Raw genomic sequence first — 57671 nt, forward strand, 5'->3', positions numbered from 1 at the left:
TTGAATTCTTTTTGTTCAATAAAAACTACACGCCCTACAGCACGCATTTTGGAACAGATCTGAACGCGCAAATCCGTCCACTATTCCTGTATGATCTTATTAATTTCGTGAATTTAGGTGCTGGTACAGGCCTGACCGTACGTGATTTCGAACTATCCGAAGGGGAAGAAAACTCGCTTCTTCGGACAGATCTGCCAAAAGTTGGCCGTGCCGAGACACTCCTTCATTTAATTGAAAAAGAGCGCCACGATATTATTGAATTCAGCCATGAAGAGCATGACTTCAAACGAATCAAAGGCGTTGTCGCGCGTTTTTCACCAAAAGGCGACCACAAAAAGGCCTTTTACGTTATTAAATCAATTGGACAGGGAAATGTTCTGACAGGCGCCACTAGCTGGGAATTCCGCGATGGTAAGTTTGGTGCGTTCCAAGCTGATGTCGGGTTGAAAATGCCTAATGACAACCAGGTGTTGATCGTTAATCAGGATATTTTTGTCTTTAACCAAAGTAAATTTGAAAAGCTTTTTAACTACGATTACAAAAAGCAGGCGTTAGCAGATCAAAAAGTCCTTGAAATTGAAAAGATATTTAAACTTAGTTTTCCTGATGGGTTAGATCTACAGACACTTGTACGCGACCGTAAAAAAATCGTGAACAAGCTACAAAAAATGGAAATTGGTGCCGTGACACAGGAACAAGCAATTGAATATGCCGATGAAATGCAGCTAGAGCTGATGACCGACGATGCCGGCGCGATTATTATCATGGACGGTAATGACCTTGATACTTTTGTGAACTTGATCAACGAAGATTATATCGTCAGCGAAATTACCGGAAAACGCTACGAAATTAAAAGCAAGAAATTACTTGATGATCCCGAAGGTGAACCACCCCGAGGATAACCTAGGGAAGAGGGTTGGCTTGATATTCGCCTAAAACGGCAACGGACGTTCCGTTTGCGCGAATATCATCGAGTAGATGCTTTAATTGTTCGCCACCCGCTTCGACATCTATGTAGAACTTGTATCTCCATGCCTTGCCGATAATAGGACGTGACTGGAGTTTAGTCAGATTTACTCCCCGGTCGGCGAAAGCGGTAAGGACATTCGCAAGAGCTCCAGGTTTGTTATCGGTCTGAATGACAAGTGATGCCTTATTGGTGTTGGCAATCGTTTTAGCATTGGTATCAATGACTAGAAACCGAGTGAAATTGGCTTTATTATCCTCAATATTCTCATGCAATATTGCGAGCGAATAGGTATCGGCTGCAACGCGCCCTGCGATTGCTGCCATCGATTTGTCACCGCTATTTTTAACAAATTCAACGCTTCCGGCGGTATCATGATGTTCGATTCGTTCGGCGTTTGGAAAATGAGCATCAAGATAGTTTTCGCACTGTGCAAGCGCAACAGGATGGGAATAGATATGAGTAATATCGGTTGTTTTCGCATCGGGAAGCGCAATAAGCTGCTGTTCAATTCGCAGATAGATCTCGCCAACAATAGGGTAGCGGTGTGACTCGACGAGATCGTAGACTTCGTTAATTGATCCGTAGAGGGAATTTTCAATAGCAACGATTGCGAGCGTCGTTTCGTGACGATTAAGCATGCCAAATACCTCACCAAATGTTTCGGCAGGTAAAATGTGGACATCATCGCCAAACCATGTCTTTGCTACCTGGTGGTGAAATGATCCTAACTGGCCTTGGATTGCGACGCGCATAAGGTACATTCTACCACAATCTAAGTGGTGGAGAAGTGGTATACTAAAAGGAATGAATCAGGGATTGGCGTTAGAAATAATGCTTTCGGGGGAAAGCGTGCTTTTGACTGGCCCAGCCGGGGCGGGTAAGACTTTTGTGTTGAATCAATTTATTCGGCTTGCAAAAAGCGAAGGCAAGCACGTGTCCGTGACAGCTACGACAGGCCTCGCCGCAACACATTTAGGCGGTACGACAATCCATAGCTGGGCGGGAATTGGTATTGCTGATAGTCTGCCGTCTGGGTTTGCCGAACACTTAGGCAAAGGCCGTAAGGAAATTATTGAAAAAACAGATGTTCTGATTATCGACGAAATCTCAATGCTCCATGATTACCGGCTGGATATGGTTGACGAAGCCTGCCGGTTAGTCCGTCGGAAAGACGAACCGTTCGGCGGCATTCAAGTGATCATGAGTGGTGACTTCTTTCAATTACCTCCAATCAATCGTGGTGACAATCGTGGCGGGGGTTTTGTCGTGCACAGCCAGGTTTGGAGAGAAATGGATCCAACGATCTGTTATTTGCAGGAACAACACCGTCAAGACGACGAGGAGCTTCTGGAGATATTAAATGCGCTTCGGGCAGGTGATATTCGCCGCCATCACGCTGAAAAGCTTCTTGCGCGCGTTGATGAAACGCCTGCAGAAGATTTAGTACTTACCGAACTTCATACGGTAAATGTCGACGTTGACCGCATTAATGATGTGAAACTGAAAGAACTTGGCGGTGATGAACTGCAATATACCCAGACGACCACAGGATCAGATAACTACGTTGAAAGTTTGCAGCGATCAGTCCTAGCGCCAGGTACGCTTAGCTTGAAGCAAGGCGCGCTTGTTATGGCGGTCAAAAACGCGACTGACCGCAAGTACGCAAACGGCAGCATCGGAACGGTCATTGACTTTGAACCTTCAACCGAATACCCGATCGTCGAATTCCGAAGCGGCAAGACAGTGACGATGATGCCGGATACATGGGAACTGCGCGATGGCGACAAAAAACGGGCGAGTATTACCCAAATTCCACTTCGTTTGGCGTGGGCGATTACCGTTCACAAATCGCAGGGAATGACGCTCGATGCGGCGCGCATCGATCTGCGAAAAGCTTTCGTTGAGGGTATGGGATACGTTGCCCTAAGCCGAGTAAAGAATTTGTCCAGCCTTTATTTATCCGGTATTAACAGGATGGCACTTGCTATCAGTGAGGACGCTCAAAACATTGATGGAACGCTCCGCACAAGAGCAGCGAGTGATAGTAAAAAATTTGCTCACCTTGCTAAAAATATTGAAAAACGCCAAAAAGAACCCACGGTAAAAAAGAAAGCTAGTGGCGGGTCGGGTTGGACGGATAAAATCGCAAAAATGCGCGAAACACACCCAAATGCGTACAAGCCTTGGCAGCCAAGTGACGACACGGTCCTTAAACAGGACTTTCAAAATGGAGCCTCGATCGAAGACCTCAGCCAAAAACTTGGCCGTCACGAAGGAAGCGTCAAAATGCGCCTGCAAAAACATTTCGGTGAAGACGCCGTACAATAAAGAAATAAAAATCGTTTGCTGTTTAGAACTCGCCGGGAGTATACTTTAAATATATTAACGGAGGGGTAAGCAAATGGACGTTGACATCAATTATTGGGCAGTATTACTAGCAGCAATCTCGAGCATGGTCGTAGGGTCTATCTGGTACGCAAAGAGCGTATTCGGTGATACTTGGATGAAACTTGCGAAAGTCGACAAGAACAAGCCATACAATATGGTGGTTTCACTCGGCCTGACGTTTGTCGTGTCACTTATAACCGCGTACATTTTGGCGCACGTAACCTTCCTGAGCAACAATTTCTTCCACAATAGTTTTATGCAAGATGCGCTAACGACTGCATTTTGGCTATGGCTTGGTTTTACTGCAGCGAGGTTCTTGACGCACGACCTGTTCGAAGGCCGTCCTTGGAAATTGACGCTTATGAACGCTATGCACGAACTGATCACAGTAGTCGTAATGGCGCTTATAATCGGTGTAATGGGCGTCTAATTACTTTAAACGAGCAATCTTGATACAGCCGTCAGATACGTAGAATGTTCTAAGCTGCTGGCCGCGGAAACGTAGCTCTTCACCAGGTTCGCTAGTGTGGACTTTAGAGACCACGCTAGCGTCTTTTAGCGTTTTAAGAATGAAATCACGCTCTTTGTCCGATTCGTCGCTGCCGCCATGGGTCAGCTGGCCTGTACGCCATTGGATGGCGATAGGGTAGGTTTCTTCGGTTGCGGCACCAATCCACATTTCCTTTTTGCCTATAAAAAGGTGTCTGAATTTTTGAACCCAGAATTTGTATGCGTATTGATGTTTTCGATCAGCATATAGATGTGGCTCTTCCATGCGCCAAAAGCGGACGTGGTGTCTGGTACGGGCACTGCCGCGGTCATTAGTAGGAATCTCAAACCCGACATCGTGCGGGCGGTTGAAAAGATACAGGTTACTTAGCGGTGAAGCGGGGTAGTGAGTGTTAAATACAACTGAAATAGCCTCACGAAAGGCATTTTTGAATGTGAATGGTTCGGCCGTGTACCAGCCCGCTTTGTTCATTTTTTTAATAAGATGGTCACGGTTGGTGACGATTAACGCGATATTTACGGGGTCCGACGGCCAGCCGTCACCGGTGGTTACGTAAAGGGGAATGTGGTCAGGTTTAATGACGATTCTAAAAAGTCGGATCAGAAGAGGGATGACGGCGTAGGTGGAAATACAATAAAGCAGCAGTACGACAATAAACGCCGGTAGGCGACTGTCGGCGTAGGGATAGACTTCGGTGATAGCAAGCCAAGCGAGCACAATACCTAGTCCAAGTATCAAAAGTCGCCAGAAAAGACGGAATATAAAACTAAACATAGCTTGTCTCATTATACACTCAGCCAGGCGGCAAGTGTATAATAGGGTTTATATGGAGAAAAAGCCGAGTTTAAAGTTTCCGAAAAAGTTTTTATGGGGAGCTGCGACGAGCGCGCATCAAGTGGAAGGTGGGACTCATAACCAATGGTCGGTTTGGGAACTTGAGAATGCCAAATCGCGGGCAGCTCAGGCTGAATACGATCTTAGTGAGTTCGATAGCTGGCCCCGGATTAAGCCACTGGCGAAATCTGCCGATAATTATGTTTCTGGCCGGGCGACGGATCACTATAACAAGTACCCGCAAGATTTTGACCTTCTTAAAAAAATGCATATGAATGCGTTTCGATTCAGTATTGAGTGGTCACGCGTAGAGCCTGAAGAGGGCGCTTGGAATGCTGAAGCAATCGAACATTACAAAAACTATGTGATGGAACTAAAAAAGCGGGGGATTGAGCCGATCGTTACGTTGTTTCATTTTACATTACCCCTTTGGTTTACGGCGCTAGGCGGGTTTGAAAAACGACGTAACGTCAAATACTTTGTACGATTTGCCGATCGGATTGTCCGGGAACTAGGCATACATGTCAGGTACATCATTACGATTAACGAACCCGAAGCATACGCACACGAAAGCTACGTTGCTGGTCACTGGCCACCAGGGGTGAGCAGCAAATGGCAGATGGTAAAAGTATTCAACAATTTGGCACATGCGCATAACAAAGCAAGTAACGCCATCCATGCGATTAACCGTCGTTACAAAGTATCCGTCGCTAAAAACTCAGCGTACGTATATGCGGGGGATGACGCGCTTCTAAGCCGTAAAAGCGCAGGTTTGATGCAATATTTTGCTGATGATTATTTTCTGAAAAAAGTCGTAAAAACATGTGATTTTCTAGGAGTGAATTATTATTTTAGCGACCGGGTTTACGGATACCGTATCCACAATCCCGACGAAAGAGTAAGTGACATGGGCTGGGATTTAAGCCCGGCGAATATACAGTATGCGCTCGAACGATTACATGAAAAATACCACCTTCCCATTATCATTACCGAGAATGGTCTGGCTGATGGCGAAGACCAGCACCGCAAATGGTGGATTACACAAACACTTATTGGCATGCAAAAGGCAATGGACAGCGGGGTTGACCTGCAGGGCTACCTTCACTGGAGTCTACTCGATAATTTCGAGTGGGACAAAGGTATATGGCCGAGATTTGGCCTAGTGGAAGTAGATTACGATACACTGGAACGGAAACCACGGCCCAGTAGTGTGTGGTTCGGCAAAATCATTAAACATCTAAGGGAGTAAGTCTGGTGGAAGAACCATTTCCTCGAAATCATCTAAAAATTGCCGTCATTGGCGGCGGGACAGGAAGCTTTGCGCTACTAAGTGCCCTAAAAGAATACAGTCATTCAATTGCGGCAATTGTGAACATGGCAGACGACGGGGGAAGTACGGGGGTGCTTCGTGACGAGTTAGGGACGCTTCCTCCTGGCGATGTGCGCCAATGTTTGGTGGCGCTCAGCGATTCACCGAAAGTGCGTGATCTGTTTAATTACCGATTCGAGGAGGGAACATTCCAGGGGCATGCGTTTGGCAACCTGCTCCTGAGCGCGCTTGAAAAAATGACGGGAAGTTTTAACGAGGCAGTTGAAACGGCGTCAGAAATTTTGCGCGTCAATGGCGTCGTTGTGCCGGCAACCCTTGACGACGTACGCTTAAAAATGGAATGGCCTGATACGGGGGTTATCCTGAAAGGCGAGCGCACCATTGATGAAAAATCTTTTGAGGATGATGCCAGGGGAGCGATCCTTTCACTCGCGCCAAAGGCAACGGCGAACCCAGTTGCAATCAAAGCCATCGAACAAGCAGACCTTGTGCTACTTGCGCCCGGTGATTTATATACGTCGTTAGGCCCGCTCCTTATTATTGACGGTATTGCCGAAGCTTTGCGGGATACAGACGCGAAAGTCGTCTACGTGTCAAACCTAGTTACAAAAAAAGGTCAGACTGAAAACTTCACGGTAAGTGACCATGCAAAAGAGATCGAACGGTTTATCGGGTATCCTGTATTGGACTACGTACTGTATAACGAACAGACTCCAGACGAAGAACTTACCGCACGCTACAAAGAAGAAGGCGCGTATTCAGTCGAAGTTGATAGTGAAGCACTTGCCAAAACCCACTACAAAGCAGTTGGTGGAAAGTTCCTGGGGGCGGTTGCGCAAAGTGCGAAAGCGGACGCCGTGACGAGATCCTTGATCCGGCATGATTCGAATGCCGTTGCCCGGGGAATCATGGAACTGTATGGAAATGCCACGAAGTAATCACGCCGACAAATATTATGTTATCGATTTTGATCGTTGTCTAGGTAGTACTGGCAAGCTGCAAACATTGCTTGAGCAAATCGTCAATGAAGAAACGTCTATTACGCACAAAGAGCTGGGCCAGGCTCATGTAGAGGCTATTACGAGCGGTGGTTCGTTTGATTCAGTGAGATTCATTGAAGAAAGACTTCGCGCATCGGGAGATATTGAAGATTGGGAGAGGATCGTCAAGCTTTTTATCCACAAGGCTCAGCAAGTGGATATGTGCGAGCCGAACGCTCGGGATCTACTAGATACGCTTGACCAAAAAGATGCCCCTTATGGAATATTGACGTTCGGTGGCTTGCTTTGGCAAACGATGAAGATTGAGGCTGCACGGCTAGAGCATGTTCCGTATATGATTACTAATACCAAAGAAAAAAGTCATGTGCTCACAAAATGGAAGCAGCAAGATGGTACGTTTCGTATTCCTGAAGAGTTAAGAATTGGGGGCGTAGCGGAGGCGAATTCACTCGTTTTACTTGATGATAAGGCAATCAGTTTCAAGGACATGCCAGAAGGCGTGCGCGGCATACAGGTATTGCCTTATGATGGCAGCGAGCTTCTACTGTCACAGCGAGGTGCGTTGCCAGATCATGTCGTAGTTGTTAGGGGTCTGGCAGGGGCGATTGAGTTGATAAATAGCGGAAATGTTTGGTAAAGTATTGACAAAACATAAACAGTATGCTAAATTAAATGTATTATGACACAGAAAAAAACAAACAACGAATACACGAATAACGAACAAGTAATAGAAGAAGCTCCTGATCAAGTTGGACAGGATTTTAAGAACGCGGTTCTCGTCGTATCGATGGTCGCTAACTTAGCTGTTGCTACAGCCTGGATTACGCTACAGATTGCGTAGGTGACTCTCGATAAAAAATACCACACCCTCCAAGGTGTGGTATTTTTTATTACCCCTGTTTTTGTGTACCTTTATCCACAGTACTGTGGATAAGCGCGAGCAACATCCCAGAAAATAGATAAAATAGGGCTTGTCGTGGGTAGATGTGGGTATTATAGTAAAGCCAGTGGAAAGAAGTGGGTAACACCACCAAAACAAACAAACACCACTAAACATTAAAAAATAATCAACATGAAGTCCCGAGGGACAGAAGACACATGAGCAATGGATTATTTCGAAAGAAAGCTTGACGACAAGCGACGGTTGACAATACCGACCGAGCTTCGAAATGAATTTGCCAGTGGCGTCGTTCTGACTAGGGGATTCGGCCAGTATCTTCACCTTTACCCGCAAACCGTGTGGGACAGGGAAGTTGAACCTGCGCTTGGCGGCGGTATTCTTGATGAGAACATCGCTGACTTAAACGTACGGTTTCGCCGCGGTAAAACTGGTGCGGAACTCGATCAAAAACAAGGTCGGGTCACAATCGAGCAGCACCTGCTTGATTACGCTGGAATTTCCAAGGAACTGATTGCCGTAAGGGCAGGGGCCTATTGGCGCCTATTACCGCCCGATGCTGATGTTTGATTATTGATCAATTAGCCGTTCTTTAACAATCCGGACCAAATAGTAAAGATATCTCTCGAGATCAACTATCTGGCAGTAGAGCACGTGGTCCTCCGACGCCACATTAAAAATGTCGACGCACCTTCCTCAAAACACAACACCTCCCAAAAAACTCCACCTCACACACATAAGTCTCTCAACCAAATGACAGGACGGGTATGAGTTACAATGTAACCCCCGACCCCCTCATTTGGACACTTATATACAAAAACAAACACAACCAAAAAACAAAAATTGCTTCTGCTGCCAGTTAGGTGATCTCGAGTAAACCCACTTACATGTTATAGTAAAGGGGTTTATGAGTATCAAAGAACATCCACCACAACACGAGCGTACCGGCGAACAAACTCCGTCTACCGCTCGAGTACATGTTCCAGTTTTACTAGACGCAACACTTGATATACTAAAGCCCGTTCAGAATGAGAATTATCTTGATCTGACAGCGGGGTATGGTGGTCATGCTGAAGTGTTTTTAGCTAAAACTGAAAACTATGCTGATTCTGTTTTGGTCGACCGCGATAGTTTTGCAATTGCAACGCTAGGCGGATTCGAACAAAAGGGCGTCAGATTACTGCATACCGATTTTGTCAGTGCCGCAAAGCAACTGATTACGGAAGGGAAGCAGTTTAATATCGTACTTGTTGATTTGGGGGTGTCATCACCACAGCTCGATAGGAGCGAACGAGGGTTTTCTTTTACAAAAAATGGTCCGCTTGATATGCGTATGGACATCCGGCAGGAAACATCGGCAGAAACGCTGGTGAACACCGCTACGAAGGATGAACTAGTGCGTATCATTACGACATACGGTGAAGAGCCACTTGGTTTTGCGAGGCGAATAGCTGACGCGATAACCAATAACCGGCCATTCACTACGACAGAAGAACTCGGCGAGCTTATCAAACAAAGCTACGTGGGGAAGTGGAAAAAAATCCATCCAGCCACGCGTACATTTCAAGCGCTCCGCATAGCGGTCAACGAAGAACTCCGACAAGTTGAAGAACTGTTACCACTTTTGCCTGACCTTTTGAAAAAAGGCGGCAGAGCCGGGATTATCAGCTTCCATAGCCTCGAGGATAGGTTAGTAAAACAGTATTTCACAGAACAAAAGAATGCTGGATACGAAGCCGAACTGCAGATATTGACCAAAAAACCGCTAGCAGGGAACATTTACGACGTTCACAATCCGCGTTCACGTAGTGCAAAATTACGTGTCGCAGTGAAAAAATAAAACAAAAAAAGGGAAGGGGCAAAACACCATGCCAATTCACATCCCAGTACAAAACGCATCAGTCGAAACACAAGTGACTGTTCGTTTTAAATAAATAGTACTGGCGTATCCCGTAGCTTAGCTGCGGGTACGTCCCAAATGCAATTATCACCACTAAAAACCAAAACAAAAAAATATGTCATACTCACGAACTGCACAATTTAATTCACGGCGTCAAAGCAACTGGAACCGAAACCAGAATACTACCCGTTTTACGTCGAACATCAAACTTGGCCCCGTCACTCATACGGTGCTTGTTGCCCTTATGATTACCGTGCTTGGTTTGATCTACCTAACGCAGGCTACCCGTGCGACGGGATATGACTATGAAGCGCAAAAAATTGACAGTAAAATTGCCGAACTAACCACCAAAAAGACTGACCTCGAAGTTGAAAATGCCCGCTTGACCGCGCTTGAAAACGTAGGAGGAAGCAGCGTTGCCAAACAGATGACAACTCCGGCTGAAACACATTATACTAGTGAATAGACGTACCACTTATGCAACTACACCTCAATAAAGGCCGCCCGCGAATTCTTGCCATAGTGATCTTGATCATTATGGCGGTTTTTGTTGTGCGTTTGTTTTATTTACAGGTGATTCGTCACGATTATTACGTGGGCGAGGCAAACAAAGAGCAGTTGAAACAGCTGGTTATCCCTGCTGCCAGGGGTGAAATATATGCTATGGACGGCGACAAGCCGGTAAAAGTCGTACTGAACGAATCCGTCTACACCGTATTTGCCGACCCGAAAGTCGTCGATGAACCAGATGAAATAATCAGCCTCGTAAAACGGGTGGCGGGCGGCAACGCACGCGCAAATCTTGATAAGCTGCTGGATCAAAAGAATTCCCGCTATCAGATACTGGCGACTAAAATAACCCGTAAACAGGCAGAGCTTATGAAAGAATCAAAACTTCGCGGCCTTGGATTCCAGCAAGAAACGCAGCGCGTGTATCCGGAGGGCCAACTTGCGGCTCAGACGCTTGGATTTGTCGATGCGGCGGGTAAGGGACAATATGGTATTGAAAGCCAGTTAAACAACCGGTTGACCGGTGCTGACGGGCTTTTACAATCCGTCACCGATGTGAGCAACGTGCCTTTGACAATCGGCGATAATAATATCAACAAACCGGCCAAAAACGGTGACAATCTCGTCATGACGCTTGATCGCAACGTACAGGCATATACCGAAAAAGCGCTTGCTAAAGGTCTGGAGGCATCAAAGGCTACGAACGGTAGCGTCATGGTGATGGATCCGCAAACGGGCAAGGTACTCGCGATGGCTAATTTGCCGACCTATAAACCAGCCGAATATAACAAGGTCACTGATGTGGCAGCATTCAACAACGACACGGTCAGTACGCCTTACGAACCGGGGTCGGACATTAAGACGTTTACGGTAGCAACGGGGCTTGATAAGGGCGCTATCCGGCCGGATTCTACCTATAACAATACCGACTACATTAAAGTTGAGGACCGAACGATTACCAATGCGACCAAAGGCCAAACAGGTAACATAACCATGCAGCATGCGCTTAACTGGTCGCTGAATACGGGTATGGTCACGATTGCGCAGCGATTAGGTGACGGGAGCAGCATTACTCGTTCAGCTAGGGATACCATATACCAATATTTCCACGATAAGTTTCGTATGGGTGAGATGACTGGTATCGAAGTCGCAAACGAAGCGGGAGGAACCATCATCCCTCCCACGGATGTCGACGGTGGGGCAGTACGGTATTCTAATATGGCATTTGGACAGGGAATGGACGTCACGATGGTCCAGGTATGTGCTGCGTTTAGTACGCTCATCAACGGAGGTATCTACTACAGGCCAACGGTGATTGCTGGAAAAATGAGTGATGATGGAAGCAGCTTTATCGCTGATTCAAAAAAAGCGCCAATTCAGAATGTGATTAGCCAAAACACGTCAGCTACGGTAAAGGATATGATCCACCAGGCAAGGCTGGCATTTTATGCGGGCAAAGACCGTCCAGGCTACTACGTAGGCGGCAAGACAGGTACTTCCCAGACGATTGAAAACGGTCAGTACGTAGACGATCAGACGATTGGTACGTATCTTGGGTTTGGTGGCGATACTACCCCAAGGTATGTCATAATGGTGCAAGTATCTGGCAAGCACATGAACCTCTCAGGAGGAACGGATGCGTTGCCGGTCTTTACTGATATATCCAACTGGATGATTGATTATATGAAACTACAACCACAAAGGTAAAACTATGGAAAATATGACACTTGGAAGCCTAACGCACGAACTTACCGGAACATTTTTATTAAGTGTCGGAGCATTCTTGCTGGCAATGATGCTGACGCCGATATATACGTTTATCGCGTACCGTTACAAGTTTTGGAAAAAGCAGCGCAGTACTAGTACGACAGGTGAGCTGCTTCAAGTTTTTAATAAACTACATGCCGACAAGTTTAAGCGTAACATTCCTACTATGGCTGGGGTTATTGGGCTTGTTTCCATTACGGTCGTGACACTTTTCTTTAACCTGGACCGTCAGGAAACCTGGCTGCCGCTCGCAGCACTGGTTGGCGGTGGAGCGGTAGGGCTTTTGGATGACATTATCAATATTCGCGGCCAAGGACTAGGGGTCGCTGGCCTTCGTTCTAGCTTTAAATTTACGATGATCACGGTTTTAGCCGTCGCTCTTGGCTGGTATTTCAACGTAAAACTTGGATATGATGCGGTGCATCTTCCATTCCTTGGTGATATTGCGCTCGGCTGGCTCATCGTACCCCTATTTGCACTCGCTGTTGTGGCAACAAGTAACGCGGTGAATATTAGCGATGGGCTAGATGGTCTCGCGGGCGGCTTACTCGCCATTAGCTTCGGTACGTTTGGCGTGATTGCACTGTTGCAAGGACAAGTGCTTATCTCTGGCTTTTGCTTCACGGTAGTCGGAGCGTTACTCAGTTACCTGTGGTTTAATATCTACCCGGCCAGGTTCTTTATGGGGGACGTCGGCAGCTTTGCATTCGGGACGAGTTTAGGCGTTGTCGCGATGTTAACGAATACGTTATTCCTATTGCCACTTATCGGTATTATCTTTGTTGTCGAAGCCGGATCAAGCGTTATCCAAATTGCGAGTAAACGGCTATTTCATCGTAAAGTATTTCTATCCGCGCCTTTACACCATCACCTAGAAGCAGGCGGCTGGCCTGAAACGAAGGTGACAATGCGTTTTTGGGTTATTGGCTGCGTGGCTGGATTTACGGGTATTCTACTGGCACTAACGGGAGGCCATATTTAGCGATATGGAAGCAGCGAAAAGGGTTGGGACTAGAGCACGTACGGCTGTCGAGCAAACAGTTATACGGCGTCATCGGCCAGATTATCAAATTGCGCTCTATATGGGGCTTTTGATGATGCTAGGGCTGATCATTATGTATGCGATCGGGCCTCAGCGCGCGAATGTTCTAAATACTGCGCATGGTACGGATTTTTACACGAGTACTTACTTTTTCGTTAAACAGACGGTCAGCCTATTATTGGCACTAGGCGCATTTGTCGCAATGGCAATTATTCCTTATAGCGTCACGAAGAAATACGCGGTAAAAATACTTTTGGTTGGATTCGCGGCCTGCGCGCTACTGGCATTTGCTGGCTGGATCGGGTGGGGAATTGCCCAGTGTAGCAACGGTGCCTGCCGATGGTTCGATTTAGGGCCTTTAGGAAGCCTGCAGGTGGCCGAGATATTAAAGTTCGGTATGTTAGCATTCGGTGCGGGATTCCTTGGCATGCGGGCTAAACAGGGGCTTATAAACGATCTTCATAAGACGCTGATACCATTCGGTGTTGTTATCCTTGTGGCAATTATCTTTGTGATTGGTATTCAAAAGGATATGGGCACCGGTATATCACTGATTGCTATCCTGGCGAGCATGATGATGGTAGGGGGGGTCAGCAAGAAAATAGGCGCTCTGCTAGTGGGTGCGGCGGTTGTTTTAGGTTTGCTGCTGGTTGTCATTGCCCCTCACCGTATTGACCGCGTTATGACGTTCCTACAGGGTGACGATACAAGCGTTGACGATGACTCAAACTATCACATTGCGCATGCAAAGATCGCTATTGGCAGCGGGGGAATCCTAGGTGTTGGTATTGGCAATAGCGTTCAGGCGACGGGGTATCTGCCAGAAGCGATTAATGACTCGGTATTTGCCATTATGGGCGAAACGTTCGGCTTTATCGGCCTGACCGTCATTTTAATATTATTCACCGCATTACTTCTGCGCCTGTTAAAAGTCACAGATCACTTACCAGATATGTGGATGAAACTCATTGCCGCAGGGGTGTTTGGCTGGCTGGCGGCGCACGTTATATTAAACGTAGCGGCGATGATCGGGGTATTTCCTCTGACGGGGATCACGTTGCCACTCCTTAGTTTTGGCGGCACGAGCATGGTATTTATTGCTGGCGCATTAGGACTGGCTTTCCAACTTTCACGGTATACTATTCATGGATCATTAAATAAGGAGGCAAGCTATGAAAGTCCTAGCAGTCGGCGGGGGATCGGGCGGTCACGTGACGCCAGTCGTAGCCGTTCTTCGCGAGCTTAAACACCGCGATCAGAACGTGGAAATTCGTTTTTGGTGCGACCGGAAGTTTGCACCGCAGGCGAAAAGTATTATGAATCATTTTGATGATACTATTCCTGTGCAGCCTATTTTTTCAGGAAAGTTACGCCGCTACCATGCGCTTTCTTTGTGGCGTCAACTTCTGCGCCCAGTCACGATTGTCTTTCCGAATCTTCGCGATATGTTTTTCGTATTTTGCGGGTTTGTCCAAAGCTTTTTCAAACTACTTGTCTGGCGGCCTGACGTTGTCTTTACCAAGGGCGGGTACGTGTGTTTGCCGGTTGGATTTGCCGCTAAGTTACTTCGTATCCCGTTAGTCATTCACGATTCTGATGCACATCCAGGCCTGACCAACCGCGTCCTTTCACGTTGGGCGACGGCAATTGCTACGGGTGCGCCTCTGGACTATTATCCGTACCCTAAAAATATTTCCAGGTATGTTGGGATTCCTATTTCTGACCAGTTCGTTCCAATGGACGATACATTGCGTCGTCGCATAAAGAAAGAGCTGGGATTTGACGAAAAGCGTCCGCTTATTGTCATTACTGGGGGTGGTTTAGGCGCGCAGAGATTGAATAACGTGGCCGCATCAGCATTACCCGAGCTTTTAAGCATGTCGTCAATCATGCTTATTTCGGGTGCTGGCCAATACGACGAGCTTCGCGCAACAACGCCTCAGGATGATGCTAGATATCAGCTGCACGACTTTATCAGCGAAGGTATGGCTTCAATACTTGGCGCCGCGGATATTGTCGTGACAAGGGCTGGGGCAACGACAATCTTGGAACTTGCCGCACTCGAAAAACCAACCGTACTCGTGCCAAACGCCTATCTTACTGCTGGTCACCAGCTTAAGAACGCTGCCGTGTACGCTGAAAAAGATGCCGTGGTTGTCCTAGATGAAAAGTTGCTTGAAAGCGATTCAGATCTTTTGGTATCAACGCTTGCCGAACTTTTAATCAATCCTGCCAAAAGGCAAAAAATGAGCAGAGCCCTTCATTCATTCGCTAAACCTCAGGCAGCTCACGATATGGCCGATATGATAATTGGCGCAGCAAAGCGGACGTAGATTTGCTACAATAACAGTAGTTCTTATGGCTATATTTTCTAAAAAACAAAAGGATAGTCCTAGGCGACGACAAACGCCTGGTACGACTGAACGGGCATCCGAAAGCGAACTTGAGCAGCGCTATGCTTTTAAGCGTAACCGGACGCTAACAGGCAGTGCTTCGTCGCAAGTTATGAGTACTGGTGAATCAAAAGCCCAGCTAAAATCTGCCCGTGTTCAAGCCCATGATCTTACGCGTCAACGACGCCACATCGGAGGGCTACTGACGCTTGTTATACTGGGTAGTTTAGTACTGTATAGCCTTATTTCGCAGTTTACTGCTGGCGTAACAGTCAAAACCGACGATAGTTCGGTCGTACTGGACGACACCTATGAGAAAGCCATCCAAACGTATTTGTCCCAGCAGCCTGCAGAACGCCTTCGTCTTCTTTTGAATATTGATCATCTAACTGAATACCTACAGACCGTCACGCCTGAAATAAAGACGGTAAACGCCGTAAGCGCCTTCGGCCTAGGCGTATCTTCCTTTGAAGTGACCATGCGATCACCGATCGCTGGATGGAGTATTAATGGCAAGCAACAGTTTGTTGACGTATCTGGAACTCCTTTTGGCCGTAATTATTTCCCATCTCCTTCCGTACAGATTATCGATAAAAGCGGCATTCAGGTGGCAGCTGGCCAGGCAGTAGCCAGCAATAGCTTCCTCGGCTTCGTTGGCCAGGTTGTAGGGCTTGCAAAAGCTAGTGGCTATACGACAACACAAGTAGTGATCCCTTCTGGCACGACCAGACAAATAGAGCTAACTCTAAAAGACGTTAAATACCCGGTTAAATTTGCCGTCGACCGTCCAGCAGGGGAGCAGGTAGAGGATATGGCAGTAGGGATTGCCTGGATGGCTGCTCATAATCAAAACCCTGCCTACCTAGACGTTCGTGTAAGCGGACGTGCATTCTACAGGTAAGAAGAGCCTGTGCTCTCCTCTTGCAAAGTAGTGTTCTAATTTTGTTCTTTTATAATATATAACGCTGCAGGGTAGAAAATATATATTAACATATCAATATAGCAAAAAAGCAAATGAAGGGTAGTGAGGGAGCAGGGAGTAGGGCAATAAAAATACGAAAATACAAATAGACGAAAAGTCAAAAAACTATATAAGAACGTAGGAAAAATAAAAAGTCAAACGTCCGATTATATAGCGGTGTGGATAACTTAAGGACGGTCGTACGTATCCACGAGGTATCTTGGCATCCAAGCCAGAGGCTCTAGGGTGATAGTTGTCTTACATGTATAACGCGTTAAACATTACGTACACGTATAAATGAATAGGATAACGTGTTAGCACCCTACTTAAGGGATAGACCACTAATTTAGGTGTTATATAAAGGTATTACCAATCAACTTATGTATATATATCTAATGTCGTAAAAGATATATTGTGCGACATATAATCACAAACTTGATTATGTCCACTATTACAAACTTTCAATTATTTTTTCCGACCCTGCGCTTTATTATTTTATTTAAACTACTCTTCCCTCATTGGCTTCATGCTATTCGGGTCTGGCTGTTGTCTGACTGGCTTTTATTTCTTCTAACTCTAAATTTTCACGCTACGGGCATATTGCCTGGGTCTATGTAACTATGTTGACGATTCTATAGTTATACCCCAGCTAAGTATAATGTTCTATTTTTGTTCTAGTTCGTGTCTGTATTGTACGAACTTTACGCTTCCGAGAGGTTTTGTTTGAAGGTAATCTTGAGTGTCTTGATCACCTCGTCATGATCAATCGGTCGACTTTTGGCGACTACTGTAGCTATTTTGTACAGATCTTCAGGACTTATATCTATCCATCTATCATTTTTGAATACAAACACGAGTGTAATAGTTACCGCCATACGCTTATTACCATTTTCAAAAGGATGATTCTTGATTATCGAATAGAAAAGGACTGCTGCCCTATGCGCGAGAGTCCAGTATACATATCTCCCATTGATATGAGTGAACGGCGCTTCCAGGCAGCCTTCTAGTTTACCGGGGTAGCGAGTATTGAAATCGGCTACAGGTTCACCGTAGTCCATCAGTTCTCGAGCAAGCTGGTGGGCAGTATACTCCGCTTCAACTAAGGAGACAGATTTCACGTCGCAGCAAGAAGTCGAAGTGTCTTGTGATACTTCTTAACAGTTTTCTTAACAGCTTTATCAATTACTTTTTTCTGCTGTTGAGTTAGTTCTGGCGTTTTATCCTGCTTGTTCATAGACTTTATACTATACCATATATCTATTACGTTGTTAATGGTTAGTCCTGGGTATCTTTGTGTGTATTCTAAGTATAGAATAATCAAAACTATTTTACTAGAACACTAGCGCAACCGGAGGATGTTATCTGAATCTTGGTTCTGCTGTTGAGAGGGGGCTGGCGGCGATTGCTGTGGTGCTTGTGACTGTTGTTGCGGTTGCGGTGCTGGGATTGAACTATGGTCTGTCTCGCCTGCTCCAGCCGGTTTACGCTTGCGATTACGCGAACGTTTTCGTTTGCGTGGAGTGCCATCTTCGTTCAGGAGAGGTGGTCTGTCTCCATCCTGATGCTGATGTTGTGGCTGAGATTGCGTTTCCGGGGCTGGGGTAGGCGTAGTCCCCTGCTCTGGTGGCGTGTGGTCTATGGTTTGTTGCAGCGCAGGGGATGCAACGGGTGCCGGTTTTGGTGCCTGAGCTTGTTGCTGTGGTTGCTTTGGCGCTTGTGGCGTAACAGTTGCTTGCTGTGCATTAACTGGCCATTGTTTGGCCTGCGAGGCGGATTGCGGCTGCTTTTTCTGTAGGTTAGACGGTGGTTGAATAGCAGTGCTGATCTCGGCCTCTACCTCTGCCCTGTTGCGGCTGTATAAACGGCGTGTGTTTTCGATAATGCGACCGGTGTTGTCGATCTGTGGTGGAGGTAGCTGAAGCGTACGAGCACTAAACGCTGGCGACTTCTCGCCTTTGATGACCATATTGATGACGAAACTACGGTTGTGCATCTGCAAGAGGTCATTTGGTTCGAATTGTGGTTCGAACTGCTTGGCTAGGATTGGCGAGTCATCGGCCGAGACACGGAAACAAATCATAGTACCAACGTTACCAAATACGGCGTTTCGCACAGTTTCGCTCATCTGTGAGATGTATTGGTTGGCAACGGTTAGGTTAAGGCCGTATTTACGGGCTTCGGACAGAATTGTTGCAAAACTGTCGGTTGCGAAGTTTTGGAACTCGTCCACATACAGGTAGAACGGACGGCGGTCTTCAATGTTTGGAATGTCCGAACGTGACATGGCAGCTAGCTGGATTTTGGTGACCATAAAGGCACCAAGGATAGAGGCGTTGTCTTCACCAATCAGACCTTTTGAAAGGTTAACGATGAGGATTTTACCTTCGTCCATAATTTCACGAACGTCAAAGGTAGATTTTGGCTGGCCAATAATATTACGAATAACTGGGTTGGCGGTAAACGCACCAACCTTGTTAAGTACCGGCGCGATTGCTTCGGCGGCAAACTTCTCGGTCCAACTGGCAAATTCGACTTTCCAGAACTGTAACACGACGGTGTCGGTACAGTAGCTAAGCGTTTCTTCACGGAACTTTTTGTCGGTAAGCATGCGGGTGATATCGAGCATGGTCGTGGTCGGACGGTCCAAAAGCGCTAAAATAGTGTAACGCAAAATGTATTCTAGGCGCGGACCCCAGCTTTCGGCGAACATACGCTTCAAAACGCCAATGACTTCACTGCTGATGTTCGTTTTGTGAGCAGGGTCAGTGACTTCTAGCGGGTTAAAGCCAAGCGGGAATGCGGTATCGGCCGGGTTGAAGTATACGACGTCCTGCAGGCGTGATCCGGGGATGAAACGCATGTTATCGACAGCAAGGTCGCCGTGCGGGTCGATAATAGCATAGCCTTGGCCGTGGTAGATGTCGGACAAAGCAAACAGTTCGAGTGTTCCTGATTTACCAGCACCAGTTTGTCCAATGATATATACGTGACGTGAACGGTCTGACCGGAGCATGCCGAATTGGTGGTTGATACCACGGAAGTTGGTGAGTCCAAAGGCGCTGATGTTCTCGTCTATAGCATCGTTCCCGGTTATTACTGGTAGTTTGGCTGGCGGTTCGGCGGTTTTGTTGCTAGCCCAGACGATGTTCGGTGTTTCCACGTTGGTGTGCGGCAAGTGGAATACGGACGCTAGTTCCTCGATATTTAGAATAAAGCCCCTATCGCCAAAAAGCCTCGCGCGGTAATTTGCGAGATCTTCTTTTTTGAAACTACCGCCGGATATACGGAAGCCGTTCAGGTTGGTACTGTTGAACTGTTTGAACGTACCAACGATAGCCTGCATACGAAGCTTGGCATTCGTCGGGCTTTCCCCTAGGTAAGCTAGACGGATTTTTACCTGGTAACCAAGTTTTGTTGCTTTCTTTTCTGCCTCACTAATTCGGGTTTTTTCGCGTTCAGATAGTTCTTTGGGGGTCGATCCGCCGCCAATCCCCTGCTCTGGCGGTTTCCATAGGGCTTCAAAAAAGCCACCAACCCACTTCATGTTGAACCCTTCCCCGGTTAGGAATGAGAACGGATTGCCTGTTCGGACAGTGCCGATCCAGCGTTCAGCGTCTTTGTGCCAGTCGTCGGCGATTGGGCGAGCTAACACCTGAATCCAGACTTCCTCACCGGTAGATTCTAGCTTGGCAAGTGTTCCGGTAATACCAGCAAGTGGGTCAACTTCGAAACTTTGGAAGGTTTTGATCGGTAAGAATTCGCTACCAGTTAGGACAATTTCAGAGCTGTAGACGACGCTATGCTGACGTTCATGTGCGACGTAATCCTCTTCTGCTTCGTGGATTTGCACGCTTGGGTACTGCGAATAGATCTGGCCTTCGACGAAACTTTGCAGGGTTTTAGGTACCCAGGTGTAAAAATGGATCTGGCCATTAACAGACGCGATTTCAAAACTTAGATGTTCTTGGACGCCGTGATTGGCACGTAGTTCGTTCCGGTCACGAAGGATGCCGTGAAGGCTGGCAAAAAGCTGTTCGGCGGCAAGTTCTGACTTGTCGTTTGCTTTTGGAATTTCAAGAACTAACAGGACGGATTCGACGGCTTTTACCGCGTCGATCCGGCGGTAATTACGCCACGTCATGAATCCCAAAATGAGTACGATTGGAAGCCAAACGTACCATTGAAGAAGTAAATTTATGAGCCACAAAAGAAAGTCCATGTCTACAGTCTATTGTCCCACCTGTTACTACTGATTGCAAGCGCCCTTACTTGGCGTCGTTGATGGCGTAAGTAGCTTTGGCAACGCGTTTGAATTGCGATTTGCTTTGTAGGTTTAACAGGATTGTCGTTTCTTTAACTTGACGGCTTTTTAGGACGCGTCGGACGATTTCGTCGCGGTGAAGAGGTTCGCCTGCTTTTTTAAGAACGTCAGTGATGATGTCAGCAACGGTTCCCTTTGAGAAGCCCCAGTTGTCGAGTGCGTAAATACCACGGCCGATTAATACGAAGCGCTTATCTTTGATGAGCTCGTTGTGAATAGCCTGAGTGGTAACGTCTTTTCGTTTGAAGTCGCTGTCTTTGATTGCAGCGGCAATGTCAGAAAAGTGCATGGGTTTGCCGTTTTCGGCCAAGATAACGTAGATCTTGTCGCGAATGTTTTTAGGGTTAACGGTTGGCCACTTCGTAAGTCCCCAGCTGTCTTTTAGGTGTGCTAGGTGCTTGCTAGTGCTAGCAAGTGCACGAACCTGGTCTGGGTGGTCGTGGCTAAGTTTATCGTGAAGTTCTTCGATCTGAAGAGGTTCACCGTGCTTTTTGATAGTCTTAACGATTTCATCAACGTTTGATTTGATCTTTTTCTCGTCAGCGTGTTCTTTAATACCAACAGCATGGTGGTAGTTATCGTTTTCGCTAATAACAACAAGCTTTGGTGATAGCTCAGCGATAAAGGCAACGTGAGCACGGCTACGTGGGTCGGTAGCACCGCCAACAAGACGTTCGGTAACGTCAGCGACACGGGCAACACGGCCAGTTTCAGAAAGTTCACGGATGAGCGTGCGTTCAACGTCATGGATAGCAGGAACTTTACCGGCTTCCGCGGCCATTTTAAGACGAATAAGAATAGCTTTTTCAAGCTGACGAACGCGTTCTCGGGTGATGCCAAGCAATTCGCCAATTTGTTCAAGGGTTTCACGGCGGTCAAGTAGTCCGAAGCGACGGGTAATAATCTCACGCTCACGGTCTTGCTCGATAACGCTAAGGATATCGTCGACTGCGGTGCGTAGTTTTTCACTAGTATCTGTTTGTACGGTTTGGTCCATGACGGTTTCGTTGTTCCTCTCTGTATCACCTCAGAAAATTAAGGGTTGTTGTATTTCTATGTTCGATTATAGAACAATATTTCTATAATGTCAAATAGTTTGCCTATTTAATTAATTATAGCATGAAATAGACGTGTGTAGTAAAGAGTGTCTTAGAGCTTTTTAAAAGCTTACGTTATGTTGTGCGTTACCCCTTAAGCTGTCTAACCTATCGTGTGCACCCCTGATAATTAGCTTGATTGGCGCCTAGTGATGCGCTTCCGGGCTTTTTTAGCCGGTGCTTTATCTAGGAGTTCTTTAGCTTGATCATGCGTGATCGAAGCAGGCTCGGTATCCTTTGGAATTTTAGCATTTTTTTTGCCGTCTGTAATATATGGACCAAATCGCCCCTTTAATACCTTGATGCCGTCGCCAAAATCGGCGATGTTTTTTTCGCGTTCGGACTCTACTTTTGCCGTATACAGCTCTTTTGCTTCATCGAGCGTAATAGTATGTGGGTCAAGCGGTTTGATACTGACGAATAGTTTGTCGATTACTATATATGGGCCAAAACGGCCAATGTTGGCTTTAATTTCTTTACCGTCGTCGGTTTTGCCAACCAGGCGTGGGAGTTTGAACATTTCAAGTGCTTGTTCTAATGTAACGGTTTCAATCTTGGCCCCGGTTGGGAGCGGCGCGAATTCTGGTTTAGGGTCATCTGACTGTTCACCCTTTTGCAGCATAGGGCCATAGCGGCCAAAGCGCGCAAAAATAGGCAGGCCTGTCTTAGGGTCATCACCGATGTGGCGCGTGTTGGTGGCTTCGGCGCGCGAGATGTCGGCACTTGCCTCTACTAGCTGATGGAACGGCGTGTAGAAGTCGGTAAGCACACTGACGCGGTCTTTATTGCCAGCGGCGATTTCGTCGAGTTCAGATTCGACAGATTTGGTGAAATCGTAATCCATTACCTTTTCGAAGTGCTTGACCAAAAAGTCAGTCACTACCTTACCGGTATCTGTCGGAAAGAGCTTGTTAGTGTCTTTGCCGTACTGGATTTCCTCGGTGATTTCGGCAATCTTGCCGTCTTCGAGGCTGAGCTTTTGGATATTCTTCGGAACACCCTCGAGATCGCCGCGCTCAACGTATTCACGGGTTTGAATAGTATTAATAGTACTGGCATAGGTTGATGGACGGCCAATACCCATTTCTTCGAGTTTGCGCACGAGGCTGGCTTCGGTGTAGCGGGCTGGACCGCGGGAAAGGTTCTCAATGGCTTCGGCAGATTTTAGAGTAAGAGGGTCACCTTTGCTAACATCCGGTAGGAGTACGTCATCGCCGCTTCGGCCGTAGACTTTAAGGAATCCGTCAAAGACAACGATCTCGCCCTTGGCTTCCATCATTTCCTTGGTTTCACTGGCTGCCACCGTAATTGTGGTTTTTTCTAAGCTAGCGTTTTCCATCTGTGAAGAAAGCGTTCGGCGCCAGATCAGGTTATATAATTTCTTTTGCTGTTCGTCAGCTCCGGCCCATTCTTTGGATACGTCCGTTGGACGGATTGCTTCGTGAGCTTCCTGTGCGCCGGCAGATTTGGACTTGAACGTACGGAAATGGTGGTAGTTGTCGCCGTAGGTTTGTTTGATGAAGTTTGTCATCGCACCTAGGGCCTGGTCAGAGAGGTTTACTGAGTCGGTACGCATGTACGTAATATGCCCTGCTTCGTACAGACGCTGGGCGAGGCTCATGGTATTACGAGGGCTAAAGCCAAGCTTACTACTGGCTTCCTGCTGCAACGTACTGGTGGTAAATGGTGCTGACGGGCTGCGCGTACCTGGCTTCTTAGTGATATCGTCAACGGTAAAGTCGCTCTTTGCGAAATCTTCAAGGATTTTACGAACGTCGTCTGCGGATTGGTGTTTTTTAGCACTTACCGCAGGGAGGACGGTTCCGTCTGAAAGGATAAATTCAGCGGTAAGTTTGAACGTCGATTCTGGCGTGTGGTTGTCAATCTCGGCTTCGCGCTCAACGATCAGACGAACGGCAACGGATTGCACGCGGCCAGCCGATAGCTGCGGGCGGACTTTGCGCCACAGCACTGGGGAAAGCTCAAACCCTACGAGGTAATCTAGGGATTGGCGAGCTTGCTGGGCTTCAACGAGAGGCATATTAATAGTACGCGGATTCTTGACCGCTTCGTCTAGCGCGCTTTTGGTGATCTCGTGAAAAACAATACGATTCGTCGTTTTAGGATCGAGTTTAAGTACCTCGGCGAGATGCCAGGCAATGGCTTCCCCTTCGCGGTCTTCATCGCTTGCTAGCCAGACGGTGTCGGCGAGCTTCACTTCTTTTTTAAGTTCAGCGATGGTTTTTTTCTTGTCAGCGTTTACTTCGAATTTTGGCGCAAACTTGTTAGCAACGTCCACACTCCCATTCTTGCTGGGAAGTCCACGAATGTGGCCAATGCTACTTTTAACGACAAAACCACTCCCGAGATACTTCTCGATAGTCTTGGCTTTGGCTGGGGATTCCACGATAACTAGGTTTTTACTCATATACTTTATATAGTCCTTGTGCTTGATAGCTAAACACAAAGGCTGATTGTATGCAAATTGATTGAATTGGTCAAGTGTTAGAGTATTTTAGGCAAAGAAAGAGGCGGCCTTCCATGCGTAAACGCACGAAATGACCGCCGGCTTTCCCAACTTCAGGTAGAACTTGGTAAAAGCGCATGGACACCCTGTGTAGGGTTTGGGTTGTTACCGCGGGTCGCAGATCCCCAGCTGGTTGTTGCCGATCTTGCCCCAGCCGCCCTTGTTCGAAGCGGAGGACAGCAGGATCGTATCGCGCCAGTTGGCTTCGGGCACCTTGCCGTACAGGCTTTCGCCGGCGATCAGCGTGTCCGAGGGGAGCACACTCCCCTTCTGCGGGAACACCAGCAGGCCGGCCGTGGTGACGAGGGTCGAGACGAAGTTCGTCCCGTCCTTGTCGGTCGGCACCGTGCCGTTCAGCTGCAGGGGTATCCAGGTGGACACGTCACCGGCGCAGATGAGCCTGTGCTCCTCCGGGAGGAACTGCGGATCAACTCTGACATACCTGGGGAGGTCGCCGGTGCCGTACTCGTGGGATACCACCGTGATGGTCCTGCCGTTGGGCCTGACCGGCTTGACGGAGGGTTTCACGGCCGGTGTCGAAGTGGGTTTGGCAGTCGTGGGCGGCGTCGCCGGGACGGAAACGGTCACGGTCTTGTAGGCCGTGGGTCGCTGCGTCGGTTTCGGCGGCGTCGTCTTGTCGGGACCGGGAGTAGGCGTCGAAACGCTCGTCCCAGCCGTGGTCGTGGAGCTGGAGTCGGTGGTGGAAGTGGCGTCGTTGCCACAGCCAACCAATACGGGTGCAGCGGCTACGCTCGCTGCTACGGTACAAAACAACCTTCGTCGGGTGTTCATTTTTTCACTATAACACTTGTGACTAATTTTGTCAATCGACACGCCTCTTCCTGTAGAAATATTTTGACAAAGGAAAAGAGCGGCCTTTTTAAGGGCCGCTCGTGTGTTTTCCCAAAGATGTGTTAGCTGGTCTTGTCGAGCCGGCAGAGTACGAGGTCGTAGTAGCTCTGGTCCAGGTAGGCCACGTCGCCCCAGCCTCCCTCCACGATCGGGTCGACAGGCAGGATCATCGAGTGTGCGGTTCCGTTCTGCATCTCCTCTGGGAGGGGTGCAGCGAGCCGTTCACCGACGACCAGCGACTCGGCCTCGATGGCCTGGTCGCTGGTGATGATCGCGCCATCTTCCGTGATCGTCAGGAGGATGGTGCTGTGAGCGAGTGGCGTCGGGATGCCTGGCAACAGAGTGACGGGCATCGAGTAGTCGTGGTCGCACACCAGACCGCCGCCGGGGCGCTCAGTGATGTTGGCGACCTCGTCGATGATCTTGGGTATCACCACCATGGGTGCTGTGGAGGTACTGGGTTCGTCATCGTTGACGATGTTGACCGCAACAGCGGCGATGATGGCGAGGATGGCTACGCCTGTCCCTGCAACTGCAAACTTCTTCAGGATGTTCACTGTTTAATTATAGCATTTATAGGTGTTTTTGTCAATCAACACCCTTTTCGATGAAAATATTCAGACAAAGGAAAAGCGACCGCTGGATGCGGCCGCTGGGGCTTCCCTGGTGCTGCAGTGCAGCTCCTCGGTGAAGCAGTGTGACACGTGACGTGTGTCAGCCGGTGAATGCGCAAATCTGGACGCGCCACCACATGGTGATGTCGGGAAGCCAGTCGTACGCGGTCAGGGTGACTTGGCTACCTGCTGCCGTGGCGGGAAGCCAGGCGGCGTGAGCCTCGTTTACCACGATCGCGATCCGCCCTGGCTCGATGTCCAAGTCGCGCGGCGACAGCATCAGATCACCGCGGTCCGTCCAGAGGTTGATCAGGTTGCTGTTGATGGCAACGCTGTCGTCTGCCTGAACGGGCTTCGAGACGATGCCGCCCATGGACCTACAGTGGACGAACCCGCCGTCGCTCTGAAGCAGACGGATGTCCATCGGGTCCTGTGCGGGAAGCACCGTCTGGCTGCCGTTGATGTCGGAGTCCACGGTCCAACTGCCGACCTCGTCATCCCACGCCGACTCGCCGAAGGGCAAGTTGTCGCAGAAGTACAGGGTGTCGTTGTACGAGTACCCACAAGGGTTGTTGCAGGTCTCGGAGATCCCATACGGGTCGATGCCGTACAAGCCGAAGAACTCGCAGGGCATCTCAGCTAGATCTTGGACAGGAGGAAACTCCTCCGGGGGCTGCGTCATGGACACAGTCGTGGTGTGGACTTCCTGGGCGGGGGTCATGGCATCGCCGTAGGCGCTACCGATGACGACAGCCAGGATAGCTGCAAAGGTGACAGCGGCTACGCTCGCTGCGGGGGACGTATCGAACTTCTCACGAAGGTTCACGATAACGAATTATATAACTTATATATAAAATTGTCAATGATCATTATATGAGCGTCCACTGGCTGCCGCCAAGAGCGCGGACTGTTCCTGCAAGCTCTACCGTAGTGAGCGATTAGTCACATTACCCTACGGGAATAGCAGTTCTTGTAAAAGCGTGTCGCCCGTCGCGAGTTCCTGCGTGTAATAGCGCGATAATAGAGGATTTTGGGAAGTAGCATTCCTATAGAATGTAATATTATAGCTTTTTAGCAATAATATTTAGTATCTGTAAATAATTATGCTTATCTGGAGATATTCTATTGATTTCCAGATGTTTTATGTCAGAAACTGTTGACATTGTGTCAAATACGTGCTAATATCAAACACGATTGGTTGCTATGCGAATACAACCAAACGCACCTTATACCCCCTATTCTAACTTATGTTAGGTTGTGCGCAATGTGTTATTAAGTAACTACCCTCCACTTTTTAGCCTAGAAAGCGTTGCGTGCATACTAACCCCTTTAACCGGCGGGCCTCCATATTTTGTGTGAGGTGGGTCACGCTTTACCCCTAGGGGTGTGTTAAAGGGCCAAATGGCGCCAGGTGATGCCCACCCTTACCTGGCGCTTTTTGGTTGGCTTTGATATTATCAAAATACCTATGACTGCTTTTTACATGATCCTTGCAATTATTATCGGTAGCGTGATTTCCTTAGTTGGAGGTTTGTTACTTTTACGCTTTAAGAAACGCCGACAGGCTGCACTATTATTAACTATGCCTTTTGGCGCCGGTGCGCTACTAGCAGCAGCCTTTTTTGATCTGCTTCCCGAATCTTTTGAGCTAGCTGATTCTCGTGCGATGCTTTTATACTGTCTGGGCGGTTTCATCTTCTTTTTTGTATTTGAGCGTTGCGCCAGTTGGTTTCACCATCACCACGAACACGACGGACACGGCCATAATGTACGTCAACGGTGGTTAATTATTTTGGGTGATATGACCCATAATGCTATTGATGGTGTGGCTATTGGTGCGGCATTTTTGGTGAGTGTGCCAACGGGTATTATTACTGCCCTTGCCGTGTCGGCACACGAAATTCCAAAAGAACTTGGAACATTTGCATTGTTGCTTGACCGCGGATGGAAGGACAAAACAGTTGTTCTCGCCAATATTGCGACCGCTATCGCGACGATTATTGCTGCGGTGATTGTATTTACTCTTGGAAAAGACATTAGCGAATTAGTCGCACCTCTGCTGGCTGTTACAGCCGGGTTCTTTATTTATGTTGCAGCCAGCGATATTATTCCCGATATTCACGAACAACCACAAAAAGTTGGAACTATCCAGGCTGCCATGTTGGTTATCGGCGTGGTGCTTGTCGGATTTGTAATTACACTTCTGGGCGTATAGCGAAAGTAAGAGTTGTGTTAAATACACTTTCGTGTTATAAATAGTGTGTGCCTGCCCGTGAAACACTGGTAGTACCGTGTGTATAATAAGTGGTTCACTGTGTGGTAACTCTTGTATCTCAGGTTCATTCATTTAGGGTAGAAAGTCGGGCGAGGCACGTCAGACCCCTAAAAGAAGGAGGTGGCCCACTATGGTCACCGAGATCAAGAAAACCACCGCCCTGCTTCGCGGGACCATCACCGGAAGAGTGGTAACACTCGACCAAATGATGGCTGCCCACGCGGCGGGATACGGTGGTCGGTCCACCCCGCTACCCATGGTCGTCCGCACCAAGGATGACCGTGAGTTTCGGCTCGGACTTGTCGTAACAGGAGTCTTGCATCGCGTCAGCGGTGACAAGACCCTGTGCGACTTCGCAGGAGTGGTACAGTTCGTCTCTGGAATCGGGGTAGAGCGCCTCAAGGGCGTGCTCGTCCAGGGAACGATCGATCTCTCCTGCACACTGGCGGTCACTGACTGCCAGGGACGGCTCGAATGTCTCCGGCCAGTATTGGCGGAAGTAGCTTGAGCTAAAAGGAGTGCGGCGGACCCCGTGCCGCCGCACTCCTACCCTTCTTTCGTTGCAATAAGTCAACTTTTAAAAGAGTTTATTTACTGCTACGCAAGTAGTAGCAAAAGTGTTCGTGGATCAGTCCTTCCTGATACCCCCCTTCAGGTGGGAAAGATTTCACGGATAGTGTCAATGTGGACCGCAGGGGATCACATTGTGTGTTGCTTTCGCTAGGCAATGCAACAGGGAAAGCATTTCCTTGCACACGCTAGCCTCGAGTGGAAAGTTTGCGTCTGTCGGATATCGAGCCGACGCCCCTTTCTTCCCCAGACCGGGGTCAAGGGCCTTACTTCCCTCGCTATCCTCTCATGCGGGGTGCCCCCCTGGGGCACTATGAGGACCTGGGTGGTGAGTGTGGCTTCGGTCGCGCTCACCCCCAGGGTATTTCATGAACTCAATGCCTTTGCAAATTGCAGAGGCTATTTTTTATATGAGTGTATGACTGTCAGCGGTATGGTTACCGTTAATAAACTCGTCTATTAGTTCGATTGCTTTAGGCAAGATTGAGTTTCGCAAGGCTACAGACTCGTCCTTTGTAAACTTTCCTAGCACAAAATCTGCGTCGTGGATTTGAGTAGCTAGATCATTATGGATGCCTATGCGAAGGCGCGGCGTGTCGTGGCCGATATGTTCGATGATTGATTTAATACCGTTATTCCCTGCCGCACTGCCGCTGAGGCGTGTACGAACAACGCCAAATGGCAATGCTAGTTCGTCATGCACAATCAAGATATCTGCTGGTTCAATTTTGTAAAAATCAGCAATGACACGGGCGGATTCGCCAACGAGGTTGTAATAGGTTGAAGGTTTGGCAAAGATAACTTTCTCATCTGAGCTATTGGATTCGGCGATAGCGGCTTTGAATTTATCTTTGGGCTGAAACATCAGTCCTTTTGCGCGCGCATATTGATCAAGCGCAGCAAAGCCCACGTTGTGACGCGTGTTTGCGTATTTTTCTTCGAGATTACCTAGGCCAATAATAAGTTTCATGCTAGGTTATAGTATAAAGTATTGTTAATGTTGTATATTTATGTTATAATAAACATACAATCGAAGTACTGAAGAGTAATGCGATCGTAGAACCAGACCGACTAGTAGAAAGTGCACACATGTCAACTGTTTCGCTTGAAATCGCGACTATGCATTGGCGTGGAAACGAGGTCGTGACCGTCAGATTTCCCGCCAACTACAACATGGAGGGGGACTACTTCGGCATCGTGGTGACGAGTATCGATCATTCGGCACCTGGTGGTGGAGAAAGCCGAGAAGGCATACCCATCGCTACCGAGATGTTCGTGGAGCCGTGGAACCGTCAGCACGTTCGCATCTTGACGCCGCTCCTGACCCTTCAGGGGATCGAGGAGATTCGACGACGACTGCGGGATGAAGAGAGCTTCACGCTTGACGTCGACGCGTACGCCTTCCAGCTCTTTCTCGACGACATGCGTCAGATGATGTCCCTCTAGGGACTTCCGTCTCTACTGGTCACCCTCACCCCGTGTTATCCGCAGGAAAAGAACCCCGCGTCGATGGCGCGGGGTTCTTCCTTGTTTGAGGCTATTCTTCTTCGTCTGTTTCTTTATCAGCGAGTTTTGCTTTTTCAGCTTGTTCTTTTTCGCGGTTGGCTTTGATTTGTTTTTCGTCACGGAAACTGAATTTAATCGGAGTACCGGCGTAGTTGTAGGTCTCGCGTAGTTGTCGTTCTAGGTAGCGTTCGTAGCTCCAGTGAATGAATTTTAGGTTTGATCCATAGATCACGAACCATGGTGGTGACGTGTCGGTCTGAACCATGTAACGCAGTTTTGGATGCGTGTTTTTAAGCCCTGCAGGCGGGTGACGCTGGATGGCTTTTTGGAGCATGTCATTTAGCACGCGGGTTTTCGTGGTTTGTTTACGACGGGCATCAATGTCGAGTGCTAGGTCGAATAATTTCGTGACGTTTTGGCCAGTGACACTACTGGTGAAAATGAGCGGTGCCCACGGGGTGAACTTGAAGGTCCGAGCGATTTTAGGCGCGAGCGCATCGCGGGTGTAGGCGTCTTTATCTTCGACGCTGTCCCACTTGCTGACGACAATTGCCATCCCCTTGCCTGCTTCGTCGATAATACCGCCAAGACGTTGGTCTAGCTGGGTATTCAGTTCGTTTACGTCCATCAAGAGGAAACAAACGTCGGCTTCTTCGATAGCCTGCAACGTACGAAGCACGCTGAACTTTTCGATGCCTACTTCTTGCTTGCCTGGTTTTCGCATGCCGGCGGTGTCAAGTAGTTCGATGTCGCGGCCGCCGTAACGGATCGATGTACGGTTGACGTCGCGGGTTGTTCCAGCGATATTAGCAACAAGTGCCTGCTGCTTACCAGCAAGGCTGTTAAACAGATGGGACTTACCAACGTTTGGACGGCCAATTAAGGCAACACGGAGGATCTCGTCAGGTGTTTCTTCGTATTTAGCAGGAATAAGTTCGACAATTTCATCAAGAATTTCGACAATACCTTGGTTGTGTTCGGCTGATGCACGAAGAATATTTTTAATGCCTAGACGTTTGAACTCATCAATACCAAGGCTACCTTTTAGATCGGCTTTGTTAGTGACAAGGATCGTCGGTTTTTTAGATTTGAGGGCTTTTTTAGCTACCGTTCGATCTTGATCGCTAGAATATTGGCTGCTGTCGACGACGACAAGAATAACGTCAGCGGCCTCTGCTGCTTCGGTAATTTGTTCTTGAATACTGGCTTCGAAGTCGTCGTTAGGATCTTTTAGACCAGCCGTGTCGACGAGCCAAAAGTTGTGGTGTTTGTGTTCTACGCGACCCAAAACATTGTCACGGGTGGTACCAGCTTCGCGGGCGACAATCGCCTGCTGAGCGCGGACCATACGATTAAAAAGCGAACTCTTGCCGACGTTCGCTTGACCGATAATTGCTACTGTTGGTAGTTTTGAAGCCATAACTTTGGCTAATTATAACAGAGGTTGTGTCAGTTAGCGAGCATAAGCAGCGTGCGGTCCGCTAGACAGGTATTCAGTTGACGGGCAAAGTACATAATGGTATCGTTTGCATGATTGCTTGATTACAATTGCACCTTGGGAGAACGTTGCCTGAAAAGTGCATACGAGTAGAAGGGATTCATGATGATGGGACGGCATTTTGTGGTTCTGCCGGATAGGTCGGTCTCAAGGCCCGTGAAGTGTGGGGTGGCCGAGGCAATCTGGACTGAGAGGATCGTCAGCGCTCTAAAAAGGGTCGCATCCGAGGTTCAAAAGACTGCGGACCTCAGCCTTCAAGTCCGAGATCTTTCGGACAAGAATAACACACTTCTTGAAAACAACCGAGCGTTCGACGAGGAGAACGATTGTCTCCGCAAGGAGGCCAAAACGTACCAGCGAACAATCCAGAATGTCCTGTCTCTTCGGCAGAACGCGGGTGCGGCAATTGCCGACCTTCTGGGTATCGAAGAGCCGTCCGAGCCGATCGTGAGCGCGGGTGGCGAGGCGTTCACACTCGAGTTCGGAGCGCGGTGCACCATAGAGGTGTATCCCTTCACTGAGAAGATGTATGTGATTGTGCTCGGGTCGGGTGTGCAATACTCATATTCGATCTCCAACGGCAGACTCCATCGGGAAGATGCGAGTCGCCTTGCCAAGGCACTGGATCGCCCGGAGGTCTCACTCCTTGCATTTCTAGATCTGAAGGAACGGCCGCAGAATCCCGAGTAAGACGTATCAAGCATGAGACGTGGTTGGCCCAATTTTGAACTTTGTTCAAGGTTCGGGCCAACCCGTCAGCCAGCACAAGTTCTGTTATACAGGCCTCCAGATGAGGTCTTTATTTATAATATATATATCACCTACTGAATATTGGTGATATCGAATTTGCCAGGCTGTATATCACCAAGTGAATAATTTCCAAAATTGGTACGGTGAAGTTTAATCACCGAATATCCTAATGCGCCGAAGGTTCGACGAATCTGACGGTTGCGGCCTTCGCTCATCGTTATTTGCCAACCTTTACGGTTGTCGTCAGACAGTCGCTCCAGCATTAGCTTGCTGCCTCCATCCTCTAGCTGCACTCCGTGGTCGCTGATCATCTGCTGATGAAGAGGTTCTAATTCGCGGTCGAGGCGTACGTTGTACGTTTTTGCCTTTTTAAACTTGGGATGAGTCATCTGATAGGCAAAATCGCCATCGTTTGTTAAAAGCAGCAGCCCAGAGCTATCCCGGTCCAAGCGCCCGACTGGTTTTAAGACATGGTATTCCGGGGGAAGCAAGGTGTAGATTGTTGGGTTCTCGCCTTGGTCACGGCGGGAACAAACATAGCCGACGGGTTTGTTGAACAATACGTACTGGTAGGCAGTATTTTTTGTTAGCTCTTTACCGCTTACTTTAATACTATCCCCTTCATTGAACCTAGCTCCAAGCGTCGCGGGCTCGTCATTAATGGTGACGCTTCCCTCTTCGATTAAGTTATCGGCTTCACGACGAGAAACACCTAACTCTAAGGCGAGGTGTTTGTTAAGGCGGTTATTTGTCGGTTCAATCATTTAGTGATGATTATGACACGGTTGGGGGCTGAGGGCCAGGCGTAAAAGGTGTCGGTGGCTGTGGGTTATCCGAGCGAGGTGTTTCTTCGAACGATATTTCAGGTTCTTGAGGAGTAAGAGGAGGTGTCGGAGTTGGCATTGCCGCAGGGCTATTCTCCACTGGTGGCGCGGCAACAAACGGCTGTGGCGCTTGCACGGGAGCTGGAGCGGGTGGTGTTGGCGGCAAAGGCGGCGCGGCAACAGGTGCTGAATCAGCACTAAGTTCACGATCCATAAGGCTACCTAGATCTGGTTTTGAACTAGGCGTAGGTGAAATCGGATGAATAACACGATCACCGAGGCTTGCAGGCCGTGTCGTCGAGAATGGCGCTGTTGGGCGTGGAAGAGCTGAAGGTGCGGGTGGCTGTGGGGCTACCTGCTGAGGTGCGGGTGGCGAGACTGGAGCAGGAGCTGCTGGTGCAGGCTGAGCGCCAGGTAGTGGAGCTACCGGGGCGGCAGCCGGACGAGGCGGTACGGGTGCGGCCGGGCGTGCACCAATCGGATTAGAGACCGGAGCGGCACTGGTGTTTCCACCGAATGTCTGCGGGCCAGCTGGACGTGATACCGGCGCGTCAGCAAGGACGTCGTGAACGGCGCGGACGACATCTTCAATACCAACCTGGGATTTAACAAGGTAACGGTCCGCACCAAGGGCTTCGCCTCGGGCTCGTTGGTCTTCGGAGCTGAGCGCCGTCATCATAATTACCCGGATATCTTTGGTCTCGGTGGTAGAACGTAAGATGTCTAACATATCGAACCCGCTGATTTTAGGCATCATCACGTCGCTTACGATCAGTTGTGGCCGTTCTTTGATTGCCATGGCTAGGGCTTCTTCCCCGTCACCTGCTGAAACTATGTCGTACCCCTCGGCTAAGAGCCGCACGCCGTAGATCTCGCGCAAACTCTTGTCGTCTTCTACCAGTAGTATTTTGGTCATATTATCCTCTATTGTACCGAAGCAAAGTAAAAATTACTATACCCCTTGTGCTTATTTTTGATCACGCGGTGGAATAGCCACTCCGCCTCCTGGGCGAGTTCTCACATATTGATTCGGATTCTGCTCAATACTTGTAAGCGGCGTGTTCGGAAGAACGGGTTGGTCGGATAAGAGCGCGGGGCGTCGGTAAGGCGTCGGAGCAACAGGTTGGGGCTGAGGGGGCGGAGTTGGAGCCGGGGCCGGGGTGCGAATCGAGTTTTGCAATTGTTGCGCGATAGCTTCTGGCGAAGGGCTGCTGTAAGCAAGTTCGCTTGATGCTGGCTGGGAAGCTGGAAGCGGCGTGTTCTCAACGACGGGCGGCTGTTCAGGGAGTGGCGATAACGTTTGCGCGGTGATTGTCTGTTCTTCTTGTACGCTCGCCTCTTCGATTAACCTGGTCGCGTCTTCATGACTTGTCCTGGGTAGCTCGACAGAGAAGGTGCTGCCCTTTTGAAATTCGCTATCTACCCATATGCGTCCGCTCATTGCTTCGGTTAGTTTGCGGCATAGGTATAGCCCAAGGCCAGTGCCGCCGATTTCGCGCGTGGCACTGTTGTCGACACGGTAAAACTTTTGAAACAGATGCGCCTGGTCTTCTTTAGGAATACCTATTCCGCTATCGGCTACGCTAATGACAACGTGATCGTTGTCGCCGTTTACGTCAATGACAACATCGCCCTGAGGCGTATATTTTATGGCGTTTTCGACAAGGTTCGCGACGACTTCGCGCAGGTGATCGTTATCGACGTTAACGAAGTAGGCGGGGTTAATGCGGCGCTCTCCCCCTTTGTCTTCGTCATCGTCGGGCTGTGGTTTGAACAGAACCCGCAGTCCTTTTTCGTGAGCCTTTGGCGTGAGGCCCTGAACGATATCGTGAATAAACGCGACAACATCGACAACCTTCGGATTGTTAGAAAGACGGCTGTCATCGGCTTTCGTGACATCTAAAAGGTCCTGGAAGAGCCTTCCGAGGTGTTCGGCGGACAGATGCGCTTTGGTGATGAAGTCACGGGCTTTGTCGTCAATCTGAGCTGTCGCGGGATTGAGTGCCAAGCCAAGGTAGCCTTCGATTGACGCAACTGGCGTACGCATTTCGTGGCTGGCGGTGCTGATAAACTCAGCTTGCTCGCGCTCTTCGGCTTTCTCTTTGGTGACATCGCGAAATACCACGATAACACCAGAACCCGGCTGGCCAACGGGTGAAACGACGATCGAAATAAGCAATTTCTTACCCGAGTTAGTCAGGAGCGTTAGATTACCCGACGTAGCCTGTTGATTACTGCCAAGCGCTTGGACTACCGGGTCAACCGATGGGGCTAATTCGGTATTATCCTTGTCGACAAGTTTTAGAACGGATTTATAGTCGAGCGCTAACGCGTCTTGCTTTCCCCACCCGATAATGCGCTGTGCTGCCGGGTTGATAAGCTGGATAACTCCTTGGCTGTCAAGCGCGACGACTCCGTCGGCGATGGCGTTAATGACCACTTCGGCTTTGCCGGCTACTTGGCTCAGTTCGGTGGCAAGTTCGCGGTAGGCGCGATCTTTTTCGGTCGGGTTGGCCTTGACGTGCCAGATCATATAGCTGACAACAAGGGGCAGCTCACCCCCTAAGACGAGGGTTAGAAGTGCTTCGCGGCTGAGTTCCCCGCCTGTAATTTGTAACACGACGTATGAAGTAATGGCGAGAAAAAGTGGCAACAGTCCGTAAAAACCAAAAACTCCGGCGAAAACGGATACGAACATCCATAAAGCAATGAACGGCGAGGTTGCGCCGCCCGTATCAAGGATTAAGACGGCTGAGGTGGCTGACAGAACGTAAAAGCTTGCTAGCGTCGTGAAGAACATGTACTTTTTGGGTATCCAAATATAGAACAATAGTCCAATGACGAACGAGACACCAGCCATAATAGCGGCTTTATCACCTACGAGGAACGTGCTGCCGCTTTCTCGCATACCCGAGAAATAAGCCCATCCATAGAGCGCTAAAATAGTGACCGATACGACCATAACAGCCTCGCAGATTCGGCGATGCCAAAAACGTGTAAGCGTCAACGGTTTGATAATGAGCCCCCTATTTAGACGATATAATCTTAAGCATCATTATGACTGATTGTGGACGCAGGTACAAGAGTTGAAATGCATGTATCATTGACAAATTTAGCTTAAAATTATAAAATATTGTTATCGAAGCTATTCTCAACTCCGAAAGGAATGAAATGCCATCGATAAGTAGTCGAATGACCCTGGCAGCCAAGGCGGTTACGATCATCGTTGCCGCTGCGCTGATCGCTCTTGTGCTCAGCTACAACCAAAAGGTGGCGGTTACGATCACGGTGTGTTCCGTGAAGCCTGTCACTACGGCCAACGGTGAGGTGGAGTACCGCGTCACTGCCGATGGAGGCCGTGAGTACACGACGGAACTCCCTGAGCTCAGGTGGCTGGAGACGTACAACGTCGACCTCGTGCATTGGCGAGTCCCGGGCATCAGCGTGCCCAAGATCGTCAAGGCGAACCCGGCGGCGGCGCAGCGCCCTGAGCTATGTCGATAGTCCGGTCCAGTCGTCGACACTTATGGTCCTGTATATCTTCGGATATACAGGACCGAGTCATTTCTAGAGTAGTTTTTGTATATAAGGTCTAGCCAGGCTGACGAGATAGAGTGATCCGGTAATCAGCAAAATCTTTTCCGGCCGTTCAAGTAGTGCTTGGACGGCTTTTCCAATATCTGGCTGCTGCTCGACGCCCGGATAATCCAGTTTACGCGCAAGTTCTTCGGTCTTGCCCGACTCGACCGAATGGCGGCTTTTCAGGTCCTGGCCTGCATAAAATGATGGGATGATAAGGTATGAAGCTAAGGGTTGGAGGATGGCAAGCGTTGAAAAAATCTTGGTGTCGGGTGCTTCGACAATGTTTGCAAGGACTGCTGCTGGTTCGGAATATTTTAGGCTGAACGTTTGGTAAAGCATCTCCATTTTTTGGGGGTTATGAGCGCCATCCAGAATAATTGTTTTGTCATTCCACGCGTAGACTTCAAAGCGGCCTGGAGGTGTTTCGTGGGCTACTTCATCAAGTTCCGTATAACTTAATTCTTCAAGGTCATCGCGTTTTCGTACGTAATGAAAAGCTGCAAGCGCTAATGAAAAATTCCGCCTTTGAAATTCGGGCAGTGCTGATGGCGTCATCGTGAATTTTACAGTTTCCAGAGTCGCCTTTTTCTTCTTGGCTGCCTCTTTGATAACGTCTAGGATCTCTTTATCTTGATTTTGAACGATGACGTGATTTTTTGCTTGGATAATACCCGCTTTTTGGACCGCGATCTTAGTAGTCGTATTGCCCAGGATTTCCGTGTGGTCAAGGCCTATATCGCTAATCACGCAAACCTTGTCTTCCCTGCGTATCGTATTAGTCGAATCTAAAAGCCCGCCAAGGCCAGTTTCGATAACCGCATAATCCACCTTCTCTTTTGCGAACACCCAGTACGCAAATGCAATAAGGAGTTCAAAATAGGTTGGGTGAAGTTCGCTCTGGTCAATAATATCGAGAAAATCATTTAAATAGACGAGGAATTTTTCGCTTTCAAGCGGCGTGCCGTCAATTTGAACCCGCTCGTTAATCGCCGTAATGTGTGGCGATACGGTCAGACCGGTACGCTGCCCTTTTGCCTGCAACATTCCACGAATGAAATATGCCGTGGACGTTTTGCCTGATGTTCCGGCAATGTGAACGGATTTGAATTGTTCCTGCGGATTGCCTATAAGCTGGAGGATTTGTTCGGTACGCTCCAGGTTGTACGATCCCTTCATATGCAAAGGTGAATACGCAAGAAGCGTTTCCATGGCTTCGTCTAAAGATTTTAGTTGTCTCATAGGGTAATTTTCCGGCTTCCGGTGATTGCCTCGGTAACTATACGGGTTTGGACTGCGGATGCGACGTCATGAACGCGGACGATATCGACGCCGCCCATCATCGCAAGGGATTGTACGACGACCGTACCAACCGCCCGGTCTACTACGGGCGCAGGCTCACCGTTAACTGCGAGTGCTTTGCCGATAAAGCTTTTATTGGATGCCCCGTATAGCACCCGGTAGCCCTTCCCTGTGAACTCTTGTATGTGATGAGTCAGTTCAAAACTTTGGCTGGCAGTTTTTGCAAAGCCAATACCCGGATCAAGAATAATATTTTCTTTTTTAATGCCGGCTTCTACTAGTTTTTCAGCTTGGTTAAATAAAAACGTTTTAGCGGCAGATACGACGCCTTCAGGGTAATCAGTCAGCCTGCTCATTGTTTCGGGCGTGCCACGCATGTGCATGATAACTACCTGGCAGCCTGAATTTTTAACAAACTCGATCATTGCTGGGTCGGCACATCCGGTAATGTCATTTACGATCGTTGCCCCGGCTTTTAGCGCGGCTTCGGCGACGGCAGGCTTGAACGTATCGACAGAAATGGGCTTATCGGTCAGTTGCCTAGCGATGGTAACCGCAGGGACGACGCGCCTGATTTCTTCTTCGATATCAATAATAACCGCTCCGGGTCGTGTGCTTTGGCCGCCGATATCTAATAGGTCAGCTCCTTGATCGAGTGCTGTTTGAATATGGTTTTTAAGCGGTTCTTCGTCGCTAACCGTAATGCCGTCACCTGCGAATGAATCAGGCGAGGTATTGATAATGGCCATGATCTGAGTAGACATGTATTTAGTGTACTCCACAGTTATTGTTGGATGTAGCCTTTAGAGCTTAACTGTTTGCTTTTCTATCATTTTGTCCGAAGATTCGGAGCTGATCTCGTAATAGTCCACGAAATCGTTTATAAAAGTAAACTTCTTTGCCCATTTTAAGAGTTCATTGATTGAAGAGTCGCGAACATTATCGCGAAGATGTTCGAGCTGCGGCCTGTAGATAGTCTCGGGTTCTCTTTCAAGAGTTTGGTCAGCCACTGTTGCTGTGTTGTAGGATTGGAAGGTGTGAGCAGCTTCAAAAAGGTCATGAAGAACAGATTCTTCCCCGTGAGAGATAATTTTCTCAACGCGCTGCAGAACCTCAATAGAAACATCAGGAAATAGGCGTAGATACAACGCGATTCTGACCTGCGCTTCAACGTCTCGATCAGCATCGGTTTTGTTGCCAAAAGGTATATCACCTACTACTGCGCCCACTTCTTGTTCAATTGTTTCATGAGTGACTTCACCCATGTCGTGAATCATAGCGGCAAGCATCAGGATGCCCACCTCTTCTTCTGTGATGGGCAGTTCGCCTTTTGTGATACGTTCAGTCTCAAGAATTTGCGCAAGAAATACACCCAGTTGAAGTTGGTGTAGTAGTGGGTCAACATCCATGCCAAGGTGACGGAGTTTCGTTTCTCTGTCGTACTCCTGCCTAGGGAATCTAAGTGGTTGCTGGCGTATATGCTGTCCGTACGGACTTGTCGCGGTACGTTTAAAAAGAGTGTCGACGCGAATCCCGCCGCCCATTCTAGACTTTACGGTTGAGGCAAAGTATTGTTCAAGCTCGCCTCGTTCTACCTCAAGGAGTTGTTCATATTCGTCGTATCTGTCGTTTAGTCGCTCAGTCATCAGAGCTTATTAAAGCATGTATATGTCAAGTGCGCAATTATTTAGTACGAAGAAACTATTCTGCGCTTACTGGCGCAAGCAGTCATCTAAACTGATATACTATAAGCACTATGTTATCTAGGATTAATGTGCGGGAGCTTAGGATATTCGTTGCTTTGGCAGTTCTTGTAGGATTGTTAGCCTCCCCTGCTTATGTGGCTGCCTCGCCATTTGGCCAGGGGAAATTTGGTGCTGACGTTCCGTTTGGATCGGCAACAAGTATCTCGATTAATTTAAGTGGTGATGTACCGATTGCCCTGACGCCTGGCGGAGGTAATTTCAGCGGAACGGGTTCGCACGTCGTGACGGTTACCTCTACCGATGTGGTTGGGTATTATTTGTATGCGCATACGACGAGTGGAACGAGCATGACAAGCGGAGCGGCTTCAATTCCTGCTAGCTCAAATACATCCGCTGGATCTCTGTCTGTTGGCTCTTGGGGATACAACACGACTGGCTCAACGACAAACTTTTTAGGAATGCCTGCAACGAGTGTTGCGATAAAAGATGCCATCGGGCCGTATAAAAACGGAGATCCTACGACCGTAACGTACGGGGCTCTCGCGAGTGGTACGCAGGAAGCGGGTTCGTACTCAGTTGCTGTCACGTATACCGCAGTCGCTAAAAATCAGTGATCTTTCCTGAGCCGCCTTTTTCGTCGTAACAGTACGATAGCCAGCCAGATAGTTCCCCCTAGGGTTACCCAGAACCAAATGGGAACGTAGGCAATATATTTCTTTTTCTCCGTATATTGGCCCTCTTCGTTTCTATACCCGTAGGTAGCTTGGTAAATACCTGGTATCGCAGGGGGCTGAATGGTTGTTTCTACTGACCGTATCGTCTGAGGCAGGAGTACGTGTGCTACCTCATTCCTTTTCTGGTCTAAAAACCAACCCGACAGTTTACCTGAGATATATACGAAGAAGTGGGTGTTGCCGGTATTCTTAATATTTAAATGGAGCGGAATCGAGCCGCTAAACGTGATGAGTGGTAACGTGTCGGAAACAATCTCACTCGTCTTTTTGAGTTTCCCATCGACAGTGGCATATAGAATTAACGCGGTCCGCACCTGTTTTCCTGGACTGATCGTTGCCGAGGCGAAAATACTGAAATAGTGACCACCAGGACTAGCCCCTATTGGAGGATTGATGCTATAGGTAACCGTTTGGCTTGTTTTTGGCGCAAGGTCAACCTGTGTTTTTGAAAGCTTTACCCAATCTTCTTTGGGCGCGCTAAAGTTGTAGTCATACGTATAATCCGCGAGCGAGAATTGTCCGACGGAAAGGACCACTTTCATGGGAGCGTCGTTAAGATTCCCAACCGTAAAAGTACCAGTAGCTGCTTTGCCGGCGGCAACGTTCAGATACTGCCGGGGCGGCGTAACAAAAAGGCCCTTTGGCTGTTCGGCTACGGGTGGCGTGACGGCCGATACGGGTGGTCCGATGGCAAAAGTAAAAATAAATACTGCTAAGAAAAATATGCTTAGCAGGCGCTTCATGATTTACGCGGTCTCTGGGCGCTTGATGAGCTGTACTTGGATATCTGAAATGACGTTGATGTAGTGTTTAATCGCGAATGCTTGGGTCTCTTGATTCCGGTTTTGCCATTCGGGTGTCATGACGTAGCCATAGTTAAAATCAAAATCACATGATACAGGGTAATGGTCGAGCTTGTTATCAATGCGCCATTGCTTATTGACGTACAAAAAGCTGGATTCAGAAATAGCTCGCTGATGTGTCGGATCTTGCCATGCGCGCATGCTTGAGTAATAAGGGCAGACAATTCGGGCGAACCCTTTTATTGGAATATTTGGGTTAGCAGGATCGAATTCGGCAGGTTTTAGGATACGATAAATTTCGTCGAAAAATTGAAAAAACGGATCATCGCGGCTGTCCCCGTGTGGGATATGCTCAACGAAATTTGAACATTCAATTTCGTCAACCGAGTTGTCAGCAAATTGAGTCCAAGGAAATGTCATTAGATCTTGAACGTAATCGGCGTCATCTGTCTTAACGATGTCGACGCCCTTAAATCCTTCGGGTTTGTTGCCACCACAGGCTAGCGAAAGCCTTAAAACTGTATCTTTATTAGTAGATTGCTTGGATTTTGGCATATTATTCCTTTATTAGTTTTAGGTATGTGGCAAACTTATCTAAACCGACTGCTTCAATTCTGCCTAGTATAGTATTACAGGACACGCACAGCAATCCTCTTATCTGTCCAGTTGTATGTGAGTGGTCAACATGTAGTCCTCTGATTTTCCCCGCTTTAGGAATTCTGCCGCACAATCTGCATTGACCATTTTGAGCTATAGTCATTGCTTCAAATTGCTCTAAAGTTAAACCATACTTGTATTTAATGTGCTGAATCTTTTGTCTTGCGTTTACGGCTGTTTTATTTCTATGATGATATTCGCGACGAGCTGCGTTACTCTTTTCTTGGTTCTTTGCTCTCCACTTTCTCATATAAAGTCTACGTTTTTCTTTTTGACTTTCCGTTTTTGCGTATTCCCTTTTTCTCTCCCGGTATGCTTCTAAGTCTTTTAGTCTATGTTTCTGACTCTTATTCATTACTACATTATCGTATCATGCAAACAGGCTCACCACATAATTTGAGCAGAAGCATCGTAGTGTCCAACTCGTACTCGTGAATCACAAGCGAATTTATATCCAAGCTCACGGGCTTTTTGGAAGAACCATAAATCCTGGGTGTATACCTGCGTACCGACACCCGGTACGACTTCTTGCTTGGTTTTGAACCAGTTGCCGTAATCGAATCGTTTGTCTTTGAGCATTTCCGTACGGAATAGCGTAAAGCCCATACCTAATCCGTTGCACGGTGTGACTGTATCGGGTTGGGGTATCTGAGGGATGAAATTAAGAGGCATGACTGATGGGTCGCCGTAGCACATTGGCTGGCCGCCTTCACCTTTGGTCCAGTATAATCCACCAACAACGTCATATTCATCTATGGCTTCGTATAATTTCACGAGTCCATCCGCCGGAGGCGCGTTATCCTCTTCGAGTGTCAAAATATATTTAAAGCTACTGAGGTCGGGATTTTCAAGGATCATTTTTAGCACGCTATTGTACGCTTCTCCAACTTCCATGCCTTCCATGAAGATCGGTCCAATAACCTTTTGGTTCATAGGGCGTATGAGCCCTTGCCAGTTTTGGACAATCCTGGCTGGAATAGAACCGCGCGTAGGACATACGATAATCGTCGAAAGATCGCGGTAAGTTTTTTCTTTTTCTAGCCGAGCGACATAATCGCTGGCATTATGAAAACCAACATCGTCGGGTACAAGAATTTGGGGCTTAGTCATCTAACATATTATAAATGGTAATCGTATAAAACACCACAGATAGAGCTAAGGAGTTAAGTGACCGATGCAGGTGCTGCCGTTGATGTATTTTTTTATTCGTACTCTAATATGATTACTTTTAGCTATTAAAATGTTCCCGAGTAACGATTGTTAAGGATAACGTGCGGTATAAAGATGGCCATAGCGTGGTTGCGGTTAACCTGATTTGAACTTACGACCGTCGGTAGTACGCTAGAAGAAGCCGAGTATAGCCCATTCCAATAATTGCCTTGAGCTAATGTGGTAGCCGTGGCAACACTGACGCCAATCGTTCCGCCACGCTGTGCAGAAGTCATGTAGTTCTGGCCGATCCATGATAGAGGTGGGCCGAAGCCAGTCGAACGAATTAACAGGCCAAACACATATTCGCCTCCTTCTGCGAAAGCAGGCAATGAAGACCATTGAGAGCTTACAAAGCTAAGCCAACGAGCGCTCTGATAGTTGGCAGAGTTACTTGTATTAGCGGTAAATCCCCAAGAAGTAGATGCTGAATTAAGAAGTGATAAATTAGTCACATTATCACTGTAAACTCCTATATGAACTGTCATGGTGTGTGATGAGGAAGATGAAGTGTTCATGTTGCCGCTCATATTCAGCAGAACGGTATTGGCTGTAATATTTGCTGCGAAATTAGCATTCTCTTGATTGAGGCGTTGGAAGAATACGGAGTTGTTTGTAGTTCCTAGAACAGCAGTTCCACCACGATCCATGTTCTGGTAAAAGTCCATTGTCTGCGCGCCACCACCTCCGCCAGCACCTGCTGAGATCGTAATAGTATTTCCGCCGGCATCTGTCGATTGACTGAGAGTAATATTGTTGCCGCCTGCAAATACTACTTGGTTTGAGGCAGTCCCACTTGTCCCAGCGGTGTTACCAATATTGCTTATTCCAGCTGAAAACGCAGGCACACCCATGCTAATCGTTGAGCCGTTCGTAGAAATACTCAACGCGCCTGTTGCGGATAGGCTGGATGTTTGCGGGACAGAAAAGTTGAACGATTGTCCCGTTGTCGAGGCGATGGTCATCGCACCTCCGGCAACAGCAAGATTAGCAGTGCCACTTGTATATGTCGTCTGTGAATTGGCAAGTGCAATACCACCGCCTCCCCCTCCGGCACCACCAGAGATCTGAACAGAGCCATTGCTGTAGCCGACGCTTACCCCGCCTAGACCATTGAAAGTGAGACTGCGTGCATCAACTGTACCTGAATTAGTTTGTAGAGTGTTGCCAGTTACATTTATTCCAAGTGTCTGGTTCGTCTGTGAGGTAATACCGTTATGTGAAGCGTAGAACCCCTGTGTGCCCGTTGAGAAAGATATTCCGTTGCTATTAGCAAAAGTAGCTGTTTGAAATGTGAATGATCCATTGGCTGCGCTCAGTGCCTGATTGCTCTGAGAAGTTAAGCCGTTGTGCGAAGCGGTAATGACCGAGCCGGTCGTGAGGCCAAAACTAACACCATTTGAGTTCGAAAATTTTATGGCACTCATGTTGCTGGAGGAGTTGCTACCACTAACATTTATATTAGTTAGACCTCCGGCAGCACCGGAAATTGTAATGGCGTTTCCTGCTTGGCTAAGCGTAATATTGTTACCGCCAGCAAAAGTGAGCGTACCTGAAGAAACCAGTGCGCCTGCACCGGCCGTGTTGCCACCGATAGTGGCGTTGATACGGCCACCGTTCATTGGAGGAAGATACGTCATAGTCGTCTCATATTATATACCATGTGCTTCCGTCTGAGATAACTGTCAGCGACGTGTATTGAAGATCAAGTGATATGCTTGTCTGGCCATCGATCGTATCTGATCCAGAGCGCGCGACAGAGCAGGTATTTCCAGAACCGTCGATACGCTTAACGTAAAAGCGGTATCCGGAATTGGCAGAAGCTGTCGGCAAGGTAATCGCAACGTTTCCACTAGCGGCATTCGCGAATATGACGACGTCAGTACCTGCGATCGTATAGTTGCTTGTTTTGGTGCTGGTCGCTAGTGTCGCGTCGCTCCATGCTGGCAACCCACCACTGACACGGAGTGTCTTCCCTGCTCCACCGGCAGCTAGGCGTACGAAGTTGCCGGACGAGTCGCGGTAGTAGGTGTCGCCTGTCGCGCCGGAGGAATCGTCATACAGGGCAACCTTCTTACGGACCGTACCGGTGGTGATGGTAAAGAATAGGCTATCGGTGTTAAATTCAGTTGCCCCTACTTCTGGGGCGCTTAAAAGCGTGCCTGATGTCAGTTTTAGAGGCGCTGTACCTGCCGTAGCGGTTCCTGCGCGGATCGTAACCGTTTCGTGCCCGCCGTTTTCCGTGGGGTTATCGGTATCATCGTTATAGTGTTCCTTCATGAGGAACTGGCGAATAATATCACCCCATACGCCGTCGTCACTGTTGACTATTGGTAATCGTTGCTCGGCCATACGCTACGCTCCGAACTTCCTGGTGCCAAACCCTTTGTTGGAATCGGTTGTCGTTTTACTGACCGCTTCAATATCGCCAGATTTAAGTTGCGTGGCGATGGTAATAAGCCGGCTGATCCCAAGAATACCTAATAAAACAGCTCCCGTAATTTGTAAAAACTCACGTCGGGTTATTTGCTGTTTTGTTAGTTTATCTTGTAGTTCACTTGCCATGCCTAGTGCTTCATTCGTTTGATTTTTGTCGTCCTATGCTTCGGTCGGGAAAATTTAAGGATTTTACTTGTTAGCGACCATATGCCCGCAACGAGTAATAGTATAAACAGTAAGAGCCCAGCTAATATTTTCCAAGGAATAACCCAAAAGCCGGCTTCTCCGGTAATAGGTATGTCACGCTGGCCATCGTTATATATCGCGACAACTTTGGCGGTGTAGTGGCCTACGCGTATGTTAGAAAGATTTGACCAATTCCAGTCTACTTTTTTAGATGCGTCCGTTCCGTCGGTACGCTCAACGGGAAACCCGTTATCCCAGTCGACAGAGAAAGTACGGGTCGTGCCAGGTAAGATATATCCCCCGCCTTTGTTGACTGCTAAAATATCGATCGGGTTGTTATCCTTGGAATCGCGCTGTAAGAATATATCACCGGCTGGCTGCGCGATAGTATTACCCGTGTTCCTGATCTTTACGTTGATCGTAGAAGGAAGATATTCGTACATGCCTTTATCAGTGGAAACGCTTTCTATCTCAAGTTTGCGAGTAGCGCCTGGCCGGTCAATGTTCAGCAAGACGAACACGCCTATCTGGGCTTTGATTGACCGCCCCGATTCCTTTGACGGCTGATCATTTCTTTGAATCAGCATTGCGAAAGAATAGCTAAACCCCGCGTCCTTTGGGACGTCGATCGTGAGCTGTTGGTCGTACCACTGTCCCGGGCTTACTTCAAAGGTGCTTGCTTTAAACTTTATCCAGCTGGCTATTTCAGGAGGTTTCGTGTCATCGAACTGCACTTCGCCGGTCGTATTATTGATCTTAAAACTACGAGGTTCGATCTTCAGTTTCTCAGTTTGCGGTCCGGCATTCCGCACTTTGAAATCGATCGTTTTGCTTTCCCCGGGCTTTACCGTAGTCACGACTGGTGATGGCGAAACTTCTAAGTAAAATTCGCCCTCAGCGGCTGAAGCCGTTTGATGCTGAAATATTACATTAGCACTGAGCGATGCTGAAAGCATCGCTAGCGACAAAATAATACGACGAAGATGTTTGCTCATATATGTTTTCCTAAAGGGGTTTAAAACAGTCCGGCACCTATAACGGTTAGCGTATCCGTGTAGTCACTAGCTGAGGCTGTGATTGGGCTGATTGCCGCGTTGTTCTTGATGGTGAGCACTGCGGTATCGGCAGTACCGTTTGAAGACGCAAGCGTCCTTAGGGTCGTGTCAAGGCCGCCACCTTGGCCTGCACCAGTTCCTACGAAAGGCGCGGCGACGGTAAGCGTACCAGATCCACCTACTTGTGATGAGGTAATACCGGTATTATATCCTTGCGTTCCCGCGACGAGCGTACTGTTCGAACCAGGGGTCGTTGATCCAATCGTGTATGATGCCGTTGCTGACGTAAGGCCGGTATTTAAATCTTTAGACCATACCATCCAACCGTTCTTAGCATTGGTGTTAACGGTTGCTGTCCGTGGCGTAGGACTCGTAGTGACGCTACTTGTCGTAAGCGTACCAAGCGCATCGGTGCTACCGCTTAGCGCGAAAGAGAATGTCGAAGGAACGGTTGCCGAAACGATAATTTGGTCGTTTGCTATGCTGGCCGTGCTATAGCCCGCACTATCAATATCCGTTGGGGTTACCGTCCTGGTGAGGACCGTACCCGTATTAGAACTTGTCGCGCTGGCTTTTACGGTGACTGCCGCACTGTTTATCCAGTTAAAGCAGTAGAGCGTGCTAGCGGTAAGGTCACCACTAGGGAACGTCACGACTTGTCCCGTGACGTTCGTTGCCGTGTTGATGCCAACCCACGCCGTTCCGCCTGTTGGCCAAGCTAAGTTAGTGGTGCTCGTCGTGAAGTTAGCAGCTGTTCCTAAGGTGTAGCCCGTAGGAAACGTTACTTGAACGTCCGCCTCGGTAGCGGTGCTTGTTGGTTTTGCGCAGATTGTTCCTGTGGTTGGGGCACTTGTCTGCATTCGGTCGAATCTGACGGTTGCCTGTCCTAGGTCGGCTGCCGCTGCAAAGCTATGTGATAAAAGTGGAAGAACTAGTGACAACGCAATAACCGCTGCCAGTAATACTCTGTTCGTGACAAAAGTTACTTGCTTATGTATATGATTCATTACACTACCCTCGTCGTGATGACGACAATTTAATTTACCTTAAGTATAATCACTATACAACTTATATGCAAGCAAATTAGGTAACGTAACTTACCTACTTATTTGTCGTTGGTTCTATGCCCTGGGCTAACTTTCCCATTAACAGGCTGAACTGCTTCAATTCCTCATCATCAAGCGTGTGAAAATAGCTTTTATCCGCAAATCGGGCATAAGATGGCAGTGCTTTTCGTAGGCCGTCAAATGCTTTTTTTGAAAGTGCTACCCTAACGAACCGGTTATCATGCGATGACATATTACGTTCGACTAAATCAAGCTTCTGCAGGGACTCCACGCGTTGCGTGATCGCGCTGCTGCTGACACCTACGATACTGGCAAGCTCTTTTATGCTTGTTCCTTCAGGGTGACGCGCTAAAATGCCTAGTAGTTCGCGCTGGGAACGGCTATAGCCTTTCCACCAACTATCCATTATTTGTGACGACCGACGCCTTAAAACAGCGAAATCGCTCACGATATTGACGATCATTTTTGCTCTGTTCATACGATTATCTCCTTGGGAAAATTCAGAATTCGGACATACCTCTGCAGTCCTATGTGTATAATTATACTATATGTTACTATTTCTATAGGTTAGTGTAGCTACCTAATGTAATAAATTAAATGCTACGGTTTGACGAGATGGTTCTCTCAGTGAATTTGTATTTTATATATCAATTGGTTTCAAAAGTACGACTATTGTCGCGGCTTGCGGTTTTTGGCCTCTTTGGGCTTTGCCTTTTGTTTTCGTCACTCCTGCATGTAGTCCAAAGTAGCGCCCAATCCTATGACGTGACGGCTAAGGTAGCCCCTCCGCCTCCTACGAGTCCCGCAATTATTACGTCTCCCACCAACTTTCAGCATTTCACCACGCCAATTATTACGGTTGAAGGGACGTGTTCGCCGGATACCGCGTACGTGGTCATTAGCCGTAACGGGGTTACCGTTGGTATGCCACTTTGTGAAAATGGTGCGTTTTCCGTGGAAATTGAACTTGAGCGTGATGTCAATATTTTAGGCGCAATAGCCTTTAACGGCGGTGGAGAAGGTCCTTCGGTACCACCGATAACGGTCTACTTTGACCCACCGTTAATCTCTTCGTCCATATTGTCCTTCTTGGGTATAGATAATACGAAGCCGGGACAACTTTTGGAACTTCCTGCAATACTCAACCAACCCTACCCCCAATCAGTCTCCCCCCGCTTACCTACGATAGATTCGGGCAAAAAAGCGTTGCCATTGCCAGACTTTGTCCTGCCGTCAATAGGTGCGGCAATCGTTGTAGCTACGGCTAGCGTGGCCTTGTTTTATACCAGATGGACACGATCAGTCTTAAAGGGTTTTTGGAATCGCGGACGGGGTGGTAAATAAGCAAGATCTGACTGTATAATAAAGACATAATCATAATGTAGGAGGAACTATGCAATCAAAACTAAACCCATATTTAGGTTTTAAAGATAACGCCCGTGAAGCGATGGAATTTTATAAAACCGTCTTTGGCGGCAAACTCGAAGTCCATACTTTCGAGGAATACCATGCTTCTGAAGATCCAGGTGAAGCTGACAAGGTCATGCACTCTATGCTCGAAGCCGAAAACGGTATTACCTTTATGGCATCAGACACTCCTAACGGCATGGAATACAAACCTGGTACGAATGTCAGTATGTCACTCAGTGGCGATAGTGACGTGGAACTAGCCGGTTACTTTAACAAGCTTTCCGAAGGTGGCACGGTCACGCAGCCACTTGAAAGCGCTCCTTGGGGTGACAAATTCGGCATGGTGAATGACAAGTTCGGCATTCAGTGGATGGTGAGCATCGCTGGTAAAAAAGAAGCGTAGTAGCTAGCTTTAAACGGCAGAACCCCACCTATTTTTAGGTGGGGTTTTTATAATTTTCAATAGCATGAACTTGTTGGTTGTGTGCGGCATTGCATATAATAAATAAGGTCTCGAGAGAGATGATACGCCAACTTCTACTAGGAGGTGTGTATGCGAAAGTGGTTCACCTACAACGTCGGCAGTATGCCCAACGTTGGCAATATGGGTAATCCGGAAGTGGCGGAAAAGTTCGCCGCTGTCAATACGCCAAAACCTGCCGTTCGCGGAGGAGGAGAAGTACGCCCAGGAGAGCGTAGCTGGGTGGTCTACATTGCCCAGGCAATCGCTCGGGCGGTCGGTATTTCAGAACCAGATGAGTCGTATGGAACAAAGTACCGGCACTATGCCGGTAGGGCGCTCCGGGGCCTATGGCACTGGAGGCGGATCAACCGGCGGATTGCGGATGGGCATCTGCCTAATCTCGGCTATGCCAAATGGGCGGAAGAGGATTACGAGAACTTCAAGGCCTCCGAGAAAAGCAAGCCTACGGGCGCGCGTTTCATGCGAGGTATTGCCACCGCTTGGGCGATCAAGCTGTTTTCGGGTGTCATTCTTTTCAACCAGAAGAAGTTTGAAGAGAAGATTGTCCAAGATGCTAAGGAGATCCTCGCCCTCCGCAAGCCAGGTGATCCGGAGATTGTGCTGCAATTCGAGTTGCCTCTTGAAATGGCACTCGGCGCGCTATTGCCGATGCCGAACTGGCTGCGGCAAAAGTTCTACGGGCTTTTTCTGAGGTCGATCGAACGGATCATCCTTCAGCTTCCCGAGGGAACGGCTTTTGCCTTTCACCTCTGCTGGGGTGATTTGGGCGGAAGAGCGCTTGTGCCAAGGTGGCTGCAGGCGGTTGGTGCCAAGATCGCGATGGTTAACGCGATCACTGCTCTTCCGCTATGGGAGAACTACAGGCTGTTCGCTATCCATGATCCGTTCGGGGATGGCCGGCATGCTCCTAGGGTGACGTGGTGGACACGGTGGAGGTACGCCAGGCGGCTCAATCCCCTACCCGAGGGCGTGTTGTACGCCTTTGGCATCGTGCATCGGAATCTTCGGGCCAGCAAAATCGCCCAGATTGCTAACGCCTTGGCTGACGTACTCGAAAAGAAGGGTGCGGCTGCTTTTGCGCTAAGCACCCCGTGCGGAATGGGACGGATGATAACGGGACGTGCCCGTGAGCTCCTAGAGAGTATCCGGGAGGCATTCTCATCCCTCCGTTGACGTATCCCAGCCAGGCGGGCCGCTACGATGCGGCTCGTCTGGCTGGACTGACTAATAGGAATTTATTTTATAGACCCGTGCTATTTGTTCGTATCCGTACGTGTCGCCTTTAAATATTGTGAGGGTGATACCCCGGTTGCGCTTTTAAATTCGCGGGTGAAGTGTGACTGGCTGCTGTAGCCTTGTTCGGCAGCGGCTTCTGTCCATGTGATGCCTGCGTGGGTATGAACCTGCCGTATGGTATCAAGTAACCTTCTGCGGGTGAGTACCCATTTTAGAGAGACGCCAACGTACGTGTGAAAAAGGAGTTGTAACGAGCGCTCACTCTTACCTATCGTTTTCGCTATACCCTTGACGTTTTGAGGCAGTTCATTGGTATCAAGCGCGGCCATGATTTTACCTACAAGCTGGAGATTCCTATCATACGCGGGAAGCCTGCTGGTCAATAACGCTTCAAGGCTGCTGACTATCTCTTTGTCCGAGGATGCCAAAAGTTTTGAGATAAAATCAGCGTCTGCCCCTGGAAATACGGCGGTGACCGGTATAGTTTTGTCCATCATTTCTGACAGTGGACGTTTCAGGAACGGATAAAAGCCACCGGGTTGGAACTTAACCCCCGCGATAACGCCATCGGCGTGCGGGTTGTATCTAAATTTTCCAGGGATAGTGCTATGGATGAATGCTTTTTTTGCTGAAAAGAATAGATACACATTTGGACCGGATAGGATTTCGATTGGCTGATACGGTGTCTGCGTAGAGGATTTTTGGCGCTGAGTCCAAATGTGCGTCACAAAAGGCTGCAGAATATCTGATGGTTCGTAGCAGTGTAGCTCGAAATGAGCCTTGAATCCTTCCTGGTCAAGAATACCCGGATGAGGGAGATTAAGTTCGCGTAAGCGTTTTGCGGATTTTTGCAAGCTTTTTACCATCTCTTTATGTATTATAGCGGGTATATAGGGCATTCGTGCTTTGTGAGGGAAACAAAAATTAAAAAATTACTAACTATCATCGTCACCGTGGGGGCCTTCATAGGGCTTGGTTTCTGGTTGTTTATTGTTTTGCAGCCTAAAGATTCGGCAACTAATCCACCCGACAATAAGATATCAAATATCTTACCCTCGATTAAATTAGTTATTTCTGATGATAGTTTTAAGACAATCAATGATAGCAAAACCCTTGAAATTGCTATTGATTCAGATAATAGTGCAGCGATTTCAAAAGTCGAATACCTACTGGATGACAAAGTTGCCGCTAGGAGCATTGAAGCACCTTTTGCAGTCACGATAAGTATCGCACAGCTTTCGGCTGGCGAGCATACGCTGCAGGCAATTGCGTACGACACCAAGGGCAGTAGCGTGAAGAGCAAAGTATTTACTTTTACTGTTGAGTCTGATGAGGTTGTGCCTTCGGATGACTCGTCTAGCGACATGGTAGGTTCCCTTCCTCGCAAGAAATCTAGCGTAGTTACTGCAAGTACTGGTGGATCGCAGAATTCGAGTGGTAATTCTGGCGGTGACTCCGGCCCGAGCGATCCGGATGATCCAAGCGGCCTTGAAGATGGTGTTCGCACCGCTGGTGGGTGGTGGTCTTCCCTTCCTACTAGCATGGAGGTTTGTAGTAACGGGGTCCTAGACGGAGGGCCAACAAGCGCCCCAGCGGGTGCAATAACTGTTCCTGCTGGTGATAATGCGGGCTTCAGCTTGAATCAGGCGAACAAAACCTTTTGGTTTGCACCGGGAGTCCATACGCTTGGTTCGGGTATATTCAGCAGCATAACGGCTGGTGAAGGAAGCACGTATATCGGTGCTCCAGGTGCCATTATCGATGGTCAATTCATCAATAGATATGCCTTTCAAGGAAACGCTACGAATGTGCGTGTGGCCTACCTTGAGATCCGTAACTTTGGAGTCGATATGAGCGATCCTAATGTTACGGAGCCCGTCAATAATAATGAAGGGGTAATTAACCACGATGCGGGTGATGGCTGGACGATGGAATACCTCAATGCTCATCATAACGACGGTGCAGCAATCTTTATGGGAAGCGAAAACCAAGTACGCAACAACTGCATGAAAGATAATGGGCAGTATGGCTTTAGCATGTTTAAGATGCCTATTAGCGGCGACTCGGCCATTAAAGACATCGTCATCGATCACAATGAAATCTCCGGTAATAACCAAGACGATTGGGAAAGCCTCATTGACGGCTGTGGCTGTACTGGTGCTGGTAAATTCTGGGATGTTGAAGGTGCAGCCGTAACTAACAACTACGTGCATGACAATCTTAGCACCGGTTTATGGGCTGACACTAACGACATTGACTTCCTATTCGACAGTAACTGGATTGAGCATAACAGTGGTGAAGGTATTTGGTACGAAATTAGCTACAATGCCACTATTAGCCGGAACGTCCTCAAGCGTAACGCTTGGACAACTGGTCAAAATAACACCGGTTCCCCTGGCCCAGCAATCTACATTTCCGAATCGGGCGGTGATAGCCGGCTTCAATCAAGCACTAGCGGTAGCACCGACTTCCAGATTAAAAATAACCTTCTAGAAGATAATTTCTCAGGTGTTTCTATCTACGAAAACTCTAACCGCTTCTGTAACTCAAATGGTAATACGAGCAAAGGCTACTGTACGCCATTTGTTTTACCAACACTTATTCCTGAACCACATGATTTCGATTACCCTAATCCTATCAGTACCACCCACCCATGCTATACGCAGATAAAGAATGCGCCTTATACGGCAGACTGTCGTTGGCATGCTAAAAACGTGCAAGTGTTTAATAATGAGTTCCGCTTTGATCCAACTGTAGTACCTTGTGTTGGGAGCTACTGTGGTGTTCAGGCACTCTTTGCAACTGGCGCCGACAATATGAACACTGGGCCGACCTATGGAGCATGGGTACCTCTCGCATACAACGTAGCCAATGTTCAAAATGATGTTATGTTGAACAATAACAATAAATTTTATAACAATAAATATTTTGGCAACTGGCGTTTTGCCAAGGGGTATGGCGAAAAGATTTACTACGGTTCCTGGCGGGCAGCACCCTTCTTGCAAGATAACGGGAGTACGTTTGATGGTCTGTTAGGACCTGCGCCAGTTGCAAATAGCTTAGATACTGATACGGCAACACTTGAAGGTTCGATCGGTCATTGGGAGCCTTGGTATTCGGCCGGTGTAACGCAGTCAACGCTTGAAGCGCATAGCGGTACGCATAGTCTCAAAATTAATGTTACGGATGAGGGCGGTTGGGCTGCCGACCTTAATAACTGGCCAGGTTTACCATCAGGACCCGGCAATAAGCATATCAGTTTTTGGGCGAAGCAGGGATTCGGGGCTACCTCTAGCGTAACGATGAGGGTCAAGTGGTATAGCGATGCTAATACACTTCTACAAACCGACCCGGTTCCTCTTGCTGGTTTGACGACAGGATGGCAGCAGGCTAACATGAACGTTACTGCGCCTGTCGGTACGGTGAACGTATTTGTCGAATTTTCCAGTAGTTCCGGAACCGTTGGTAATACAGTGTATGCAGATGACTTTATAATAGGAGATATATAAGTTGAGCAGCTTTACTAATCACGAGCATTTTGATAAAATTTAAGTAAACGTAGTAATAAAAATAACAACATAAGTTAGGCAAGAAAGACATGGCAAGATTACCAATTCCTGGCTCGGACGATGGAGACTGGGGTGATGTCCTTAACGATTACCTACTACAATCCCTCACCTCAGCTGGCGCTCTCAAGCCTGATGCAGTGAGTGCCACCTCATTGCAAGACAATTCTGTCACCAATACCACTTTGCAAGATGGGTCGGTCACGGCTCCGAAGCTCTCTGCTCCTGGTGGCGCTACCGGTGAAGTCCTCGTTCGGGATACCGGAGTGTCTGGTGGTATTAAATGGGACGTGGTTGGTGGCGGCGGCGCTCCATCCGGCGCCGCGGGAGGCGACCTAGGCGGTACCTACCCTAATCCTATTGTTCCTGGTCTTGCCACCAAGGAACCCCTCATTACCGCTGGCTCTACTGCCCAATACTACCGTGGTGATAAGAGCTTCCAAACACTCGACAAGACCGCTGTTGGCCTCGCTAACGTCGACAATATCTCCGACGCGAATAAACCCGTCTCTACGGCTACCCAGACTGCTCTCAACGGCAAGGTTACGGCTAACGGTGCCATTACCGGTGCCACCAATACCAAAATCACCTACGACACAAAAGGTCTTGTTACTGCAGGTACTGCTGCCACCCAAGACGACATTACCGACGGCACCACCTTTAAGCAATATTCAGCTACTGAAAAAACCAAACTAGCTGGCATCGCCACCGGCGCCACGGCGAACAGCTCTGATGCTACCTTGCTTAACCGTACTAACCACACCGGAACACAAACCGCCGCGACGATCTCTGACTTTAACACCGCTGCCGACACTCGAGCTGATGCTAGAATTGCGGCAGCCTCCATCAACGCCCTGGCTGATGTTATCATCATCACGCCAGCTAACGGTGAAGTCCTCAAATACAATGGCACCAACTGGGTCAACGGGACCGACACTACTGGTGGCGTTACCGACGGCGACAAGGGCGATATTACTGTCTCGGGTTCGGGTGCCACCTGGACCATAGACACCGCTGCCGTTACTGGGGCTAAGATAGCAGGCACCACTATTACCGACGCTAACATTTCAGCCAGCGCGGCAATTGTGCAAAGTAAAATCCAGAACTTAACGACCGACCTTGCTGCTAAACAGCCCATTGACACCGACCTAACCGCCATTGCTGCTCTCACCCCAACGAACGATGACCTCCTCCAACGGAAAGCTGGTGTTTGGACTAATCGCACGCCTGCTCAAGTAAAGACTGATCTTGGCCTCGCTAACGTTGACAATACCAGTGATGCGAATAAGCCGGTCTCTACGGCTACGACGACGGCGCTTGGGGGGAAAGCTAGTACTGCAACCACTGTTTCTGCCGGTACGGGGTTAACGGGAGGTGGCGATTTAAGCGCTAACCGTACTATTTCTGCTAACTTTGGAGTCGCAGCCGGTACTATTGCCCAGGGCAACGATACCCGCATTACTGGTGCTGAGCAAGCTGCTAATAAAAATATAGCTAACGGATATGCTAGTTTGAATGCTTCAACACATGTCCCGACTGCTCAACTTGGATCTGGAACAGCAGATAGTACGACGTATCTTCGTGGAGATAATACTTGGGCTACTCCTGCTGCGGGCGGGGGCGTTTCTCCTATTAACGGTGGTGGCGAAACTTATTTTGACGCTGGAAGTTCCGGAGCTGCTAAGACACTAGACCTTATAAATGGAAATGTTCAAAAATTAACCCTAACCGCAAACTGCACGATTACTTTGACTGGTCCTGCAACAGGAGCTTACCGATCAATGCTTTTGTATGTATTTCAAGATGGAACAGGGCTACGCACGATTACATGGCCCGCATCCGTTAAATGGGGGGCGGCCGGAGCGCCCTTTTTGTCGACAACTTCGTTAAAAATGGATAAGATCTTACTCGATACTGTTGACGGCGGTACTACGTGGTACGGGTCGGCGGGCCCCGGGGGCTTCTAGCCATGCTTGGTTCAGCCCGAAGTGTACTTCTGCAAAGTGCGCTACCTGCGCCTATGGCTGCCTATAGCTTTAGCGAAGGCTCAGGCCTTACAACTGTAGATTCGTCCACTCACGGTCGCACACTTACTCTTAACGCAACAACTTGGACGACTGGCCATACGGGATTTGGCATAACTAATACCACTACGGGACAGGGTGCTACCGGATCTTTCATAGGACCAGCGGATACTCTTACGATTATGGCTTGGATTCGCCCTTTAAATCTTGCCGCGGGTACGACGCATTTTGCGTTAGGGTTTGTCGATAGCTCGGCTAATACTCAGGTCGGTATATTCACTCAGCGTGCAGATTTTGGCACGTCGGATGTCCTACAGGCCGATATACGAATAGGGGGAAGTCTAAAAGAGTTACACGGTACTGCTCTGACGTTGAACACATGGACGCATATCGCCCTGACCTATAATGGTTCCATAATATATCTATATAAAGATGGTGTGCTTGTGACATCACTAGCGGCTACGGGGAATATAGGAACCGGCGATGCTTTTTATGTTGCGGGCTGGAGTACAGTTGCCCCGTATGATACCGACGTTGATATTGATGATGTCCGCGTCTTTAGTACTGCCCTTACTCAGGGGCAGGTTATAATCGGCATGAACACCCCCGTCACATAGTTTGTTTTAAGGCCTTATAATAGAAGTATGGGATATCTGCCCATGCTACTCCAAAAAACAGAAACTTTGCCTGAGGGCAAAGACTGGATTTATGAACGTAAATATGACGGCTGGAGATTCCTTGCGTATCATGATGCGGACAAGGATAGATCACGTTTAGTAAGCCGCGGCGGAAATGATTATACCGCTGAAAAGAAATTTTCAATTGTCGCAGGTCAGATCGCAGCTGCGGCAAGCTATCTTGATGCGGTGTTCGAC

The 57671-nt window shown here is 48.4% G+C and carries 56 protein-coding genes (1 of these 56 running past the window's edge); 27 read left to right on the forward strand and 29 right to left on the reverse strand.

Annotated elements, in window-relative coordinates; all coding sequences use genetic code 11:
- On the forward strand, window positions 1–902 hold a 902-nt coding region (locus VK497_04810; protein HMI09684.1), incomplete at its 5' end, for a Kiwa anti-phage protein KwaB-like domain-containing protein.
- 1 nt (window position 903) lies between these two features.
- Here the strand turns inward: VK497_04810 and pheA are convergent.
- Window positions 904–1722: a prephenate dehydratase gene (pheA, locus tag VK497_04815; GenBank protein ID HMI09685.1), complete on the reverse strand. Its 819-nt coding sequence runs from the start codon at window positions 1720–1722 to the stop codon at window positions 904–906.
- Window positions 1723–1774: 52 nt separating this feature from the next.
- Between pheA and VK497_04820 the strand changes: the two genes are divergently transcribed.
- Window positions 1775–3298 (forward strand): PIF1 family ATP-dependent DNA helicase, encoded by a 1524-nt coding sequence (locus VK497_04820; GenBank protein ID HMI09686.1) that lies wholly within the window; start codon window positions 1775–1777, stop codon window positions 3296–3298.
- Between the two features lie 73 nt (window positions 3299–3371).
- Window positions 3372–3788, forward strand: a complete 417-nt coding sequence (locus VK497_04825; GenBank protein HMI09687.1) for a DUF1761 domain-containing protein — start codon at window positions 3372–3374, stop codon at window positions 3786–3788.
- Here VK497_04825 and VK497_04830 read toward each other — a convergent pair whose 3' ends face one another.
- Entirely contained in the window at window positions 3789–4643 is an 855-nt protein-coding gene (locus tag VK497_04830) for an LssY C-terminal domain-containing protein (GenBank protein HMI09688.1), read from the reverse strand. It abuts the gene before it with no gap.
- Between the two features lie 52 nt (window positions 4644–4695).
- Here VK497_04830 and VK497_04835 point away from each other — a divergent pair, with 52 nt between their 5' ends.
- From VK497_04835 to VK497_04890, 12 genes are all read left to right on the forward strand, one after another.
- Window positions 4696–5952, forward strand: a complete 1257-nt coding sequence (locus VK497_04835; GenBank protein ID HMI09689.1) for a glycoside hydrolase family 1 protein — start codon at window positions 4696–4698, stop codon at window positions 5950–5952.
- Between the two features lie 5 nt (window positions 5953–5957).
- Window positions 5958–6971, forward strand: coding sequence for a gluconeogenesis factor YvcK family protein (locus VK497_04840; protein ID HMI09690.1), 1014 nt, complete (start codon window positions 5958–5960; stop codon window positions 6969–6971).
- Window positions 6952–7671, forward strand: coding sequence for a hypothetical protein (locus VK497_04845; protein HMI09691.1), 720 nt, complete (start codon window positions 6952–6954; stop codon window positions 7669–7671). The genes VK497_04840 and VK497_04845 overlap by 20 nt, the downstream gene beginning before the upstream one ends.
- A 42-nt stretch (window positions 7672–7713) precedes the next feature.
- Window positions 7714–7875: a hypothetical protein gene (locus VK497_04850; GenBank protein HMI09692.1), complete on the forward strand. Its 162-nt coding sequence runs from the start codon at window positions 7714–7716 to the stop codon at window positions 7873–7875.
- A gap of 264 nt (window positions 7876–8139) precedes the next feature.
- Window positions 8140–8502 carry a hypothetical protein gene (locus VK497_04855; protein ID HMI09693.1) on the forward strand — a complete coding sequence of 121 codons (363 nt, stop codon included), beginning with the start codon at window positions 8140–8142 and terminating at the stop codon, window positions 8500–8502.
- 337 nt (window positions 8503–8839) lie between these two features.
- Complete coding sequence (gene rsmH / locus VK497_04860; GenBank protein HMI09694.1) at window positions 8840–9772, forward strand: 16S rRNA (cytosine(1402)-N(4))-methyltransferase RsmH; 933 nt, start codon at window positions 8840–8842, stop codon at window positions 9770–9772.
- A gap of 175 nt (window positions 9773–9947) precedes the next feature.
- A complete protein-coding gene (locus VK497_04865) occupies window positions 9948–10298 on the forward strand; it encodes a hypothetical protein (protein ID HMI09695.1) in 351 nt (116 codons plus the stop codon).
- A gap of 11 nt (window positions 10299–10309) precedes the next feature.
- Window positions 10310–12049 (forward strand): penicillin-binding protein 2, encoded by a 1740-nt coding sequence (locus tag VK497_04870; GenBank protein HMI09696.1) that lies wholly within the window; start codon window positions 10310–10312, stop codon window positions 12047–12049.
- 4 nt (window positions 12050–12053) lie between these two features.
- Entirely contained in the window at window positions 12054–13091 is a 1038-nt protein-coding gene (gene mraY / locus VK497_04875) for a phospho-N-acetylmuramoyl-pentapeptide-transferase (protein ID HMI09697.1), read from the forward strand.
- A gap of 4 nt (window positions 13092–13095) precedes the next feature.
- Window positions 13096–14397 (forward strand): FtsW/RodA/SpoVE family cell cycle protein, encoded by a 1302-nt coding sequence (locus VK497_04880; protein HMI09698.1) that lies wholly within the window; start codon window positions 13096–13098, stop codon window positions 14395–14397.
- Window positions 14324–15484: a UDP-N-acetylglucosamine--N-acetylmuramyl-(pentapeptide) pyrophosphoryl-undecaprenol N-acetylglucosamine transferase gene (locus tag VK497_04885; GenBank protein ID HMI09699.1), complete on the forward strand. Its 1161-nt coding sequence runs from the start codon at window positions 14324–14326 to the stop codon at window positions 15482–15484. Before VK497_04880 ends, VK497_04885 begins: the two co-directional genes overlap by 74 nt.
- A 25-nt stretch (window positions 15485–15509) precedes the next feature.
- On the forward strand, window positions 15510–16445 hold the full coding sequence (locus VK497_04890; protein ID HMI09700.1) for a hypothetical protein: 936 nt from the start codon (window positions 15510–15512) through the stop codon (window positions 16443–16445).
- A 761-nt stretch (window positions 16446–17206) separates the two neighbouring features.
- Here VK497_04890 and VK497_04895 read toward each other — a convergent pair.
- The 7 genes from VK497_04895 to VK497_04925 form a co-directional block, all read right to left on the reverse strand.
- The gene (locus VK497_04895; protein ID HMI09701.1) at window positions 17207–17623 is read right to left on the reverse strand and encodes a type II toxin-antitoxin system death-on-curing family toxin; all 417 of its coding nucleotides are present in this window, start codon (window positions 17621–17623) and stop codon (window positions 17207–17209) included.
- A 221-nt stretch (window positions 17624–17844) separates the two neighbouring features.
- Window positions 17845–20646, reverse strand: coding sequence for a type IV secretion system DNA-binding domain-containing protein (locus VK497_04900; GenBank protein ID HMI09702.1), 2802 nt, complete (start codon window positions 20644–20646; stop codon window positions 17845–17847).
- Window positions 20647–20770: 124 nt separating this feature from the next.
- Window positions 20771–21823 carry a sigma factor-like helix-turn-helix DNA-binding protein gene (locus tag VK497_04905; protein ID HMI09703.1) on the reverse strand — a complete coding sequence of 351 codons (1053 nt, stop codon included), beginning with the start codon at window positions 21821–21823 and terminating at the stop codon, window positions 20771–20773.
- Window positions 21824–22053: 230 nt separating this feature from the next.
- Window positions 22054–24351 carry a type I DNA topoisomerase gene (topA, locus tag VK497_04910; GenBank protein ID HMI09704.1) on the reverse strand — a complete coding sequence of 766 codons (2298 nt, stop codon included), beginning with the start codon at window positions 24349–24351 and terminating at the stop codon, window positions 22054–22056.
- Window positions 24352–24555: 204 nt separating this feature from the next.
- Entirely contained in the window at window positions 24556–25242 is a 687-nt protein-coding gene (locus VK497_04915) for a hypothetical protein (protein ID HMI09705.1), read from the reverse strand.
- Window positions 25243–25364: 122 nt separating this feature from the next.
- Window positions 25365–25859, reverse strand: a complete 495-nt coding sequence (locus VK497_04920; protein HMI09706.1) for a hypothetical protein — start codon at window positions 25857–25859, stop codon at window positions 25365–25367.
- Window positions 25860–26016: 157 nt separating this feature from the next.
- Complete coding sequence (locus tag VK497_04925) at window positions 26017–26742, reverse strand: hypothetical protein (GenBank protein ID HMI09707.1); 726 nt, start codon at window positions 26740–26742, stop codon at window positions 26017–26019.
- 642 nt (window positions 26743–27384) lie between these two features.
- Here VK497_04925 and VK497_04930 point away from each other — a divergent pair.
- Window positions 27385–28131: a ZIP family metal transporter gene (locus tag VK497_04930; GenBank protein ID HMI09708.1), complete on the forward strand. Its 747-nt coding sequence runs from the start codon at window positions 27385–27387 to the stop codon at window positions 28129–28131.
- 190 nt (window positions 28132–28321) lie between these two features.
- Window positions 28322–28699, forward strand: coding sequence for a hypothetical protein (locus VK497_04935; GenBank protein HMI09709.1), 378 nt, complete (start codon window positions 28322–28324; stop codon window positions 28697–28699).
- Window positions 28700–29167: 468 nt separating this feature from the next.
- Here the strand turns inward: VK497_04935 and pth are convergent, their stop codons facing one another.
- Window positions 29168–29731 carry an aminoacyl-tRNA hydrolase gene (gene pth / locus VK497_04940; GenBank protein HMI09710.1) on the reverse strand — a complete coding sequence of 188 codons (564 nt, stop codon included), beginning with the start codon at window positions 29729–29731 and terminating at the stop codon, window positions 29168–29170.
- Window positions 29732–29850: 119 nt separating this feature from the next.
- Between pth and VK497_04945 the strand changes: the two genes are divergently transcribed.
- Entirely contained in the window at window positions 29851–30207 is a 357-nt protein-coding gene (locus tag VK497_04945; GenBank protein ID HMI09711.1) for a hypothetical protein, read from the forward strand.
- 91 nt (window positions 30208–30298) lie between these two features.
- Here VK497_04945 and der read toward each other — a convergent pair whose 3' ends face one another.
- On the reverse strand, window positions 30299–31687 hold the full coding sequence (der, locus tag VK497_04950) for a ribosome biogenesis GTPase Der (GenBank protein HMI09712.1): 1389 nt from the start codon (window positions 31685–31687) through the stop codon (window positions 30299–30301).
- Between the two features lie 180 nt (window positions 31688–31867).
- On the opposite strand from der, the gene VK497_04955 reads away from it, so the two are divergent.
- Complete coding sequence (locus VK497_04955) at window positions 31868–32455, forward strand: hypothetical protein (protein ID HMI09713.1); 588 nt, start codon at window positions 31868–31870, stop codon at window positions 32453–32455.
- Window positions 32456–32586: 131 nt separating this feature from the next.
- Here the strand turns inward: VK497_04955 and VK497_04960 are convergent, their stop codons facing one another.
- From VK497_04960 to VK497_04990, 7 genes are all read right to left on the reverse strand, one after another.
- A complete protein-coding gene (locus VK497_04960; GenBank protein ID HMI09714.1) occupies window positions 32587–33279 on the reverse strand; it encodes a pseudouridine synthase in 693 nt (230 codons plus the stop codon).
- A 10-nt stretch (window positions 33280–33289) separates the two neighbouring features.
- Window positions 33290–34255: a response regulator gene (locus VK497_04965; protein ID HMI09715.1), complete on the reverse strand. Its 966-nt coding sequence runs from the start codon at window positions 34253–34255 to the stop codon at window positions 33290–33292.
- A 51-nt stretch (window positions 34256–34306) separates the two neighbouring features.
- A complete protein-coding gene (locus VK497_04970; GenBank protein ID HMI09716.1) occupies window positions 34307–36301 on the reverse strand; it encodes an ATP-binding protein in 1995 nt (664 codons plus the stop codon).
- A 161-nt stretch (window positions 36302–36462) separates the two neighbouring features.
- On the reverse strand, window positions 36463–36762 hold the full coding sequence (locus tag VK497_04975; protein ID HMI09717.1) for a hypothetical protein: 300 nt from the start codon (window positions 36760–36762) through the stop codon (window positions 36463–36465).
- 144 nt (window positions 36763–36906) lie between these two features.
- A complete protein-coding gene (locus tag VK497_04980) occupies window positions 36907–38160 on the reverse strand; it encodes a Mur ligase family protein (protein ID HMI09718.1) in 1254 nt (417 codons plus the stop codon).
- The gene (gene folP / locus VK497_04985; GenBank protein HMI09719.1) at window positions 38157–38984 is read right to left on the reverse strand and encodes a dihydropteroate synthase; all 828 of its coding nucleotides are present in this window, start codon (window positions 38982–38984) and stop codon (window positions 38157–38159) included. Before folP ends, VK497_04980 begins: the two co-directional genes overlap by 4 nt.
- A gap of 39 nt (window positions 38985–39023) precedes the next feature.
- Entirely contained in the window at window positions 39024–39866 is an 843-nt protein-coding gene (locus tag VK497_04990) for a hypothetical protein (GenBank protein ID HMI09720.1), read from the reverse strand.
- Window positions 39867–39976: 110 nt separating this feature from the next.
- Here VK497_04990 and VK497_04995 point away from each other — a divergent pair, with 110 nt between their 5' ends.
- The gene (locus tag VK497_04995) at window positions 39977–40540 is read left to right on the forward strand and encodes a hypothetical protein (GenBank protein HMI09721.1); all 564 of its coding nucleotides are present in this window, start codon (window positions 39977–39979) and stop codon (window positions 40538–40540) included.
- On the opposite strand, the gene VK497_05000 is transcribed toward VK497_04995, so the two are convergent.
- The 10 genes from VK497_05000 to VK497_05045 all read right to left on the reverse strand — a co-directional run bounded on the left by VK497_05000 (window position 40534) and on the right by VK497_05045 (window position 48554).
- Window positions 40534–41403: a hypothetical protein gene (locus VK497_05000; protein ID HMI09722.1), complete on the reverse strand. Its 870-nt coding sequence runs from the start codon at window positions 41401–41403 to the stop codon at window positions 40534–40536. The genes VK497_04995 and VK497_05000 overlap by 7 nt on opposite strands.
- A gap of 3 nt (window positions 41404–41406) precedes the next feature.
- Complete coding sequence (locus VK497_05005) at window positions 41407–42018, reverse strand: hypothetical protein (GenBank protein ID HMI09723.1); 612 nt, start codon at window positions 42016–42018, stop codon at window positions 41407–41409.
- Between the two features lies 1 nt (window position 42019).
- On the reverse strand, window positions 42020–42475 hold the full coding sequence (locus tag VK497_05010) for an endonuclease VII domain-containing protein (GenBank protein HMI09724.1): 456 nt from the start codon (window positions 42473–42475) through the stop codon (window positions 42020–42022).
- 29 nt (window positions 42476–42504) lie between these two features.
- A complete protein-coding gene (locus VK497_05015) occupies window positions 42505–43230 on the reverse strand; it encodes a hypothetical protein (GenBank protein HMI09725.1) in 726 nt (241 codons plus the stop codon).
- Window positions 43231–43355: 125 nt separating this feature from the next.
- Window positions 43356–44969, reverse strand: a complete 1614-nt coding sequence (locus VK497_05020) for a hypothetical protein (GenBank protein ID HMI09726.1) — start codon at window positions 44967–44969, stop codon at window positions 43356–43358.
- 7 nt (window positions 44970–44976) lie between these two features.
- A complete protein-coding gene (locus VK497_05025) occupies window positions 44977–45681 on the reverse strand; it encodes a hypothetical protein (protein ID HMI09727.1) in 705 nt (234 codons plus the stop codon).
- A gap of 3 nt (window positions 45682–45684) precedes the next feature.
- A complete protein-coding gene (locus VK497_05030; protein HMI09728.1) occupies window positions 45685–45894 on the reverse strand; it encodes a hypothetical protein in 210 nt (69 codons plus the stop codon).
- A gap of 2 nt (window positions 45895–45896) precedes the next feature.
- Complete coding sequence (locus VK497_05035) at window positions 45897–46949, reverse strand: hypothetical protein (protein ID HMI09729.1); 1053 nt, start codon at window positions 46947–46949, stop codon at window positions 45897–45899.
- A gap of 20 nt (window positions 46950–46969) precedes the next feature.
- Complete coding sequence (locus VK497_05040; protein ID HMI09730.1) at window positions 46970–48016, reverse strand: hypothetical protein; 1047 nt, start codon at window positions 48014–48016, stop codon at window positions 46970–46972.
- Window positions 48017–48110: 94 nt separating this feature from the next.
- Window positions 48111–48554, reverse strand: a complete 444-nt coding sequence (locus VK497_05045; protein HMI09731.1) for a MarR family transcriptional regulator — start codon at window positions 48552–48554, stop codon at window positions 48111–48113.
- Between the two features lie 173 nt (window positions 48555–48727).
- Between VK497_05045 and VK497_05050 the strand changes: the two genes are divergently transcribed.
- From VK497_05050 to VK497_05060, 3 genes are all read left to right on the forward strand, one after another.
- Window positions 48728–49420 (forward strand): hypothetical protein, encoded by a 693-nt coding sequence (locus tag VK497_05050; GenBank protein HMI09732.1) that lies wholly within the window; start codon window positions 48728–48730, stop codon window positions 49418–49420.
- A 49-nt stretch (window positions 49421–49469) separates the two neighbouring features.
- Entirely contained in the window at window positions 49470–49889 is a 420-nt protein-coding gene (locus tag VK497_05055; protein HMI09733.1) for a VOC family protein, read from the forward strand.
- Window positions 49890–50039: 150 nt separating this feature from the next.
- Window positions 50040–51143 (forward strand): hypothetical protein, encoded by a 1104-nt coding sequence (locus VK497_05060; protein ID HMI09734.1) that lies wholly within the window; start codon window positions 50040–50042, stop codon window positions 51141–51143.
- 80 nt (window positions 51144–51223) lie between these two features.
- On the opposite strand, the gene VK497_05065 is transcribed toward VK497_05060, so the two are convergent.
- Window positions 51224–52072: a helix-turn-helix domain-containing protein gene (locus tag VK497_05065; GenBank protein HMI09735.1), complete on the reverse strand. Its 849-nt coding sequence runs from the start codon at window positions 52070–52072 to the stop codon at window positions 51224–51226.
- Between the two features lie 42 nt (window positions 52073–52114).
- On the opposite strand from VK497_05065, the gene VK497_05070 reads away from it, so the two are divergent.
- The 4 genes from VK497_05070 to VK497_05085 all read left to right on the forward strand — a co-directional run.
- On the forward strand, window positions 52115–54715 hold the full coding sequence (locus VK497_05070; protein HMI09736.1) for a right-handed parallel beta-helix repeat-containing protein: 2601 nt from the start codon (window positions 52115–52117) through the stop codon (window positions 54713–54715).
- A gap of 89 nt (window positions 54716–54804) precedes the next feature.
- Window positions 54805–56739, forward strand: coding sequence for a hypothetical protein (locus VK497_05075; GenBank protein ID HMI09737.1), 1935 nt, complete (start codon window positions 54805–54807; stop codon window positions 56737–56739).
- A 2-nt stretch (window positions 56740–56741) separates the two neighbouring features.
- Entirely contained in the window at window positions 56742–57413 is a 672-nt protein-coding gene (locus VK497_05080; protein ID HMI09738.1) for a LamG domain-containing protein, read from the forward strand.
- A gap of 27 nt (window positions 57414–57440) precedes the next feature.
- On the forward strand, window positions 57441–57671 hold the start of the coding sequence (locus VK497_05085; protein ID HMI09739.1) for an RNA ligase family protein. Its footprint extends 342 nt past the window's final position; 231 of the gene's 573 nt are visible here — the first part of the coding sequence; its start codon is at window positions 57441–57443; its stop codon lies off the right edge, out of view.

Source organism: Candidatus Saccharimonadales bacterium, from assembly GCA_035317825.1.
Lineage (GTDB): Bacteria > Patescibacteriota > Saccharimonadia > Saccharimonadales > Saccharimonadaceae > DATHGB01.

Coding starts and splice junctions, on each gene's coding strand:
- pheA (HMI09685.1), bottom strand. CDS start 1,722: ATGCGCGTCGCAATCCAAGGCCAGTTAGGATCATTTCACCACCAGGTA.
- VK497_04820 (HMI09686.1), top strand. CDS start 1,775: ATGAATCAGGGATTGGCGTTAGAAATAATGCTTTCGGGGGAAAGCGTG.
- VK497_04825 (HMI09687.1), top strand. CDS start 3,372: ATGGACGTTGACATCAATTATTGGGCAGTATTACTAGCAGCAATCTCG.
- VK497_04830 (HMI09688.1), bottom strand. CDS start 4,643: ATGTTTAGTTTTATATTCCGTCTTTTCTGGCGACTTTTGATACTTGGA.
- VK497_04835 (HMI09689.1), top strand. CDS start 4,696: ATGGAGAAAAAGCCGAGTTTAAAGTTTCCGAAAAAGTTTTTATGGGGA.
- VK497_04845 (HMI09691.1), top strand. CDS start 6,952: ATGGAAATGCCACGAAGTAATCACGCCGACAAATATTATGTTATCGAT.
- VK497_04850 (HMI09692.1), top strand. CDS start 7,714: ATGACACAGAAAAAAACAAACAACGAATACACGAATAACGAACAAGTA.
- VK497_04855 (HMI09693.1), top strand. CDS start 8,140: ATGGATTATTTCGAAAGAAAGCTTGACGACAAGCGACGGTTGACAATA.
- rsmH (HMI09694.1), top strand. CDS start 8,840: ATGAGTATCAAAGAACATCCACCACAACACGAGCGTACCGGCGAACAA.
- VK497_04865 (HMI09695.1), top strand. CDS start 9,948: ATGTCATACTCACGAACTGCACAATTTAATTCACGGCGTCAAAGCAAC.
- VK497_04870 (HMI09696.1), top strand. CDS start 10,310: ATGCAACTACACCTCAATAAAGGCCGCCCGCGAATTCTTGCCATAGTG.
- mraY (HMI09697.1), top strand. CDS start 12,054: ATGGAAAATATGACACTTGGAAGCCTAACGCACGAACTTACCGGAACA.
- VK497_04880 (HMI09698.1), top strand. CDS start 13,096: ATGGAAGCAGCGAAAAGGGTTGGGACTAGAGCACGTACGGCTGTCGAG.
- VK497_04885 (HMI09699.1), top strand. CDS start 14,324: ATGAAAGTCCTAGCAGTCGGCGGGGGATCGGGCGGTCACGTGACGCCA.
- VK497_04890 (HMI09700.1), top strand. CDS start 15,510: ATGGCTATATTTTCTAAAAAACAAAAGGATAGTCCTAGGCGACGACAA.
- VK497_04900 (HMI09702.1), bottom strand. CDS start 20,646: ATGACGTGGCGTAATTACCGCCGGATCGACGCGGTAAAAGCCGTCGAA.
- VK497_04905 (HMI09703.1), bottom strand. CDS start 21,823: ATGGACCAAACCGTACAAACAGATACTAGTGAAAAACTACGCACCGCA.
- topA (HMI09704.1), bottom strand. CDS start 24,351: ATGAGTAAAAACCTAGTTATCGTGGAATCCCCAGCCAAAGCCAAGACT.
- VK497_04915 (HMI09705.1), bottom strand. CDS start 25,242: ATGAACACCCGACGAAGGTTGTTTTGTACCGTAGCAGCGAGCGTAGCC.
- VK497_04930 (HMI09708.1), top strand. CDS start 27,385: ATGACTGCTTTTTACATGATCCTTGCAATTATTATCGGTAGCGTGATT.
- VK497_04935 (HMI09709.1), top strand. CDS start 28,322: ATGGTCACCGAGATCAAGAAAACCACCGCCCTGCTTCGCGGGACCATC.
- pth (HMI09710.1), bottom strand. CDS start 29,731: ATGAAACTTATTATTGGCCTAGGTAATCTCGAAGAAAAATACGCAAAC.
- VK497_04945 (HMI09711.1), top strand. CDS start 29,851: ATGTCAACTGTTTCGCTTGAAATCGCGACTATGCATTGGCGTGGAAAC.
- der (HMI09712.1), bottom strand. CDS start 31,687: ATGGCTTCAAAACTACCAACAGTAGCAATTATCGGTCAAGCGAACGTC.
- VK497_04955 (HMI09713.1), top strand. CDS start 31,868: ATGATGATGGGACGGCATTTTGTGGTTCTGCCGGATAGGTCGGTCTCA.
- VK497_04960 (HMI09714.1), bottom strand. CDS start 33,279: ATGATTGAACCGACAAATAACCGCCTTAACAAACACCTCGCCTTAGAG.
- VK497_04965 (HMI09715.1), bottom strand. CDS start 34,255: ATGACCAAAATACTACTGGTAGAAGACGACAAGAGTTTGCGCGAGATC.
- VK497_04970 (HMI09716.1), bottom strand. CDS start 36,301: ATGGTCGTATCGGTCACTATTTTAGCGCTCTATGGATGGGCTTATTTC.
- VK497_04975 (HMI09717.1), bottom strand. CDS start 36,762: ATGCACGAGGTCGACGTTGTACGTCTCCAGCCACCTGAGCTCAGGGAG.
- VK497_04980 (HMI09718.1), bottom strand. CDS start 38,160: ATGAGACAACTAAAATCTTTAGACGAAGCCATGGAAACGCTTCTTGCG.
- folP (HMI09719.1), bottom strand. CDS start 38,984: ATGTCTACTCAGATCATGGCCATTATCAATACCTCGCCTGATTCATTC.
- VK497_04990 (HMI09720.1), bottom strand. CDS start 39,866: ATGACTGAGCGACTAAACGACAGATACGACGAATATGAACAACTCCTT.
- VK497_04995 (HMI09721.1), top strand. CDS start 39,977: ATGTTATCTAGGATTAATGTGCGGGAGCTTAGGATATTCGTTGCTTTG.
- VK497_05000 (HMI09722.1), bottom strand. CDS start 41,403: ATGAAGCGCCTGCTAAGCATATTTTTCTTAGCAGTATTTATTTTTACT.
- VK497_05005 (HMI09723.1), bottom strand. CDS start 42,018: ATGCCAAAATCCAAGCAATCTACTAATAAAGATACAGTTTTAAGGCTT.
- VK497_05010 (HMI09724.1), bottom strand. CDS start 42,475: ATGAATAAGAGTCAGAAACATAGACTAAAAGACTTAGAAGCATACCGG.
- VK497_05015 (HMI09725.1), bottom strand. CDS start 43,230: ATGACTAAGCCCCAAATTCTTGTACCCGACGATGTTGGTTTTCATAAT.
- VK497_05020 (HMI09726.1), bottom strand. CDS start 44,969: ATGACGTATCTTCCTCCAATGAACGGTGGCCGTATCAACGCCACTATC.
- VK497_05025 (HMI09727.1), bottom strand. CDS start 45,681: ATGGCCGAGCAACGATTACCAATAGTCAACAGTGACGACGGCGTATGG.
- VK497_05030 (HMI09728.1), bottom strand. CDS start 45,894: ATGGCAAGTGAACTACAAGATAAACTAACAAAACAGCAAATAACCCGA.
- VK497_05035 (HMI09729.1), bottom strand. CDS start 46,949: ATGAGCAAACATCTTCGTCGTATTATTTTGTCGCTAGCGATGCTTTCA.
- VK497_05040 (HMI09730.1), bottom strand. CDS start 48,016: ATGAATCATATACATAAGCAAGTAACTTTTGTCACGAACAGAGTATTA.
- VK497_05045 (HMI09731.1), bottom strand. CDS start 48,554: ATGAACAGAGCAAAAATGATCGTCAATATCGTGAGCGATTTCGCTGTT.
- VK497_05055 (HMI09733.1), top strand. CDS start 49,470: ATGCAATCAAAACTAAACCCATATTTAGGTTTTAAAGATAACGCCCGT.
- VK497_05060 (HMI09734.1), top strand. CDS start 50,040: ATGCGAAAGTGGTTCACCTACAACGTCGGCAGTATGCCCAACGTTGGC.
- VK497_05065 (HMI09735.1), bottom strand. CDS start 52,072: ATGGTAAAAAGCTTGCAAAAATCCGCAAAACGCTTACGCGAACTTAAT.
- VK497_05075 (HMI09737.1), top strand. CDS start 54,805: ATGGCAAGATTACCAATTCCTGGCTCGGACGATGGAGACTGGGGTGAT.
- VK497_05080 (HMI09738.1), top strand. CDS start 56,742: ATGCTTGGTTCAGCCCGAAGTGTACTTCTGCAAAGTGCGCTACCTGCG.